This window comes from Sphaerospermopsis torques-reginae ITEP-024, assembly GCF_019598945.1.
Taxonomy (GTDB): Bacteria; Cyanobacteriota; Cyanobacteriia; order Cyanobacteriales; family Nostocaceae; genus Sphaerospermopsis.
Genome location: NZ_CP080598.1, coordinates 692,059 through 749,729, shown reverse-complemented (window position 1 = coordinate 749,729; position 57,671 = coordinate 692,059). Strand labels below are relative to the sequence as shown.

47 protein-coding genes, 1 tRNA gene and 1 pseudogene are annotated in these 57,671 nt (G+C 37.1%); 24 read left to right on the top strand and 25 right to left on the bottom strand.

Annotated elements, in window-relative coordinates:
* Positions 1 to 554: 554 nt before the first annotated feature.
* Positions 555 to 1,847 carry a PAS domain-containing sensor histidine kinase gene (locus K2F26_RS03480; RefSeq protein WP_220610366.1) on the top strand — a complete coding sequence of 431 codons (1,293 nt, stop codon included), beginning with the start codon at positions 555 to 557 and terminating at the stop codon, positions 1,845 to 1,847.
* Positions 1,848 to 2,059: 212 nt separating this feature from the next.
* Positions 2,060 to 2,935: a response regulator transcription factor gene (locus tag K2F26_RS03475; RefSeq protein ID WP_220610365.1), complete on the top strand. Its 876-nt coding sequence runs from the start codon at positions 2,060 to 2,062 to the stop codon at positions 2,933 to 2,935.
* 21 nt (positions 2,936 to 2,956) lie between these two features.
* Here the strand turns inward: K2F26_RS03475 and K2F26_RS03470 are convergent, their stop codons facing one another.
* The 3 genes from K2F26_RS03470 to rsmA all read right to left on the bottom strand — a co-directional run bounded on the left by K2F26_RS03470 (position 2,957) and on the right by rsmA (position 5,243).
* On the bottom strand, positions 2,957 to 3,280 hold the full coding sequence (locus tag K2F26_RS03470; RefSeq protein WP_220610364.1) for a DUF3082 domain-containing protein: 324 nt from the start codon (positions 3,278 to 3,280) through the stop codon (positions 2,957 to 2,959).
* A gap of 101 nt (positions 3,281 to 3,381) precedes the next feature.
* Entirely contained in the window at positions 3,382 to 4,329 is a 948-nt protein-coding gene (gene ispE / locus K2F26_RS03465) for a 4-(cytidine 5'-diphospho)-2-C-methyl-D-erythritol kinase (protein WP_220610363.1), read from the bottom strand.
* Positions 4,330 to 4,406: 77 nt separating this feature from the next.
* The gene (rsmA, locus tag K2F26_RS03460) at positions 4,407 to 5,243 is read right to left on the bottom strand and encodes a 16S rRNA (adenine(1518)-N(6)/adenine(1519)-N(6))-dimethyltransferase RsmA (protein WP_220610362.1); all 837 of its coding nucleotides are present in this window, start codon (positions 5,241 to 5,243) and stop codon (positions 4,407 to 4,409) included.
* 529 nt (positions 5,244 to 5,772) lie between these two features.
* Between rsmA and K2F26_RS03455 the strand changes: the two genes are divergently transcribed.
* From K2F26_RS03455 to K2F26_RS03450, 3 genes are all read left to right on the top strand, one after another.
* Positions 5,773 to 6,330, top strand: coding sequence for a GerMN domain-containing protein (locus K2F26_RS03455; RefSeq protein ID WP_220610361.1), 558 nt, complete (start codon positions 5,773 to 5,775; stop codon positions 6,328 to 6,330).
* A gap of 238 nt (positions 6,331 to 6,568) precedes the next feature.
* Entirely contained in the window at positions 6,569 to 6,691 is a 123-nt protein-coding gene (locus K2F26_RS25520; protein WP_096572821.1) for a DUF8629 family protein, read from the top strand.
* 27 nt (positions 6,692 to 6,718) lie between these two features.
* Positions 6,719 to 8,410 carry an MBL fold metallo-hydrolase gene (locus tag K2F26_RS03450; RefSeq protein ID WP_220610360.1) on the top strand — a complete coding sequence of 564 codons (1,692 nt, stop codon included), beginning with the start codon at positions 6,719 to 6,721 and terminating at the stop codon, positions 8,408 to 8,410.
* Between the two features lie 141 nt (positions 8,411 to 8,551).
* Here the strand turns inward: K2F26_RS03450 and K2F26_RS03445 are convergent, their stop codons facing one another.
* From K2F26_RS03445 to K2F26_RS03420, 6 genes are all read right to left on the bottom strand, one after another.
* On the bottom strand, positions 8,552 to 8,863 hold the full coding sequence (locus K2F26_RS03445) for a DUF6679 family protein (protein WP_096571619.1): 312 nt from the start codon (positions 8,861 to 8,863) through the stop codon (positions 8,552 to 8,554).
* 222 nt (positions 8,864 to 9,085) lie between these two features.
* Positions 9,086 to 9,238, bottom strand: a complete 153-nt coding sequence (locus K2F26_RS03440; RefSeq protein WP_220612031.1) for a hypothetical protein — start codon at positions 9,236 to 9,238, stop codon at positions 9,086 to 9,088.
* 623 nt (positions 9,239 to 9,861) lie between these two features.
* Complete coding sequence (locus K2F26_RS03435) at positions 9,862 to 10,650, bottom strand: Nif3-like dinuclear metal center hexameric protein (RefSeq protein WP_220610359.1); 789 nt, start codon at positions 10,648 to 10,650, stop codon at positions 9,862 to 9,864.
* A 205-nt stretch (positions 10,651 to 10,855) separates the two neighbouring features.
* Positions 10,856 to 11,269 carry a secondary thiamine-phosphate synthase enzyme YjbQ gene (locus K2F26_RS03430; protein WP_220610358.1) on the bottom strand — a complete coding sequence of 138 codons (414 nt, stop codon included), beginning with the start codon at positions 11,267 to 11,269 and terminating at the stop codon, positions 10,856 to 10,858.
* Positions 11,270 to 11,340: 71 nt separating this feature from the next.
* Positions 11,341 to 12,423: a glycosyl transferase gene (locus K2F26_RS03425; protein ID WP_220610357.1), complete on the bottom strand. Its 1,083-nt coding sequence runs from the start codon at positions 12,421 to 12,423 to the stop codon at positions 11,341 to 11,343.
* Positions 12,424 to 12,599: 176 nt separating this feature from the next.
* The gene (locus tag K2F26_RS03420) at positions 12,600 to 13,757 is read right to left on the bottom strand and encodes an aminotransferase class V-fold PLP-dependent enzyme (RefSeq protein WP_220610356.1); all 1,158 of its coding nucleotides are present in this window, start codon (positions 13,755 to 13,757) and stop codon (positions 12,600 to 12,602) included.
* 219 nt (positions 13,758 to 13,976) lie between these two features.
* Between K2F26_RS03420 and K2F26_RS03415 the strand changes: the two genes are divergently transcribed.
* From K2F26_RS03415 to K2F26_RS03385, 7 genes and pseudogenes are all read left to right on the top strand, one after another.
* The gene (locus K2F26_RS03415; protein WP_220610355.1) at positions 13,977 to 15,437 is read left to right on the top strand and encodes a TM0106 family RecB-like putative nuclease; all 1,461 of its coding nucleotides are present in this window, start codon (positions 13,977 to 13,979) and stop codon (positions 15,435 to 15,437) included.
* Positions 15,438 to 15,567: 130 nt separating this feature from the next.
* Positions 15,568 to 16,761, top strand: coding sequence for an esterase-like activity of phytase family protein (locus K2F26_RS03410; protein ID WP_220610354.1), 1,194 nt, complete (start codon positions 15,568 to 15,570; stop codon positions 16,759 to 16,761).
* A 197-nt stretch (positions 16,762 to 16,958) separates the two neighbouring features.
* Entirely contained in the window at positions 16,959 to 17,321 is a 363-nt protein-coding gene (locus K2F26_RS03405; RefSeq protein WP_220610353.1) for a hypothetical protein, read from the top strand.
* Between the two features lie 402 nt (positions 17,322 to 17,723).
* Positions 17,724 to 17,797 (top strand) — tRNA-Asp (locus K2F26_RS03400).
* Between the two features lie 154 nt (positions 17,798 to 17,951).
* Positions 17,952 to 19,391, top strand: coding sequence for a glutamate--tRNA ligase (gene gltX, locus K2F26_RS03395; RefSeq protein ID WP_220610352.1), 1,440 nt, complete (start codon positions 17,952 to 17,954; stop codon positions 19,389 to 19,391).
* A gap of 335 nt (positions 19,392 to 19,726) precedes the next feature.
* A complete protein-coding gene (locus K2F26_RS03390; protein WP_220610351.1) occupies positions 19,727 to 20,221 on the top strand; it encodes a hypothetical protein in 495 nt (164 codons plus the stop codon).
* Between the two features lie 128 nt (positions 20,222 to 20,349).
* Positions 20,350 to 20,559, top strand: a pseudogene (locus K2F26_RS03385) (hypothetical protein); the annotation flags it as partial.
* Positions 20,560 to 20,612: 53 nt separating this feature from the next.
* Here K2F26_RS03385 and K2F26_RS03380 read toward each other — a convergent pair.
* From K2F26_RS03380 to K2F26_RS03370, 3 genes are all read right to left on the bottom strand, one after another.
* On the bottom strand, positions 20,613 to 22,976 hold the full coding sequence (locus tag K2F26_RS03380; RefSeq protein ID WP_220610350.1) for an ABC transporter substrate-binding protein: 2,364 nt from the start codon (positions 22,974 to 22,976) through the stop codon (positions 20,613 to 20,615).
* A 104-nt stretch (positions 22,977 to 23,080) separates the two neighbouring features.
* Positions 23,081 to 26,266 (bottom strand): ABC transporter substrate-binding protein, encoded by a 3,186-nt coding sequence (locus K2F26_RS03375; RefSeq protein ID WP_220610349.1) that lies wholly within the window; start codon positions 26,264 to 26,266, stop codon positions 23,081 to 23,083.
* 256 nt (positions 26,267 to 26,522) lie between these two features.
* Positions 26,523 to 27,782 (bottom strand): ATP-binding protein, encoded by a 1,260-nt coding sequence (locus tag K2F26_RS03370; protein WP_220610348.1) that lies wholly within the window; start codon positions 27,780 to 27,782, stop codon positions 26,523 to 26,525.
* A gap of 825 nt (positions 27,783 to 28,607) precedes the next feature.
* On the opposite strand from K2F26_RS03370, the gene ftsH2 reads away from it, so the two are divergent.
* From ftsH2 to K2F26_RS03350, 4 genes are all read left to right on the top strand, one after another.
* Positions 28,608 to 30,494, top strand: coding sequence for an ATP-dependent zinc metalloprotease FtsH2 (ftsH2, locus tag K2F26_RS03365; RefSeq protein WP_194060069.1), 1,887 nt, complete (start codon positions 28,608 to 28,610; stop codon positions 30,492 to 30,494).
* A gap of 76 nt (positions 30,495 to 30,570) precedes the next feature.
* Positions 30,571 to 31,062, top strand: a complete 492-nt coding sequence (locus tag K2F26_RS03360; RefSeq protein WP_220610347.1) for a GNAT family N-acetyltransferase — start codon at positions 30,571 to 30,573, stop codon at positions 31,060 to 31,062.
* Positions 31,063 to 31,585: 523 nt separating this feature from the next.
* Positions 31,586 to 34,699 carry an HsdM family class I SAM-dependent methyltransferase gene (locus K2F26_RS03355; protein WP_220610346.1) on the top strand — a complete coding sequence of 1,038 codons (3,114 nt, stop codon included), beginning with the start codon at positions 31,586 to 31,588 and terminating at the stop codon, positions 34,697 to 34,699.
* Positions 34,699 to 35,334 (top strand): hypothetical protein, encoded by a 636-nt coding sequence (locus tag K2F26_RS03350; RefSeq protein ID WP_220610345.1) that lies wholly within the window; start codon positions 34,699 to 34,701, stop codon positions 35,332 to 35,334. Before K2F26_RS03355 ends, K2F26_RS03350 begins: the two co-directional genes overlap by 1 nt.
* A gap of 260 nt (positions 35,335 to 35,594) precedes the next feature.
* Here the strand turns inward: K2F26_RS03350 and K2F26_RS03345 are convergent, their stop codons facing one another.
* Positions 35,595 to 36,902: an aminopeptidase P N-terminal domain-containing protein gene (locus tag K2F26_RS03345; RefSeq protein WP_220610344.1), complete on the bottom strand. Its 1,308-nt coding sequence runs from the start codon at positions 36,900 to 36,902 to the stop codon at positions 35,595 to 35,597.
* A gap of 379 nt (positions 36,903 to 37,281) precedes the next feature.
* Between K2F26_RS03345 and K2F26_RS03340 the strand changes: the two genes are divergently transcribed.
* A complete protein-coding gene (locus K2F26_RS03340) occupies positions 37,282 to 38,538 on the top strand; it encodes an FG-GAP repeat domain-containing protein (protein ID WP_220610343.1) in 1,257 nt (418 codons plus the stop codon).
* 204 nt (positions 38,539 to 38,742) lie between these two features.
* Here K2F26_RS03340 and K2F26_RS03335 read toward each other — a convergent pair whose 3' ends face one another.
* The 8 genes from K2F26_RS03335 to prfB form a co-directional block, all read right to left on the bottom strand.
* Entirely contained in the window at positions 38,743 to 39,195 is a 453-nt protein-coding gene (locus K2F26_RS03335; RefSeq protein WP_220610342.1) for a hypothetical protein, read from the bottom strand.
* A 43-nt stretch (positions 39,196 to 39,238) separates the two neighbouring features.
* Positions 39,239 to 40,093 carry a pentapeptide repeat-containing protein gene (locus K2F26_RS03330; protein WP_220610341.1) on the bottom strand — a complete coding sequence of 285 codons (855 nt, stop codon included), beginning with the start codon at positions 40,091 to 40,093 and terminating at the stop codon, positions 39,239 to 39,241.
* 145 nt (positions 40,094 to 40,238) lie between these two features.
* Positions 40,239 to 41,006, bottom strand: a complete 768-nt coding sequence (locus tag K2F26_RS03325; protein WP_220610340.1) for an MBL fold metallo-hydrolase — start codon at positions 41,004 to 41,006, stop codon at positions 40,239 to 40,241.
* Positions 41,007 to 41,009: 3 nt separating this feature from the next.
* Positions 41,010 to 41,609 carry an anthranilate synthase component II gene (locus K2F26_RS03320; protein WP_096571595.1) on the bottom strand — a complete coding sequence of 200 codons (600 nt, stop codon included), beginning with the start codon at positions 41,607 to 41,609 and terminating at the stop codon, positions 41,010 to 41,012.
* A 117-nt stretch (positions 41,610 to 41,726) separates the two neighbouring features.
* On the bottom strand, positions 41,727 to 42,182 hold the full coding sequence (locus K2F26_RS03315; protein ID WP_220610339.1) for a diacylglycerol kinase family protein: 456 nt from the start codon (positions 42,180 to 42,182) through the stop codon (positions 41,727 to 41,729).
* 256 nt (positions 42,183 to 42,438) lie between these two features.
* Positions 42,439 to 42,969 (bottom strand): rRNA maturation RNase YbeY, encoded by a 531-nt coding sequence (gene ybeY, locus K2F26_RS03310; RefSeq protein ID WP_246605510.1) that lies wholly within the window; start codon positions 42,967 to 42,969, stop codon positions 42,439 to 42,441.
* 13 nt (positions 42,970 to 42,982) lie between these two features.
* Entirely contained in the window at positions 42,983 to 43,138 is a 156-nt protein-coding gene (locus tag K2F26_RS03305) for a DUF3285 domain-containing protein (protein WP_096572817.1), read from the bottom strand.
* Positions 43,139 to 43,276: 138 nt separating this feature from the next.
* A protein-coding gene (prfB, locus tag K2F26_RS03300; protein ID WP_220610338.1) for a peptide chain release factor 2 occupies positions 43,277 to 44,396 on the bottom strand; the annotation gives its coding sequence in 2 pieces (ribosomal slippage) (positions 43,277 to 44,323 and positions 44,325 to 44,396; 1,119 coding nt in all).
* A gap of 601 nt (positions 44,397 to 44,997) precedes the next feature.
* Here prfB and K2F26_RS03295 point away from each other — a divergent pair.
* Positions 44,998 to 45,327 carry a DMT family transporter gene (locus tag K2F26_RS03295; RefSeq protein ID WP_194059736.1) on the top strand — a complete coding sequence of 110 codons (330 nt, stop codon included), beginning with the start codon at positions 44,998 to 45,000 and terminating at the stop codon, positions 45,325 to 45,327.
* A 114-nt stretch (positions 45,328 to 45,441) separates the two neighbouring features.
* On the opposite strand, the gene K2F26_RS03290 is transcribed toward K2F26_RS03295, so the two are convergent.
* From K2F26_RS03290 to K2F26_RS03275, 4 genes are all read right to left on the bottom strand, one after another.
* Entirely contained in the window at positions 45,442 to 47,388 is a 1,947-nt protein-coding gene (locus K2F26_RS03290; RefSeq protein WP_220610337.1) for an FAD-dependent oxidoreductase, read from the bottom strand.
* Between the two features lie 40 nt (positions 47,389 to 47,428).
* Positions 47,429 to 47,587: a hypothetical protein gene (locus K2F26_RS03285; RefSeq protein WP_220610336.1), complete on the bottom strand. Its 159-nt coding sequence runs from the start codon at positions 47,585 to 47,587 to the stop codon at positions 47,429 to 47,431.
* A 564-nt stretch (positions 47,588 to 48,151) separates the two neighbouring features.
* Positions 48,152 to 49,261 (bottom strand): response regulator, encoded by a 1,110-nt coding sequence (locus K2F26_RS03280; protein ID WP_246605509.1) that lies wholly within the window; start codon positions 49,259 to 49,261, stop codon positions 48,152 to 48,154.
* Positions 49,262 to 49,991: 730 nt separating this feature from the next.
* A complete protein-coding gene (locus K2F26_RS03275) occupies positions 49,992 to 50,222 on the bottom strand; it encodes a hypothetical protein (RefSeq protein WP_220610335.1) in 231 nt (76 codons plus the stop codon).
* Positions 50,223 to 50,535: 313 nt separating this feature from the next.
* Between K2F26_RS03275 and K2F26_RS03270 the strand changes: the two genes are divergently transcribed.
* From K2F26_RS03270 to K2F26_RS03245, 6 genes are all read left to right on the top strand, one after another.
* Positions 50,536 to 51,084 carry a hypothetical protein gene (locus K2F26_RS03270; RefSeq protein ID WP_220610334.1) on the top strand — a complete coding sequence of 183 codons (549 nt, stop codon included), beginning with the start codon at positions 50,536 to 50,538 and terminating at the stop codon, positions 51,082 to 51,084.
* A 612-nt stretch (positions 51,085 to 51,696) separates the two neighbouring features.
* Positions 51,697 to 52,581 carry a fimbrial biogenesis chaperone gene (locus tag K2F26_RS03265; RefSeq protein WP_220610333.1) on the top strand — a complete coding sequence of 295 codons (885 nt, stop codon included), beginning with the start codon at positions 51,697 to 51,699 and terminating at the stop codon, positions 52,579 to 52,581.
* 62 nt (positions 52,582 to 52,643) lie between these two features.
* Positions 52,644 to 52,856: a hypothetical protein gene (locus K2F26_RS03260; protein WP_220610332.1), complete on the top strand. Its 213-nt coding sequence runs from the start codon at positions 52,644 to 52,646 to the stop codon at positions 52,854 to 52,856.
* Entirely contained in the window at positions 52,853 to 55,576 is a 2,724-nt protein-coding gene (locus tag K2F26_RS03255) for a carboxypeptidase-like regulatory domain-containing protein (RefSeq protein ID WP_220610331.1), read from the top strand. The genes K2F26_RS03260 and K2F26_RS03255 overlap by 4 nt, the downstream gene beginning before the upstream one ends.
* Positions 55,577 to 55,802: 226 nt before the next feature.
* On the top strand, positions 55,803 to 56,192 hold the full coding sequence (locus tag K2F26_RS03250; protein WP_096571581.1) for a C6orf136 family protein: 390 nt from the start codon (positions 55,803 to 55,805) through the stop codon (positions 56,190 to 56,192).
* A gap of 42 nt (positions 56,193 to 56,234) precedes the next feature.
* Positions 56,235 to 57,422, top strand: coding sequence for a TRC40/GET3/ArsA family transport-energizing ATPase (locus tag K2F26_RS03245; RefSeq protein ID WP_220610330.1), 1,188 nt, complete (start codon positions 56,235 to 56,237; stop codon positions 57,420 to 57,422).
* Positions 57,423 to 57,671 lie beyond the last annotated feature (249 nt).

Genomic DNA, 57,671 nt, shown 5'->3' with positions numbered 1-57,671 from the left:
ATATAGTTAAATCCTTCCTATGGTAAATTTATTACATTCTTAGATAATGTTCCCAATTGAGCAAATTTCTGAAACTTAACGCAGACAGAAGAGGCTGTTTCTGTCATGGGGATTTATACCCGGCTGCAAAAACTTTGCAAGAAGTCCGGTTTTCCAGCCGATTTTTCGATAATCTAGGTAAAATCCATATCTATTACATTTGATATGAAAGTTTTTTATAGTTTCCAGAATGTAGTCTTATCAGTAGACTCTCAAATTTTTAACAAATTTTGTGGGGGAGTTAACTAAAAATATTACCTGGGATTCTTTTAAAGTTCAAAATTGAAATTATGGTATTTTATTTTCACCAAAAAAATACTTAATTTAGGAATAACTGACACTTATATATGCAACAAAATTGAAATGATGATTTCTTTATTGTTAAGATTAGAACTAAATTCAATCGGACTGACAAATTCATAGCATCATCAATGTTTATGAATTTTGAAGTTTGATTGAACTATTGACTTAATACCATCCATACTATTAACTAAGACTCTGGAGTAAATAGTGATATGATTTCTGGGGATTCCGGGTTAGCAAAAGTCAACTCAAAATGGAATTTACAGCCAAGCTTGGAGTTGAAAATTGCAGATTTTCTCATTAATCAAACTATAGAGGCTGCTTTTTGTTTAGGAGAAACCGCGCAGTTTCTTTATGTCAACAATGTACAACAGGAAGGTAATAACATTCAACCTCAACATATTGATAACTTACTGCAACTCAGAGAGTCTAGATTTTGCACCTTACTAGAAGCTACAAAGGCTGGTATTTTCCTAATTCAAGGTAGAAAAATTTACTATGTCAATTCTGCGGCGGAATTACTCACCGGTTATACAAAAAAGGAACTATTAGCAGACTTTGATTTTAACCAACTTATCAAAAGTCGCACATCTAAACCTCCAGAAACAACTAACTTGGAATTTGAATATCAGGAGATAAATATTATTACCAAAGATGGTAAAGAACGATGGTTAGATGTTGCCATGACTCGCTTTGATGGAGGGGTAGATTTTGATGGTCAAGAAGTTGAAGTCCTTACGGCTACTGATATCACAGATTATAAATTTGCACAATTGGAATTGCATCAGGCTTTAGAACAAGCACAAGAAATCAGTAAAATTCGAGCTAATCTTGTGGGTATACTCTGCCATGAATTTCGGACACCACTCAATGTTATTTCATTTTCCAATAGCTTACTCAAACGACATATAGATAAATGGGAAACAGACAAGAAATTAATATTTATTGAACACATTCAAACAGCAGTTGAACAAATCAATCAGGTATTAGATAATATTTTATTATTATCTAAAGCAGAATCAGCGCAAATTATAGTTGAGCCGCAAAAGGTTAATATTGTGAAATTTTGTCAAGATTTAATTACACAAATGGTAATCATTGATAGTAATAAATATATTAATTTTCAGAGTAAAGGCAACTGTTTAGACGTATGGATTGACCAAAAAATACTGAAACCAATTTTGAATAACTTGCTAGACAATGCAATTAAATATTCTCCCCCTAGTAGTGTGGTGGACTTAACTGTTTCCTGTCACCAAGAAAAAATACAGTTTCAGGTTAAAGATAAAGGTATTGGTATTCCCGAAATAGACCAACAAAGACTTTTTGAACCGTTTTATCGAGGTAGCAATGTTGATAATACTTCGGGAACAGGACTAGGCTTATCAATTGTCAAAAATCTAGTTGATTTATATGGAGGTCAAATCACAATGGTTAGTCAAGTGGGTGTCGGTACTACATTTACCTTAGTTCTACCATCAGTTCCCATATTTCCCATTTCATAGAAAAAAGGGCAAGAGTCTTTTGCAGGATGAATTACAGCAGCTTTCAGCTATCAGCAGTCAGCTATCAGCTTGGAAATCCTTTTGGTGTCAGGCTTTGTGATGTAAATTTGTACTTCATTTACGTCGAAACTGCTGTGTCAATTATCAATTATCAATTATCAATTATCAATTGCTATTAATCATTCTCTCTGACAACTTTTATTGGTTTCAAAATGATACGCGAATCGTCGAAAACAATTCTTGTAATTGAAGATGATGCTATTACCCGCAATCTCTTCTTAGACAGTCTTGAGGCTGAAGGTTTTGTTACGATAGGAGCAGAAAATGGTCAAGTTGGTATTCGGCAAGCAGAAGAAAATTTACCTGATTTGGTAATTTGTGATCTGCTCATGCCAGTTATGGATGGTTACAGTGTTTTAACTCAGCTACGTCAAAATCCTCTCACAGCAATTATTCCTTTTATTTTTCTCACAGCAAGTAATTCTAAGGCTTCTATGAGAACAGGAATGGAGTTGGGAGCAGATGATTATTTAAGTAAACCTGCTACTGTCGATGAGTTGCTAAAAGCAATTTCTATTCGATTAGAAAAACAATCTTTGCTCAGATCCTGGTATAGTCAGAACTCTCATCAAGTTTCGCCAAAAGTTTCAGAACTTCCAGCTACATTAGGAAATTCAGAGTTAATCTTCCCTAAGATTTCCCACCTGCAAAAAGTTTTTGACTATATTGAGGCTCATTATCACCAAGGTATTACTTTATCAGATGTTGCGGAAGCTGTTGGCTATTCTCCAGCTTATTTAACTAACCAAGTATCCAAACAAACGGGAAAAAGTGTTAATACTTGGATAGTTAAACGTCGTATGGCCGAAGCGTGTTCTTTACTAAAAAGTACGAATTTGACAATTGAAGAAATTGCTACCAAAATAGGCTATCAAAATTCTTGTCATTTTTCTCGCCAGTTTAGTCACCATCACAAATTATCGCCGACTCTTTGGAGAAAACAAAATCAATTACTTCAGGTTTCCGCATCTGCAAACCTCAAATTTCTCAAATCTCGTTCTCAATTAACAAACCCTGTTTCTTGTTAATATCAGAATAATGGACAATTGTCAATTTTTAGAGGTTGTAAACTGTTGGATTAATAATTGTATAGCCAAGGCTAACAAACCCAAGGCTACTATACCAAATATCCCCGTTCCCAAAGCCACCACACCCACCACTAAAGTACGAACAGCGGAGGCGATATTGAGGACAATTTGGTTATCAGAATGAATAGGTTTATTAGCAAAAGTGGTAGCGATCGCTATCATTAAAGAATACATCGCAAATGCCATTCCTCCCGAAATTGTCGCCCCAGTTATACACCTTAATGGTGTTGGTGGAACTTGTCCGGGAGTCTCTTTTTCTTTTTCTTTAACTTTGGGTTCGTTCATAATTTGCTCATTGGTAATTGGTAATTGGTAATCGGTAATTGGTAGTTGTTAAAAACTCTTAACTGTCACCTGTCACCTGTCACCTGTTCCCTGTTCCCTGTTTACTTTAATATCTGAATCCCATTGCCAATTGTCTGAGTTACAAACAATTCTAAATCCTCATCAGGAATTGCTTCTCTGATCCTTTCCTTAACTATTTCTGCTTGTGCTTTTGATTGCACAATGGCAAATACAGAAGGTCCAGAACCTGACATCATTGTGCCTAAAACTCCTTCTTGAGCAGCAAATAATTCTCGCAATTGTAATACTTGAGAATAAGAAGGTAATACCACTTTTTCTAAATCATTGTGCATTTTGTTGGCGATTTCTGCTGCATCTTTATTGACGATAGCTTTGACAATTTCTGCCGAATGCACTGCACTAGCACGAGCCGCTAAATCTTCAGTATTTGTCATATAGGTACTACCAAATACTTGCCGATAGGTTTTATAAGCCCAAGCTGTGGAAACTTCCAAACTGCGATATTTAGCTAATACTATATATATGTGATCTAAACTAGGTAAAGGAGAAAGTTTTTCACCTCTACCAGTAGCAATTACTGTTCCCCCAGAAATACAAAATGGCACATCTGAACCGAGTTGTGCGCCTAATTCTTCTAATTCTGATTGAGTTAATCCCAAATTCCACATCAAATCTATACCCACTAACACCGCTGCTGCATTTGTCGAACCTCCAGCTAAACCCGCAGCAACAGGAATGTTTTTTTTCACAGTAATATCAATCCCACCAAAATTACTAAAAGCATCAGGAAATTTCTTGGCCATTAGTGCAGCGGCTCGGTATGCTAAATTACTGTTATCTGTAGGTACTTGGGGATGATTACAATAAACGCGAATCGCTTCTGTACTTGCAGCGTGTAAATCAATTTGATCTGCAAGGTCAATGCTTTGGAGTATCATGGCTAACTCATGATATCCATCAGGGCGATCGCCGATGATTTCTAAATATAAGTTAATTTTCGCAGGTGCAATTAAGCTATAAGAACGCATATAAGTGGTAATTGGTAATTGGTAATTGGTAATTGGTAATTAGGTTATTAACCTCCCCCTGCTCCCTACCCCCCTGCTTATTCACTGTCACCTGTCACCTGTTCACTGTTCACTGAATTTACCAGTGATACCCATTGTGTAACGCTGAGGTCTTCGGCGCGAGATTGGGGATTAATATTTAATTGTTCCAGTAATTGGGTCAAGCGATCGCGCTCAATTACCGATTGCAAGTTATTTCTTAACATTTTCCGCTTTGCCCCAAACCCTAATTTAACCAGATTTTCCAACTTTTTGGGGTCATTAGCGGTAATTTCTCTCTGTCGGGGGACTAAGCGCACCACAGCAGAATCAACTTTTGGTGGTGGATAAAATGCACCAGCGGGAACTGTACAAATCAACTCACAATCTGCCAAATACTGCACCCGCACCGACAACGCTCCAAAAGTTCTTGAACCTGGTTTAGCATATAATCTTTCTGCTACTTCTTTCTGAATCAGTAACACAATAGAATCATAAGGTTCAGGATTGGGGTTAGCAATAGTACCCAGTAACTTTTCAATAATTGGACCTGTAATATTATAGGGAATATTGGCAACAACTTTATTTTGCTTTTGAAACTTAGGAAAAGCTGTTAATTGAGAAGCTACATCAAGAGTGAGAAAATCCCCTTGCAGCAGTAAAAAATTTTCTCTTTCACCTAGTTGTTTTACCAGTAATTTACACAAATCTCTATCAATCTCAACAGCAACCAAAGAATAAACTAAAGGTAATAAACGCTTAGTTAAAATTCCTGTACCCGGACCAATTTCCAAAATCCTATCATCTTCTTGACAGTCGGCTGCTTTAACAATAGCGTTAAGAGCCTTTTCACTTTTTAACCAATGTTGAGCAAATTGTTTGCGCGGTTGTACCATTTATATAAATTTCTCCATAATTAATAAAAATGTAAGTCTTCAGCTATAGTGATCCGATTTGATTCATGAATTGTTCGTGGAGGCAGGGAACAGGGAACACTTCGACAAGCTCAGTGCATCGCAGGGAACAGGGAACAGGAAAGAAGGCTTTCAGTATGTACTGAGTTCTGTTCAAAAATCAAATAGGAGTCCTATATCAGTAATCAGTAATCAGCTTTGAGATGTAAGTAGACTAGCTGCCAATAAAATTATAATTTTACTAGATACATAGGCTTTAAGCAGAGAAATTTACAGGCTGAGATTTGTGTTTTTTATGAGTTTTGCTGATAGCTGATAGCTGACGGCTGAATGCTTACATAAAAATAAAAATTTCCGCTAATAGTCCCAGATTTGCTTTTAGAGTTAATGTATCTATCTGAGAACTTGCAGAAACCTCTTACTTAGTTTTGTAACTATATTTTCTATATAGACAAATTAGTAAGATTAGTCTAGTTAATCCAGCCCCAAAACATTACTTATGAACACTAATATGAACACTAAGATAAAATATATTTTACCCGTAATTTTATTAGCAGTTGGCACCGGCATCAGCAGTTGTACTTCTAGCGATATTTCTGATAATACAACTTCAACACCAACACCAAACAATACAGTTTCCCCAACTCCCCAAAATTCTCCAACATCTCAACCATTTTCCAACCAACCCTCTCCAGATGCAACTTCTAAAGCTGTTTTTGGTAAAACTACTCAAGTTACCCTATACACAAGTGATGCTCAATGTCAAGATTATGTTTCTAAACAAACTTCAGTATCAGCCGACGAACCAGTTAACGAAGCTGTAGGCAAAATCTTACAGGAACGGGATACAGCAGATTTCAGCATAGTCGGATATCGTGTTAATGTTGATAATGGAGTTGCAACAATTGATTTACGAATTGATCCTTATTCCAAGCGGCAAATAGTTTCTCTTTCTAGCTGTGAACAGTTCGCTTTATTTGGAAGTCTCCGTAAAACCCTCACCAGTAACCCCCAATGGAACATCAAAGATGTCCGTTTTACAGAACGAGGTCAGGAAGTTGTATTTTAAGGTGACAGGTGACTGGTGACTGGGTAATCAATTTTATGTTTCCCAATTACCAATTACCAATTATCAATTACCAATTACCAATTACCAATCACCAATCACCAATCACCAATCACCAATCACCAATTACCAATTACCAATTACCAATTACCAACTAAAGTAAAGATTTTCTAGCGATTCTGCCCAAATAGATAATCACACTATTACTATAAAAATTAGTTTCATCAACGAGGGTAAACCGATGGATGTTAAGCTGATTTTAGTAGGATTCACTGTTATCTTTACCTTTGCGTGCTTATTTTTCGGTACAAAAAATGGCTTTTATGATTCAGACAACTATCATGGCAACGGTTCTGCACATTAATCTGCACATTAACCAGAGTTAGAGCGCATGAGGGATGATCTATCCGTATCGTCTCGTCCTGATCCTGGGGATGCAGCTAATGAATTAGAATGTCTGCCCTATAGTGTTCAGCATGAAGATGAAGGTGTCTGTCTATTAATACGCATGGGTCCCCACCGCATTTTGTTAGATTGCGGTTTGGGGGATATTTCATCTCTGACAAGAGAAATAACTAAATCAGCACAAAAGGGTAGTTCACCATTACCAGCAGATTTAGTTTTGGTTAGTCATGCTCACCCAGATCATGCTAGGGGTTTGCTGGCACTAAATCAAGCTTTTCCTCTGTTACCTATTTATGCTAGTGAGGTGACTAGCAAGTTATTACCGTTAAATTGGCCGAAAGAAACACCGGAAGAAATTCCTTCCTTTTGTCAGGCGTTACCTTTGCGATCGCCTATAGAAATACAAGAAAATTTAGTTGTGGAATTATTTCCCGCAGGTCATCTTCCCGGTGCTGTGGCTATTCTTCTCACCTACCACACCCCGCACCGTGATTATAAACTACTGTACACAGGAGATTTTTTCCTCTCCAATTCTCGCCTAGTAGATGGGTTGCGCTTAGAAGAGTTAAGAGGTTTACATTTAGATGTTCTGTTAATTGAAGGCAGTTATGGAACATCCCGTCATCCCCACCGCCGCAACCAAGAAAATCAACTAGCGGAAAGAATTAACCGCGCCATAGCTGATCACTGTTCTATTATTTTACCCACCCCGGCTTTAGGCTTAGGTCAAGAATTGTTGATGTTGTTACGTTCTCATCATCATTTTACTGGCCGAGATTTAGATATTTGGGTTGATGGTAATGTAGCTGCTGGTTGTGATGCTTATTTAGAACTTTTACCCCATCTTCCCGCGTCAGTTCAGAATTTTGCCCGTCATCAACCTTTATTTTGGGATGAAAGGGTACGTCCCCGTGTGCGACGCTTAAAAGTAGAAGATTTGACTACTTTAGGCAGTTCACCTTGTATTGTCCTCACTGACTCCACAGCGGATTTAAGTAAATATTGTCAACCCAACACAGGACCCTGGCTCATTCTCCTGCCAGAAAAAATAGATATCAAAGTTAATCCAGAATATCCCGCAGCAACCACCATAGAAAGCTATCTTTTGGCTCAACATAGTGATGGACCAGGAACAACTCAATTAATTCATAATTTACGACCCCAGCACGTGGTTTTTATCCACGGTTCTCCTGCTTACTTAGCTGACCTAACCAGTTTAGACGAGTTACAAAATCGTTATCATCTTCATTCCCCAGCAGCGGGAATTTTGGTAGAATTGCCCATTGGTGAAACATTTTTACAACCTTCCGCCCCAGAAACTAATTATGAAGGGGAGTTAACGGAATTAGAAACAGTCATTACAATCACCCTACCAGAAGCAATTACAGAGGATTCGCGTTGGCAGCAATTTGCGGATACTGGTTTAATAGAAGCCCGTTGGCAAGGGGAAGAACTGGTATTAAGAGGGTTGTCTCAACGAGAACTACTGAATCAAAACAGCTTAGATGCAGCCCGTAGTAAGCACCCCTATACCTGGTCAGATTTAGAGTGTTGTGGTACGTGCAAATACCAGAGGGGGCAACGGTGTTGGAATCCCGCAGCCCCATTGTATAACTTTAAAGTTACCCTGGAAGGTTATTGTCCTGCCTTTGAACGTTTATCTGATCTAGAATCCTGAATAGGAGTTAGGATTGCTGGATTTTGGATTTTGGATTGTGTTTGAATTACTTGCAATCCAAAATCCAAAATCTAAAATCTAAAATCTAAAATTTTCTTTCCCTAGTCCCTAAATGGTAATTTTTGGGTAGACAAAGAGTTATTAGTCGGGATTCAAGTCAGTAAAACGGTTACGGATACGTTCCGATTCAGGACAATCTTCAGTCATGAGAGGTTCTACATTACCCCGTGGTACGGAAGCTAATTTTTGCGTTACCGAGCCAATGCTTTCTAGGCGAACCATCTCTTCCCAAGAACAAACTTCGTCTTCTTCGTCTGTTTCATAGCGTAGAGTCACTAGATCACCCTCTATATCTATAATGCGGGCCCGCTCTATCCAGCGTTGCTGATCCCGCAAAAAAACACATACCTCCCGCCCGTCGCAACACAGTTGATAAATCTTGCGGTGTAGCATGTACTACTTCTGCCTTTTTAAACAACGTAGTTAAACTTGTGAAAATCTGGGTTTTACCCCGGTTAGAAATGCCTTAAAGAGTTCAATTTCATGCTTGGTGAAGTATTGTGTCTAGTAACCCAATCTCACAACGACTCGGTGGTGGTAGTCAATATAAGGAATTTTTGGGTTATAAACCAATGGTTACTCCTGGAGTTGAACTCAATCTCTTTTGAGGCAATGCTAGATCATTTCTACTTCATAGAAGTTAAACATTTCTGGATTTTTCCTAACCTGGTGAATACTTGGTGGTGTTTCCTTATTACCATCCTGTAATAAATTGTACTGCAAAATAAGCGTTAATTGCGGTTGTTTTAGTTGCCTACTTGTAGTCATTGGCATTTCTAGGAAGTCTGGTGACTCGGATGTACTTTTAACCCTAATGTATTTGATCTTAACTCATTCTCAGACTTAACTTCATGGTTTTAAACAACAATCACCCAAGAGTTTTCAGTTTTGATCTGTAGCATGAGGTGTAATACGGGCATTTTGCTTGTCAGTGGCGCAAATATGGCGATATTTCAGGATTAGGAATTTTTTTTGCTGGCAATTTTTTCTTGGTGATATTCATAAATTAGCAAAATTTATTACTCGTTATTAATTCGCTGAGTTTTTACAAATTTCAATTTAGGTACATCCATCAATAAAAATATAATGATGATTATTTGTATATTAAGCTTTAATAATTCAATCTAGGTTTTACTGAATAAACCGAAAACTTACAGGACTTACGCAAAACAGAACCACAGTAGGGGAAAAGTTGTTACCTCAATCACGATTAAAAAACAGAAATCCTTTATAATTAAAGGCTTTTATCTACGCACTGAAAAATGTTAAGTTTCAAAAAATACAATTATTCAAATTTCGTCAATAATGTTGTAAGTATGGAATTATACAATGAGGATTGTATGAAGGAAGGAAAACTTAGTATCTAAAATGACAACTTAAAAAATCTTTGCTCACGGTAAAAATTGGCGGAAATCTTCATCCTGTTGACTTAACTGCACCCAATTTAAATTTAGTGATTGGAATTTTTGTACCAAGCGATCGCACGCTGGGCGTTCAGTGGCATAATGTCCAGCATCAATTAAAATTAATCCTTGATCTCTACTTTCTTGGAATTGATGAAATTTACAATCAGCGGTGAGATAGGCTTGGGCTTTGGTTTTCACGACTGCGGAAATAAAACCTGCTCCCGATCCGCCCAAAACAGCAACTCGTGAAATTTGCTGTTGTAAATTCGCTGCGGGGGAAAAAATCAATTTTGGGGGATAAAGTTGAGTTTGAATTGTAGAGAGTAATTCTTGCAATGTTAAAGCTGGTTCTAACATTCCTACCCTTCCATATCCTAAACCAGATTGGGTGGGAACTATGGGAGATACCGCTTGCAAGTGTAACATTTGTGCCAAGACATCCGCCGTGCCATCATTTACCTGGTCGAAATTTGTGTGGGCGCTGTAGATACCGATATTGTGAGTAAAAGCTAACCTTACCATTTCTGCTAGTGCTTCCCCACTGCGTAGAGATTTGGGGGGATTAAAAATCAGGGGATGATGGGCAAAAATCAGATTAGCGTTGAGAGCGATCGCTTCTGCCATCACTGCTAAAGTCGGAGTTAAACACACTAATACCCGTGCTTCTTCCTCTAACACACCAGGCTCAATTTGCCAGCCACAATTATCCCAGCTTTCACACCAAGCGGGATTTGCCCATTCTTCAAACCAGGTGATTAAATCAGTAATTTTCATTAGATATTTTCACTTATTATTTTAAGTAATTTTATTTAAGTAGGATGATTAAACCATTTTAGCCCAAATTCAGCTATGGTGAAACTGGTAAATTTAGCAGATAAGTGGACTATTTTGTATATGAATATATTTTGATATTTTTTGAGAGAGAGAATTTTGTATTTTCTTAATTTTGGGTAAAATAATTATCAGTTATTATCATTTATTATCCCCAAATGTGAACTACCAACTCTCTGGTATGATTATGCTGGCGATGTTCCCAAATGTAAATACCTTGCCATGTTCCCAAAACTAGATGACCATTATTAATGGGGATGTTTTCTGAGGTATGAGTTAAAACTGTGCGGATGTGTCCTGGCATATCATCAACACCTTCGGCATCATGGATATAATAGTTGCCTTCTGGTACTAATTTAGCCATAAAATTTGCTAAATCCATTAACACATCAGGATCAGCATTTTCCTGAATGATTAGACTGGCTGAAGTGTGACGCAAAAATAAGGTGCAAAGTCCAGTTTTCACGCCAGACTCTGCGACTATGGTGGCAACTTTTGATGTAATATTCTGAAAGGATTTGCCAGTTGTGGAAATTCTCAGTAATTTTTGATAGTGTGTCATAATAATTTTGGATTTTGGATTTTGGATTTTGGATTTTGGATTTTAGGTTGGGAGTGTTTCAGTAATTTTAGTTAAATTGACTTCAAATAATCTATCACTGCTTTGGCTATAGTTTCATTACCATTTTTAGCTATGGGTTGTGGTTGTTTTGGCGGTTGGGGTAAGTCATGAAGAAAATCCCAAGTTCCATCAAAAAATTCTGTTGGTGTGATAATTTGATGGTGGTTGTAATTCTTAATTCCTTCTAATAGCAAATCAGCTTCCGCAAAGTCATGACGCGGGATGGTAATAATAGGAAGTCCTAGAAGTGTAGCTTCTGCAAAAGTGCTGTACCCTGGTTTAGAAACTACTCTGCTACAAATTGGCATAAAATCAACAGGACGATATTGGCGATTTTGCACTTTAATTAAGTTAGGTAAATCTGGTGCGGAAGCATCAAAGGTGATAAATTGCCAATCAGAAAATTTTTCAATATTATTATAAGGAATTGCTTGTAAACCTAAACCTCCAAATGTTAGCAAGATGGTTTTTTCTGGTGGTGTAGTTATTCCCCAAATGGTGCGGATTTCATCAATAGGGAAACCGGGAGAACCACCTGTTAAACCCACATCTATGATATTAGGAAAAGCAGACATGGGTGTATGGAAGGGAAGACGAAATAAGCGATCGCTTTTAGTATACCAATCACTGACCCAATCAGCAATTTCTGTAAATTCTCCTCCCCAATCTTGATAAATAAAGTCCCAACTAAAGTTACTTATCATCCAACAGGGAATGTTTGCTGCTTTCCCAAACCCAGCCGCCAGAAAAGGAATATCTGCCAATATGAGGTTAACACGATTTTGGCGAAGAAAATTAACTTCCGAAGCAATTAACGAATTTTGATTTTTTTTAATTTCTCTTAACTTGTCTAAGGTTGCTGCTTTATCCATTGTCAAACTGTCAGCTTGAACTACACCTAAATCAAAAGCACGTTGACGCAGAATAAAATCACCTTTGATGTAGGATTCCAGCAACCATCGAGGTGCAGTTGTCACAATAATTAACAGCACTTCTGGACATAATTTTTGAATTGTTGCTGCTATTGATGCGGTGCGGGTAGCATGGCCAAAGCCGTGGTTAGTAATGGTTATATATAAAATTGGACGGTTCATAGATGAGGTGATTAGTGATTAGTGATTGGTGATTGGGTAAAAATTTTCACACAAGTATAAGTAAGTGAACAGAAAAAAACGGAAATATGTAACTGTAACGCAAATTAAAATGTCCCCCTCTTCTCTGTTCCCTGTTCCCTTATCATAACGACAATTTTTAATGCCCACTTACTTATCTACAGATGAGAAAATTCTTTAATTGCTGCTATTAATTGGTCAATTTCTGATTCTAAGGTGAGGTAATGAACACTTACCCGAATACAATTAGGATTGGCAATTGTGCGAGTTAAGATTTTTTGTGATTCTAAAAACTGTACTAATTTTAAACTCGGCTGATTATTGGTTAGCAAAAAGGAAACTAAACCGCTTTGGGGAGGGGAATTTTTTAAACATTTGACATTAGGTAATTCTATCAACTTTTGCCAAAGATACTCACTGTTTCTGCAAATTTGCTGATATCTTTCCTCTGCTGTTCCCCATTGATGATGAATGGCGATCGCTTCCTTTAAAGCAATATATAATGGAGTTGCTAAGGTAGACACTTCATATCGTCGCCCATCTGGTTGCCAATTAATTGGTTGTGCTTGATTATTGGTGATGACTCCATCTAAACCTATAAATGTTGGCTGCAACATTTCCCGTGCTTCGGTTCGTACATACAAACCTCCTACGCCCGCAGGACCGCATAACCATTTATGTCCAGTAAAAGCATAGAAATCTACCCCCAATTCTGTTAGATTTAAAGGTAGAACTCCCACTGATTGAGCCGCATCTACCAACAACAAAGAATTATTTTTTCTGCATATTTCTGTGATTTTGTCAATAGGCAAAACTTGGCCAGTATTCCACAACACATGACTTAAAACTACCAGCCGAGTATTGGGGCAGAGGTTTTCAGCAATAACACTGACAGGATCACCCTCGTTTAAAGTCGCCATGAGTTGACAAGTGGAAACTTCTACAGCGAATCTACGACTAATTTCTTGGGATGTGGCAATCACTCCGGGATGTTCACAGTCAGAAAGCAGTAAATGATCACCAGCTTGCCAATTAATACCCCACATTCCGATATTACAACCAATGGTGACATTACCTGTGAGGGTGATAGTGTCAGATGGTACATTTAAGGTAGAGGCGATCGCCTCCCTTACAGATTGCATTTGGGGAGATATCCAGCGATAAGCTTCCGTACCAAAAGGTCCTATTTCCTGAATATGCGCTTGAGTTTGGCTGATAGCATCCATCGCCCCTTGAGGCATTGGTCCTTGTCCGCCATAATTAAAATAAATCTTGTTCCCTAAAGCTGGAAATTTTTGCCGATGGTGATATAACATATCAATTTGAGATTTTGGATTTTGGATTTTGGATTTTGGATTTTAGATTTGGGATTTTGGATTTGAGATTTTGGATGGGAAATTTAAAATGTTAAATCCGAAAATTGAGCATAAAAACCCCTATTTAACCCCCTATTTATTCATAATATTCTTCTCTCCTGACTCCTGACTCCTGACTCCTGACTCCCAAAATATCCCAATTGTTGTTAACTTAAATGAATGATCATTAATGCTGAACTCCTACTCCAATATCAACGCTGTAAGCGACGGCCTTTTTTAGATACTCATGGTGACTATAGCCAGCGAGATATTCCCCATGAGTTGTTGGTAAAAGTGCAACAGGATAAAATTGCTCATCAGAAAAGTATAATTCATAACCTGTCATATCACAAACCTGTTTTTCCTCCAGGAAACTGGGAAGCAGGTGCAGCAGCCACGATAGAACTGATGCAGCAAGGTGTAGAGTATATACATCATTCTGTATTATTAGCCACTTATGAAGATGAATATACTTTACTGAGTCGTCCAGATTTACTTGTCAAACAGCCTGGAAAATCCAGTTTTGGAGACTGGGTTTATGTTCCTGTGGATATTCAACTAGGTAAACGTCCCAAACAAGAATATCAGGTTATAGCTGCTTTTCACGCAGAAATTTTGGGAGCATTACAGGAAGTAACACTAGCAGAAGCTTGGTTAATCTTGCGGAATAAAGATACAACTTATGTGGTAGACTTGGATAAATGGACACCACAAATGCTGGATATTTTGGCGGAGTATATTCAAGTGGTAGAGTCGCCAGAAGCACCAGAGGTATTTATTGCCCGTCAAAAATGCCATCTGTGTCACTGGTATAATCATTGTTATGCGATCGCCCAATCTCAGCAACATCTTTCACTGTTACCAGGTGTGACACCAATTCGCTACACTCAACTACAAGCATTATCTACTACTACTTTAGAAGCACTCGCTAACACCAATCCCAGCACTTTAGAAAATGTCACTGGTTTTGATACTCAAGTAGCATCTAAATTAATATTACAAGCAAAATCAACATTAGCAAAAACTCCTTTAATTTTACCCTTTGCTTTACCAGCAGAAAAACTCACATTTACCGCCCCTATTGAGTTATATTTTGATATTGAAGCCCAACCGGATTTAAATTTAAATTATCTGTTGGGGGTTTTAGTAGTTGATAGAGAAAATAATACAGAAAAGTTTTATTCATTTTTAGCAGAAACACCAACTCAAGAAAACCTAATTTGGCAGCAATTTTTAGATTTAGTTGGCCAATATCCCCAAGCACCAATTTACCATTTTTGTAATTATGAAGTCGAGACAGTGAAAAAACTAGGGAAACTTTATTGTACACCTTATTCCTTAATTGAACCTATAATGACTAGATTTGTAGATATTTATGAACAATTAACAGAAAGTGTTGCCTTACCAATAGAAAGTTATGCCCTCAAAGCGATCGCACGTTGGTTAGGATTTGAATGGCGTGATCAAGAAGCTAGTGGTGCTAAGTGTATTTATTGGTATGATCAATGGTTAGAAACAGGCGATCGCCATTTTCTGGAACTGATCCAACGGTACAACGAAGATGACTGTCGTGCTACCCGCAAAGTTAAAGATTGGCTAGTTAATTTTTTCCAAACCGAATATACTAGAAAATTAGCGTAATTTGCCAAGGAGTCAGGAGAATGGCTTCGCCACGCTTCGCGAACAAGGATTCAGGAGAAAAAATTAGCTCAAATTACAATTATTTTCATGAGAATTAATAATGAAAATTAATAATGAAAATTAATAATCCATGCAACTAATGAAAAAAATCAGAAAACCATTATTCATTATTTACTTGACGATTAGCATTATCATTAGCAGTATTATTGGTATATTCTTCAGTAATATTGCCTCAGCAACAGTTAAAATAACGGATATAGAATTTATTGGTGCAGCCACCTTACCCACAGGATACTCTTTCCAAAAAACCGAACTAGGAGGATTATCAGGAATTACTTATGATGCTAAAAATGATCTTTATTATGCAATTTCTGACGATAGAGGGCAAAAAGCACCTACTCGATTTTATACCTTAAAAATTGACCTCAGCACAGGAAAATTAACCAAAGATGGAGTTATTCCCGTAGCTGTCACCACCTTATTAAATGAAAATAATCAAAAATTTCCTCCTAGTGAAACCGATACAGAAGGTATTGCTGTAACTAACAAAGCCACTGTATTCGTTGCTTCTGAAGGAGATGTGCAAAAATCAATCAATCCTTTTATTAAAGAATTTTCCCTTGCTTCTGGCCAAGCTATTACCACATTACCCATACCAGATAAATTTTTGTCAGTTCCAAAAAGTCAGCAGGGTATACGTAATAACTTAGCTTTTGAAAGCCTCACCATCTCAGAAAATAATCAATCATTATTTACAGCGACTGAAAACGCACTCATTCAGGATGGTGCAGCGGCAAAACCTGGCTTTGGAAGTCCTTGTCGCATTGTGCAATATAACCTAGCCACCAACCAACCGGAAAAAGAATTTCTGTATATCACAGAACCAGTTACACCGCTATTCAATTTTACAGGCAGATTTGACAGTGGATTACCAGATTTACTTTCTTTAGATAATCAAGGACATTTACTGAGTATAGAAAGAACTTTTACGGGTTTGGGATTTGCGGTTTCTTTGTTTCAGGTTTCCCTAGAAAATGCTGATGATATTCATGATATTAACAGCCTTTCAAACATTGACATCAACAAAATCAAACCTGTAGAGAAAAAACTACTCTTAGATTTACAGACTCTCGATGTAGCTTTAGACAACATAGAAGGCTTAACCCTTGGTCCAAAACTACCTGATGGACAAACTTCCTTAATTCTAGTCAGTGATAACAATTTTAACAAACTTCAAAGCACCCAGATCCTAGCCTTTAAACTCAGGCTAGAATCACCCTTAAATCGGTTATTGCGTCTGCTGAGAATTCCCATTTCTCAGTAGCTTCTTAACAGTTGAACGAAGGCAGGAGTCCGTTTTTGTGGGGATTTATACCCAGATTCATACCCAGATATCCGACTTCTTCAAAAAATCGGGGATCTATTAAAGATGTTGATCCACTTACAGCACTTTCCGGTGTTATACGGTACTGGAGGGGCGGGCAAGACTTGTACTGAGCGGTTAGTGAGCGCAGTCGAACTATGTCGAAGTATGCCCACCCCACTACTGTTCTCTATCATCGGCAACTCGGTCCTAAGTGGTTGCCCTGCTATCTAGATATGCAAAATCCTCATAATACTCAGTTAGTATCAGCTTTGGCTGCGAATAATTCTTACTCTTTGATTCTCTTTACCCTTGAACCTCCCCATCACTGCGCTAATATTCTTAGCAGTAGTATTGCCACAGCACAGAAAGAAAAGTTAAAAGCTTGGGTTAAACAAAGTGAGCAATTACCTTCATCCTCTAAATCTCATACCAGCAAAAAATTGTTAAAGCAGCAGTACAAGCAAATCCAAACTCAAATATTGGCACATCTGGAAGCTAAAAGCCAGTCCACAGGTTAGGAGGTAGGGGAAGCAGGGGGATCTCACAGGGGTAGGTTTTTAATATTAACTGTGAAGGCAGGACTAGGTAGACAAGGAGGGAAGGTAGACAAGGAAGATTTGATACGCACAATAGTATTTTGACGGACTGTTCTTGTTACCAAGAGAATCTGATTTTGTACGGTTTTCCTCCCTTGTCCACTGTCCTTCCAAGTCTTGCCCTGACGACAATGTAAAATACCTACCCTTGTGAGAGTAGGGGGAGCAGGGGAGGATAATAACCCAATCACCAATCACCAATCACTAATCACCAGTGACCAGTCACCTGTGAAAAAAAAATTTCAATTTTTTCTCCCAACTACTTGACAGCAAAAAAATAATAAGCAATAATAGTATAGTTGAGAAAAACACAAATACCTGCAAGGGACTGTAGTTCAATTGGTTAGAGCACCGCCCTGTCACGGCGGAAGTTGCGGGTTCGAGCCCCGTCAGTCCCGTTTTAAAACACTGAGATTAGATTCCTGGGAGAAAATGTTGAATATCTCTCAGGAACGCTGTTTTTAACAGACTGGGAAAATAACCCATATCGGTGGTTTACAACCACTCAGCACTTGTTAAATTAATAATGCTTTGTGAGAGAGAGAATTAACTGTGTCTGTAAGAGTTCGTATTGCTCCTAGTCCTACTGGTAATTTACATATTGGTACAGCGAGAACTGCTGTATTTAATTATTTATTTGCCCATCATCACGGTGGTAAGTTTATTTTACGCATTGAAGATACAGATTTAGAGCGATCGCGTGATGAATATACTGATAATATTCTCACTGGACTGCGTTGGTTAGGCTTAAACTGGGATGAAGGTCCATTTTTTCAATCTCAGCGTTTACACATCTACCAAGCAGCAGTACAGAAATTATTAGATCAAGGTTTAGCTTATCGCTGCTATACTACATCAGAAGAATTGGACGCGCTGCGGGAAGCACAAAAAGCCAGAAATGAAGCACCCCGCTATGATAACCGTCATCGTAACTTGACCCCAGAACAACAAGCAGCTTTTGAAGGGGAAGGTCGTTCTTCTGTAATTCGCTTTAAAATTGACGATGATCGGGAAATTGTTTGGCATGACCTAGTAAGGGGTAAAATGTCCTGGCGTGGTAGTGACTTGGGTGGTGATATGGTCATTGCTCGCGCTTCTGCTGAAGGTATTGGTCAACCACTATATAATTTTGTGGTAGTGGTGGATGACATTGATATGCAAATTAGTCATGTCATTCGTGGTGAAGACCATATCGCTAACACAGCAAAACAGATTTTGTTGTATGAAGCTATGGGTGCAAAAATCCCTGAATTTGCCCATACACCCTTAATTTTGAATCAAGAAGGACGAAAATTATCTAAACGGGACGGAGTAACTTCAATTTCTGACTTTCAGAAAATGGGTTTTACTGCGGAAGGTTTAGTTAATTATATGACATTGCTGGGATGGTCTGCCCCAGATTCTACGCAGGAAATATTCACGTTAGATGACGCTGCTAAAGAATTTACCTTTGAACGGGTAAATAAAGCAGGTGCTAAATTTGACTGGGATAAACTAGATTGGATTAATAGTCAATATATCCATAATATGCCAGTTGATAAACTCATAGATTTGCTCATACCTTTTTGGGAGGAAGCAGGATATACATTTACTGATGCTAGGGAGCGTCCTTGGTTAGAGCAGTTGGTAAGTTTAATTGCTGCTAGTTTAACGCGGTTAGTGGATGCTGTTTCCATGACCAAAGTCTTTTTTACTGATGGGGTAGAGTTCAGTGAAGAAGGTAGTCAACAACTGCAACAAGAAGGGGTGAAACCTGTACTGCAATCAATTTTGACAACTTTGGAAAGTCAACCAGAATTTTCCGCAGATACCGCCCAAAGCATCATTAAACAAGTCGTGAAAGAGCAAGGTGTCAAAAAAGGTTTAGTAATGCGATCGCTCAGAGCAGCTTTAACTGGGGATGTACATGGACCAGACCTAATTCAATCATGGTTATTGCTGAATCAGATTGGTTTAGATAAACAACGTTTAAGCTCTGCACTAGCTAGGTAATAGGTGACTGGGGTGATGGGGTGATGGGGAGGAAAATAAATTCTTACAGCAGTTTTCATGTCTTTAGACCACAGTAAGGGCGAAGCATTCGGATGATAGTCTTAGGTAAAAACCGATAATTAATTGTCCGAATGCTTCGCCCCTACATTGTTGACGCGAAACCTAAATCAAAATGTGGTTTATTTACCTGAAAATAGCTGTAAATTCTTCTTTCTCAACTCCTATTATTCCACTCACCAGTCACCAGTCACCAGTCACCTGATAACTGTAAATATCGGGAACTTAAAATAAAAGATTCTTGTCTTTAAAATTACTTAAATATAAATATAATTACAATGACAAAAAAATCCCTTAATATAGCCATTAGATTATCGTTGATGATAGTTACACTTGGTGTTACAACAGCGATGAATAGTATTGTTAATGCAGAAGAAGTTCCGCCTATTTTTGGTGATATCACCATTAACCGTCAATTTTCACCTGATCCTTTGACAGTCAGGGGAATGAGTGGAGGTTCAGTTCCAGCGAGCAAAGTTAATGGAGAAACTGAAACTCCTACAGGTTCATGTACTGGGTTTGTAGATGAGGACCCAGATCACACTCTAAAACTGCTCAGTAAATTTGACTACCTAAAACTGCAAGTGGAAAGTAAGGCCGACACCACTATAATGATTAAAGGACCAGGTGGTATTTGGTGTAATGATGATTTTGATGGGAAAAATCCTGGTATTGTGGGAGAATGGTTAGAGGGTATTTACAAAATTTGGATTGGTTCTTACGAAAAAGAGAAATATTTTCCTTACAATTTAAAAATCACAGAAGTTAAGTAATATCATGTCCATTTGAATAGTTAGGGTTTGCGGAATTAAGCTAGATCCGCTTCAATTTTAACTTTAGATTTTGTTACCGAGATTCGGGTTTCTTTACCCACAACCTTTTTGTCAGCTTTGACTCATGCAGTTTTGTTGATGCAATGGCGATCGCCCGTGAAACCAAAACTGTGATTAAACAGAATATTAGTTTAGCAGTAATTCCCAACTTAGCCGCATTAGGACTAGCAAGCACTTTGGGGATGCACCCCTTAGCAGCGACGGTAGTACATAATGGTTCTACTATAGGAGTAGGTTTAAATGGTTTACGTCCATTGATGCACAAGGATGAACAATAGCAATTATCTGTAATTTATTACATTATTCGTCATCACTTTAAGTTAAGATGAGCTTACTCCGGCGGAGAATCGAGTAAACTAGGGTTTGACTCATCAATTTGCACAAATTTACCATTCTTAACCTCTACAAGAACAGGTTTTATATCTCTCTCCCTGTTATCTGTAAACTTGAGCGGATAACCTGAAGTTTCATCTGCGGGAAGGTTCACTTGTTGTAAATTTTCCAGTATCGTATCTCGAGAGGCATTAGTTGATAAAGCTTTGATAAATGCTTGTGTAGCATCATAGCTATTGGCTGTAAGATTACTAATATTAATATCCTTTCCCCATAGTGTTTGGGATTCTTGGGCAAAGTTTTTGGTTTGCTCTGTGTCTCTAGACCAAGGAACAATTTCATCTTTAACAGAATAAACTGAACTAAATAAAACTGGGTTGTTTAATGATGTGGTAGTTACAGCAGGAGATATTATGGCTAATTTTGCTTTTTCATATTCTGGTAGTGCGACTTCGGTAGTACGAGTAGAACTATGTCCAATTACTCCCAATATTGAAGCATCCTTCACTAGTTCCTGAGCTACCTGTTTTGATTGGTTTGGGTCGTTACCATCATTGGCAATAACTATTTCTATTAATCTATCACCACGATGTTTTTTATTGAACTGGTCTTGTGCTTGGGCTACTCCACGTAATATCTCTTTAGTATCATTTATATCATTACTTGTTGATATTGATACAACTACTGCTAATCTTGCGATAGGGCTTCCTTGTTTATTAGCGCGGGCGTTGTTGTAGTAAATTAATACTTCTGGGTCATTTTGAACAGATTTTATAGCCTGTTCAAATAAATTAGCAGCTTGTTGATAATCACCCTTTTTGAAGGCTTCAATCCCTTCATCACGAAACCTATTGGGAATGTTGGGAAATAGGGTTTTATCGCCCCGACTGATTCTGCTAGTATCTACTACACACCTAATCCCAAATTCTTTTTTTTCACCTGCTGGACAAGGTTGAGTAGATAAACGATAAATGGTAGCTAAGATAATACTAGTAGCAACAGATAGACATACAAGAATAATTATTATTAATATCGGTGGTTTTTTTCGAGGTGTATCTACTTCGTGATTAACCTCATGATTACTTGTAGTCTGATTTTCAATCTCCTCAGAATGAATATTACTTGTGTTAGTTGTTGTATTCTCTATAATTTGGGGTAGTTCCGTTTTATTATTTTCATTTATATACTCTGCTGGCAATTGTGCATCACCTTGCTGTTCTTTTTGATTCAATTTTTCTAATTCAATAATTTCTTCATTTAGTGAATGAGTTTGTAAAATCCATTTACGGAATAATTCTATTTTAACTTTTTCATCTTTTGTTTTATCTAAAAACTCATTTTCTTTTAAATATTCTTTCGCTTTTATGATCAGATTCATATCTAGATGGGCTTTATTAACTTTAATTAAGTCTAAATAATCTTCTGAAGTGTGTTGAGACTCTGCAACTGCTGACAGAACAACTTTTTCAAGGATAGAAAACTCTTCCCAAAACCAAGATAAACCAGCTTCTGCTAATTCAATAGCTTTGTCTATAATAGCTTCTACATCTTCTCTATTAACTTTATCATTCAATTTATTATTTTCTCTCGCTCTACTAAAAATAGCAAAACATATTACTTGAGTAAAATAGGGATGTCCTGCTGATAGCTTAAAAATAGCTTGAATCGCGTCGTCTCCATACTCAAGTATATTTTGGGCTGGTTGCTTAATTAAATTTGTGGTAGTAGTCTGATCTAATAACTTAATTTCTTTAACAGTAACTATATTCTCAAAACTCCTGATTTTCTTGGAAATATTGAATAATCTGTGATCCATTAATAGAATTACAAAGAGTTTTTGGGTATTCTGAAGTATCGAAAATAAATTTTCATAAAATAGTTTTAATATTATTTCTGGATGATTATTTATGAATATATCAAAGTCATCTAGTAATAAAACTAAATTTTTGCCGTTTAAGGCTTGATATACTTGCGGTAAAAACTCCTTGGAAAAAACGCCATCGTCTGACTCTAGGTCTGTAATTTCGGGTATTTTTATATTCTCTTGTTCTAATGACAAGTCGCTTATAATTTCTTTGGCTAGTTCTGCTAAGATTCTACCTAATGATTGTTGAGAGTAATATTCTAAACTGAATGTCACAAAAGCAAAGTTCTCTTGCAAATCTTTTAATTTATCAGTGATATTACGCACAACAGATGACTTGCCAATGCGTCTTTGTCCGTATAATACTATTACTTGTTTATGCTGTTGGAGATAGTGTCTAATATCCACAAATAGCGATTCTCGCCCAAATAACAACGCTTGGTTAACTGGGCGGCCAAGAACATACGGATTTTTTTGAGGCTTGAAAGAAGTATTCATATTTCCATCATACCTCTAAAAACACCTATTACATCTGCCAAATTAACTATCTTAACTTAATTTCTATAATATTTCTATATAAGTACATCCGCCAAATGAATTAATCATCTTGATTCAATTTCTACAAATTTACCGTCCTTAACTTGTAAAAGTATTGATTCTCCCTGACGCTCTCTGTTCTCTGTGAACTGAAATGGGTAGCCTGACGTTTCATTTGCGGTAAGATTAACGTTTTTTAATCTTTCTAATACTGTCTGACGAGAGGCATTGTTTGATAAAGCCTTAATAAATGCTTGTGTAGCATCATAGCTAGTAGCTGTACGCCAACTAACATCTCCTCCCCATAGTTCTTTTGATTTTTTAGCAAACTCTTCTGCTGCTGATGTTCCTCTAAACCAGGGTATTGCAATTATTAAACCTTCTACATCTTTTCCACCTCTAACTATGGTTTGATTATAGTTATAAAGGGTATCTCCAGCCAACATTTTTACTTCTTGTATGGGAAAATTTTGCGCTTTTAATCTTGCATTTCTGTTGGTAATTTCTTTAACTATATTAATGGCGATATCAGTTGTATCTGGATTTGGAAATAAAAGAGCAGCTTCTGCTTTATCAGTATATACACTTTTGGCAACTTCTTTTTCCGGGTCAAAGGTAGTAGCAGTTAAATCAATTAGGGGTTTACGAACTACCTTACCTCCTAATTTTTCAAACGTATTTGTAAATACCTCTCTGATGCTGTTACTATATGGGCTGTTAGGATTAGCAAAAATTACGGCTTTTTTTAATTTCATTTGCTTATAAGCATACTCGGCTAGTTTTTGACCTGCACTTTCATCTGAATAAACTGATCTAAAGAAAACTGGATTATTGAGTAAAACACTGGTGCTAGTGGCAGAAATAAGAGGTAATCCAGCTTTTTCGTATACTGGTAGTGCAATTTTTGTAACATCACTAGACTTATGTCCAATTACCCCCAAAATTGAAGAATCATTTGCTAATTGTTGAGCTACTTGTTCTACATATTTAGTATTCCCATCTTTAGTATTCCCATTATTAGCATTACCATCATTAGCAATCACAATCTCTAGCAATCTACCATTGAAACCTTTATTCTGATTAAATTGATTTTGTGCTGCTGCTACTCCACGCAATATTTCTTGACCCTCACTGGTATTTTTATTGTCTATTGGTACAACTACCGCGAAAGTAAAAGGAGAACCTTGTTGACGTGCTAGGGCATTATTATAATAAATACGCACTTCTGGATCATTTAGATTTGCGGTTACAGCTTGTTTAAATAAATTAGCAGCTTGTTGATAATCACCTTTTTGGAATGCTTGAATACCCTCATCTCTAAACCTATTGGAAATGTTAGGGAAGAAAGTGCGATCGCCCCGACTAATTCTACTATTATCTACTACACACCAAAACCCAAATTCTTTTTTTTCTCCTACTGGACAAGGCTTGCTAAAAAATACTGTATAACCACCAAAACCCAGAAGCAAAATTATAGCTAATCCTCCTAGAAATCCTCTAAATCTTAAAACCCAGTTCAGCCAGTTTGAAATTGTATTAGTATTTATATTGACAGATGCAGAATTTTCCTCTTCAACGGTAAGCTTCGTTTTAGATTTCAGCGTTTGAATTTCTGCTAATTTGTGTTTAGATGATTTCCTATTAGGATTAATTTGTAAAACAAACTCAAACTGTTCTTCTGCCTTAGCCCATTGTCTTTTAAGTATTAGTTCATGTCCATAATCTTCTCTTACTTCTATTAGAACATCTTTACTTTGTTCACTATCAATTTGGTCAGCCATCGTACAAATTTCTAATGCTTGCTCAAAATCTTGAGCTTGTGATTTTTGTTGAGCTAGAGATAGTAAATATTGTAAAATTGCTTCTTGTTGTTGATAATTATTAGTCTGAGAATAAAATTGATAGGCTCTCTTATATAGATTAATAGCTTCATCTATATTTTGTATATTTAAATACTCTTGAGCCAAATATATTACAGTTTTAAAATTGTTAGGATTAGCTTTTAAGGCTTGCTGGTAAAAACTTAATGATTCTTGATTATACTTTTTTGCGAATGAGAAAATATCATCAACATATTCCTGGTTAATTGTCTCCAATTTAGTAATTTCATCTTTTAAGCGATGTTCTTTCACTAACCAAAGACGGACAAACTCTATTTTTACTTTCTGTTTTGTCCCATCTAAAAAACCATACTCAGATAATTGGTCGTATGCGCCTGTTAAATCTTGTGTTATTTTTATACCATATTTCTTGGTTAATAATGTTAGTGGTTCTTCAATAACAGATTGATTGTTTATGATAGCCATTTCTTGAGCCTCTGCTGCTGCTGCAATAATTATTTGCTGCTGCAAATTCAATCCATCCCAGAACCAAGCTAAACCACCTTTTCCTGCTTCGATTGCTTGGTTTATAACATTTTTAACATTTTGAGGAGTGATAGTCCGTAAATCATCATTGGGGTTGTTTTGATAGTTATCACGTACTTGACCATAAATAGTATCGCAAATAACTTGGGTAAAATAGGGACTTCCAGCAGAGATATTAAAGATGGTATCTATGGTTTCTGGTGGATAGGTTAAAATGCCTTCTGTGGGTTTAGTAATTAACCTTTGGGTATTTTCTTTGTCCAACAAAGCAATTTCTTTATAAGCTGCTTGCTTAAAGAAAGAAGCTAAGGTTTTTAATCTATTTATATGTCTCCCTACAACGGGAATAATAGATAATCTGTTATCTGTGTTTAATAGATGTATTATGTACTCTAAAAATATTCCTGTTTCTTGTTCTTTATTTCTTTCAGTTAAAACATCAAATTCATCCCAAAGAAAAACTATTTTTCTGTTACCAATGTTTCGATAAACTTGATCTAGAAACTCACGATCAAAATTGTGAAAATCTTGTTTTATATTTTCTGCCAAATGTTCTAACAAATTATAGTGGTCTTGTGGTAATTCTAGTTTGTCTAAAATTTCATGGGCAATGTTCGATAAAATTTCAGCATTAGATAATTTCCCTATTGCTTGAAAATCAAAATTGATGAAAATAAATTCATCGCCACCTATCTTTTTAGGAATTAGATTCAGTATAGAAGATTTACCAATACGTCTTTGTCCATACAATAAAGTTTGGTCATTATTGAGAAGATTATCAGAAATCAACGAAAATAAATCTTCCCGCCCAAAAAATTTTTTGGGGTCTGTAATCGGCTTGCCTATGATGTAAGGACTAGGAGGTAGATTAGGTATATTAGTCATAATTTGATATTGATTTTCTCATCTATTGAAAAGATTTTAGCAACTCCACATTAGGTTAACAATGTGTTTTTAAAATATCGTTAATAGGGAAGACTAGAAGAACTTCCCTATTCAGTCCAGTTGCTAGTTATTTAGTTGAGGTTGGTAATGGATAATTCTCAGAAAACTTCCGTTGTTATCGTGTGAATCCTTTAATCTTGGACATCCTGATGAAGACACTTTACCCAACTAGCAACTTAGACGATTAAGAATTTTATTAGGGAAAGAATGGTAATAGTTTCGGAATCCAATCTAATACTGTGTTGACTGTATCGCCATTCTGTGTTAACCAAGTTACGAAATTTTGAACTTGATCCAATTGTTTATGACTAATGAGATTCAGAAATACTAATTGGTTCTCTTCAAAAAAATGTTCCGATGTATTTAATATTGCCTGTGTTGCCCTTTTTTTCATCAGTGGCGAAGTAAAGGAATAAAACGTTTCTGAATCTTGAATACTGGAAGTAATTACACCTCTATCTTTTAATTTTTCCAAGAGCCGTTCATGTTGACTCAGAATTATTCCTATGCCTTTTAAAGTAAATTTTGTATCCTTGATATGACCATCCAGATCCAGCAAAGCTATCAGCATCAATAAAAGCTGTTCTGTCGGATTACATCTTTGCCAAATTACTTCAAAAATCTGTCTAGTATCGGCTTCAAATCTCTGAGCAAATGATTCAGAATTAGCATCCTGACCTCGCTGCATTTCTTGATATATTAAATTTCCAGCAATTTGTACTAAACTAGGATGTCCACCTGTAATATTAATAATTTCCCCCCGTAATGTTGGAGGTCTAACAATATTCAAGATTTGCACCAATTCGCTAGTAGTAAATAGTTTAAGGGATTGAAATAAATAGTGATTGTACCAAGGAGAAGCATGAGGATTAAGTTGCGGTTGCAGTTCACTTAGGGGTTGCAGTGAGGTAACAATCATAGATAAATATTGACTTTCTTCTGCACTAACCGCTAAACTACGACATTCTGCTAAAAATGTTTCCATTTCTGCTTCAGTGTATTGTTCATTTGTGACGACAGATGCATCAAAGTCATCTACTAACAGTAATAAAAATTTACCATTATCACCTAATTTCCGTAATGCTTGGCGGATAATACGACTTGTAGCTGGTTTTTCTAGTAAGGGTTGAATTTCAGATTGTAATTGCGGTTCATTATCTAATTGATTATGTAGCAAATTTAAGATTTCTTGCCAAAAACCAGCAGGTGTGAAAGGAATGATACTTTGGCAGTTTAGTAGTACAACCGCAACTTCGGATGGATCTATGCCATGTTCTCTCAGAGCTTGTTCAGAAGCGAGTTTCCTTAAAAATGAGGTTTTGCCCATCCCCGGACCACCCCAAATGGCAAAATGGCTGCTGTTACAGATTTGGTCAAAGGCAAAGTTAATTTCTGATGTGCGTCCGACAAAATGTTCTGGAGGAACTGGTTTTCCGGGAAAAAAGGGATTGGACATGGTTGTTCGACTGGGTTTGTAAAAAAATATTTGTATATATGAGGATATTACCAGGAAACTGCAAATTACATCACGACTAGCTAAATGTTGCCCAGATTACAGGCAGCCAATTAAAAGACAATATTCTATTAAAACTTTATAACACAGAGAATATATGAGTTAATCTTCGGATATGAAGAACTCATCGCAATTTCTACAAGAAATCTATCATATTTTAGGACTTACGTAAGATGTGACTGAAAACCTTATTCTTCCGTAGGGGTAATTCATGAATTACCCCTACTTTCGTTCCCTTTTGCGTAAGTCCTGACATTTGAAATATTAGTTTCAATATCAGCGATCGCACTATCACCCATCACAAGCAACCTCTCTCAAAACTCTTACCTACCCTGCGGGAACACCTCCGGTGAACGTTTCTTCGTTACTTCGTGGTTCAATCCCCATGTTTTCGTATTTTTTATATTATAAAGTATAATTAACTTTTTATAATAAAAACAAACGCAGATAAACGCAGATAAACGCAGATAAGTCCAACTAAATATATTTGATCATTCAGCGTGGTCTAGCATAAAATGAGTATCAGGGAGAGCAAAAAAGAAATCAGCACCAAACCCTTGATAGATAAGCTTTTGGGAAGATTTAACTTTTAATTTGGAATTTTCAATTGGTATTAGTATGAGAATTAGGTTAAATTTAATTAAGATTCTAGAAAAATTTCATGAATCTGCCATAAGCAAACTACGCTGTCATGGCTGAAATTACAAAATGGATTTATAAACATCCGTTACAAAAGTAGTCATATTGGTACTAGAGGCAAATTAACAGATGAAATTTTCTTGGAGAATTGTAGCACTTTGGTCCGTGCTGGCTTTGGTAATAGGCTTTTTCTTTTGGCAAGGTACTTTTGCCGGTCAACCAGCAGATAACAGCCGTAATGCAGCCAATACCCGCATGACCTATGGGCGCTTTTTGGAATACTTGGACGCTGATCGGGTTACCAGTGTGGACTTGTACGATGGTGGCAGAACTGCAATTATCGAAGCGAACGACCAAGATATTGAAAACCGCATTCAACGCTGGAGAGTAGACTTACCCGTTAACGCTCCTGAGTTGATCAATAAACTCAAAGAACATAACGTCAGCTTTGATGCTCATCCTATCCGCAATGATGGCGCGATCTGGGGTTTGTTAAGTAATCTTTTATTCCCAGTGTTGTTAATTACTGGTTTATTCTTTTTGTTCCGTCGTTCTAATAACCTTCCCGGTGGTCCTGGCCAAGCGATGAACTTCGGTAAGTCTCGCGCTCGTTTCCAAATGGAAGCGAAAACCGGCGTAAAATTTGATGACGTGGCAGGAATTGAAGAAGCTAAGGAAGAATTACAGGAAGTTGTGACTTTCTTAAAACAACCTGAGAAATTTACTGCTGTTGGTGCAAAAATTCCTAAAGGTGTGTTGTTGGTTGGACCTCCTGGGACTGGTAAAACCTTATTAGCAAAAGCGATCGCCGGTGAAGCGGGTGTTCCTTTCTTCTCTATCTCCGGTTCTGAGTTTGTAGAAATGTTTGTGGGTGTGGGTGCTTCCCGTGTCCGCGACTTGTTCAAAAAAGCGAAAGATAACGCTCCTTGTATCATCTTTATTGATGAAATTGACGCGGTAGGTCGTCAACGGGGCGCTGGTATCGGTGGTGGTAATGATGAACGTGAGCAAACCTTAAACCAACTGTTAACAGAAATGGATGGTTTTGAAGGTAATACTGGCATTATTATTATTGCAGCTACCAACCGTCCTGACGTTCTCGACTCTGCGCTATTGCGTCCCGGTCGTTTTGACAGACAGGTAACAGTTGACGCTCCCGATATTAAAGGACGTTTGGAAATTCTCGAAGTTCATGCACGGAACAAGAAATTAGATCCTGGTGTTTCCTTAGAAGCGATCGCCCGTCGTACCCCTGGTTTCAGTGGTGCGGATCTCGCTAACCTCCTCAACGAAGCAGCTATTCTCACCGCAAGAAGACGCAAAGAAGCAATTACTCTGTTAGAAATTGATGATGCAGTTGATCGGGTAGTTGCAGGGATGGAAGGTACTCCTTTAGTAGACAGCAAGAGTAAGCGGTTAATTGCTTACCATGAAGTTGGTCATGCTTTGGTGGGTACTTTGTTAAAGGATCATGATCCTGTACAGAAAGTTACCCTCATTCCCAGAGGACAAGCACAGGGTTTAACCTGGTTTATGCCCAATGAAGAACAAGGTTTAATTTCCCGTTCGCAACTAAAAGCGAGAATTACCGGTGCTTTGGGTGGTCGTGCAGCAGAGGAAGTAATTTTTGGTGCTGCGGAAGTGACAACTGGTGCGGGTGGAGACTTGCAACAGTTATCAGGAATGGCACGACAAATGGTAACACGGTTTGGGATGTCTGACTTAGGTCCTTTATCTTTGGAAAGTCAACAAGGTGAAGTGTTCTTAGGTCGTGACTGGACAACCAGATCCGAGTATTCTGAGTCTATTGCTTCTCGTATTGATGGACAAGTGAGAGCGATCGCTGAAGAGTGTTACGAAAACGCTAAGAGAATTATCCGTGAACATCGTGCAGTTACAGATCGCTTGGTTGATCTGTTAATTGAAAAAGAAACCATTGATGGTGACGAGTTCCGGCAAATTGTCGCTGAGTACACTGAAGTACCTGATAAGCAACAGTTTGTTCCTCAACTGTAAGGGTTTTCAAGAATAGTAAATTAATGGGGATGGTGTCAACTGTCCCTATTTTTTTAAACATATTCCATTTAAAAATATGAACAAGCCAAATATTACAATTAGACAAGCAAATATAGCTGATCATCAAGGTGTGACAAAGTACGCCATCCAATTAGTTTATCAACATCAAAATTTCAATCCCTTGAGGTTTACCACCTTTGAAAATCATGAACAACATCTGTTGGATTTTTTTGCCGAACAAATTAGCAACCCAAAAGCAGTTGTGTTAGTTGTGGAAGTAGAAAATGAAATTGTTGGTTATTCCTTTATACGGTTAGAAGAAAGCAGTTTTGTGGATATTGCACCTGAAACAGTATGGCTGCATGATATATACATTGATGAATCAGCGCGGGGAATGGGAGCAGGAAAATTACTATTAGATGCTTCAATAAATGCGGCAAAAGAGTTAGGTTCACAGGTATTAATACTGCAAGTCGCCGCACAAAATGAATTTGCCAAGAAGCTATTTGAAGCTAATGGATTTAAGGTGGCGACTTACGAGATGATGATGAATTTAAGTGAAGAGTGAAAATACAGGTTTAATCAATCAAAAAACTGATGTAAGCATTCAGCACTTAGAGGTCAATCTTCTCAACTAGAAAAACAAAAATCCGCAAATAGAAATTTGACATTGACAAGTTATATATCCACTTCAACAAATTAATGTTTTTTTTAAACTATTATTATTATCAGGATTTATGCTTCTGTTACAGATATCTCTAACTTAGATTTGGAATGTTAATTGAAGTAATTCGTAGGATATGGGAAATAGCAAAGTTTAGGTTAATAATATTTAAGTGTATTAAATGTATTTAAGACTACATCAAAAATGCGATCGCTTTTTTTCAGCATTTATTCTATAGTAATTATTGTAGTACAACCGACCTATAAAACTTGATTAACCACAATGAAATGCTTCTTTGTAAATTTTCTGTACATAAAAAGTGAGTGAATAGAGATGGCGATTATAAAATAGTAGCCTTACTCCTAAATTAATTGGAGGTATTTAACGAAAAATCTTAGGTTTCCTGAGTAGGAAGAGAGACAACATTATGAATAAGTCAATTATTGTAGATTGGAGAGAACAACTTGGACTTAGTGAGAGAAGACCACCAGAATTCTTTCATAGTCTTGAAGCAATCAACACAGGTAATAAATCTCTTCCACAGGCACACGCTATGCGTAGGGCTTGGAAAGATTTAGAACTAGATGGTATTTTATGTGTCAACAATGCACCCTATATCTATTTTAAAGAAGTATCTGGTATAGATTATGCCCAGATGCGTGAACTGCATCGCCATATTTGGAATCAGGGTATTGCCCCATTACTTGTAGTGGTTAGTCCAACTGAAATTCAAGTTTATTCTGGTCTTGCGCTTCCTGCTAAAGATGAACAAAAAATTTCTCAACAAAATCGGCTTGTTCAAATATTAAATCGGGTAGCTGATGAAATTGAACTCAGACAATTTATCAGAGCAGTAGAACTAGGTGAGTTATTTAGGGAAAAGCCAAAATCTTTTAAACCAGATTTGCGAGTTGACCGCTATCTACTCAAAAATCTTGCGGATGCACGTCGTAGTTTATTGGCAGAAGAACCTGTTCAAACTCTAGATATCAGGACTGTCAATGCTCTGCTATGGCGCACAATATTTACTTGTTATCTGGTTGATAGAAAAATTATTGACTGTTCTTATTTTCACAAAATAGGCGCAACAGATTGTCACAGACTAATTGACCTTTTAGAAAGAAACGAACCTAATGAAGCAAAGCGTTTGTTATATGCTTTATTTCAACAACTTAAATCCGATTTTAATGGTGACTTATTCGATGTGGATCTTCAGGCGGAAAATCAGTTGATTAAATATGGGCATATCAATATATTAAAACAGTTTCTTCGCGGTGATGACTTAAGTAGTGATCAACTTTCACTGGGATTTTGGGTTTATGATTTTAGCGTTATTCCTATTGAAACTATAAGTAGTATTTATGAACACTTTTTGGAAACCCAGGAAAAGCGAGAAAGTGGCATATACTATACACCAAGATTTTTAGCTGAGATAGTTCTTGATACCGCATTAGATGGATGGACTTCCTTATTAGAAAAACGTTTTCTTGACCCAGCTTGTGGTTCAGGTATCTTCCTGGTAGCGATTTTTAATAGATTAGCGGAAGAATGGCGGATCAAGCACAGAAATATTAGTAATGATAATGAAGAACTTGCACCAGCCCTAATTAATATTCTCCAACAAAATATTTTTGGCATAGATGCAGATTCTAGTGAAACTGCTTGTCGTATTGCAGCCTTTAGTTTGTATCTTGCATTTTTAGATCAGCTTGATCCTAGAGATATTCAAAGACTTCAAAAAAAAGGTAATGCACTGCCAAAATTAGTAGGTCATAACCTTATTTGCAAAGATTTTTTTGCTCAAGACTTGCCCATTTCTGCAAATGAATTTGACTTGATAGTAGGTAATCCCCCCTGGGCAAAAGTAACCGGAAAAAAAAGTCTTATGGAGCAGTGGTGTCAAAAAGAAAAGCATACAATTGCTCAAAGACAGTTAGCTTCTGGATTTGTGTGGAAAGCTCCCCAGCACTTACGGGATGAAGGACGTATTTGTTTTTTACTGCCAGCAGGAGTTTTATTTAACCACCAAGATAAAGCATTAGAATTTCAAAATGAGTGGTTATCAACATATACAATTGAGCAGGTAATTAATCTATCTGACATGAGATTTTATCTGTTTGATGGTGCTGATCGTCCTACAATTATTGTCAGGTATCGGAAAGAAAAACCTGATAGAAAATTGGGAAGTATTGAATACATAACTCCTAAAACAGAATTGGAGACTATTAGGGCTGAAATTCTCTCTATTTCACCAGATGATCAAAAGAAAGTTAGACTTAGAGAAGTATTATATGACCTTAATAATCAAGAAGCTGCGCTAGTTTGGAAACACTCTTTTTGGGGAACACCCAGAGACAGGAAGTTTCTAGAAAGATTATCTGATCTACCACGACTAGATGATTTAGTAGATACATTGGAAGACCTACGATATAAAGAGAGAACGAAGCGGTGGTTAATGGGTCGAGGGTTTCAACCAAATGGAAAAATATTATCACCTTGGACTCCAGAAAAATGGTTTTTAGATGGAAGAAATAAGGATATTGATTTAATTGTTTTTGAAACTGATTGTACTCACATTGGCAATCGGTTTAAAAAGCTTTTTAGACTGCCAAACCAAGATGTATTTACTCATCCGCATATTATCGTAAGTAAAAGCTTAAAAGTAGCATTTGCTGACTTTGATGTTGTTTTCCAAGATGCACTTAGAGGTATTCATGGTAAACCAGAAGATACTGAAATTATGATTTTCTTAACTGTTGCTCTCAACTCTGTTTTGGCTAAATATTTCTTATTTCATACAGCATCTACTTGGGGAATCGAACGAGGTGATGTACGTGGGGCAGAACTGCTAAGATTCCCATTTCCATTACCTGAAATGACTCAAAATACTGCAAACGCAAAAGAAATTGTTAAGCAAGTTGTAGAAAAAATTGGACATCTAAAAAACCAGATTAGTCACAACTTTTTATTAAATCGTCAGGAGATGATACAAAATGAGAAAAACGAATTAATTAAATATATTTATGAATATTATGATATTGATGAGTATGAACAAATATTAATAGACGACACTATCAATATCTCAATACCGAGTATTCAGCCAAATCGGGGGACTAGGCTTATTCCTACATTGCTTAGGAGCGAACCTCAAGAACGCAAAGAATATTTAAAACTTTTGTGTGATGTACTTAATACTTGGGCGCGTAAGAGTCAGTATACTATAATTGGCAACATAATAGTTTCTACTAAGATGGGTGCAGCAATAATTGTTTTAGACAGAAAAATTAAGGTAGAGCAAAACTGGGTAGATATTGAACAAGATTCTACACAGGAGTTAGATGAAATTCTCCAGCGAATTATTCGCCTTTTACCAAATCAACAAGGAAGCATGAGTTTTTTGCGAAATCTCAAAGTTTTCGACCAAGAAAAACTGTATATTTTTAAACCGTTGACTCGTCGCTTCTGGACTAAGACTTCTGCTTTGAACGATGCAGACGAAATCGCCTCAGCAATCCTTACTAGCAAGTATGAGGAAAGCTGATGGCAATAATTGGCAATAGTAATCTTTGGGCAGATACTTTTCCTGATGATCTTATTCCAGATATTCTGGACTTGGTATTGTCTGCATGGGAAGTTTTTAGGAAACCTAAAATTGATGACCATGAAGTACCAATAACTAAGCGTTTTAGAGCTACATTAAGACAGCAAAGGGATTTGGTAAGATTACCTGTAAGGATTGACCGCGAAATCCCAGAGGATGACTCAGAAGGCAACGAAAAAGGACGTATTGATCTGGTTTTTACATCAGTTCAAAGAATAAGCGAAGATGTTTATTTTTCATTTGAATGTAAACGACTTAATATAGTTTCAAATAATGGAAAACGCGAATCTCTAGCTAAAGATTATGTAGTAGATGGAATGATGAGATATATCACATCACAGTATGCTTCTGGTCTTCTCTCTGGAGGAATGATTGGTTACATTATGAATAGTGATTCAAAAACTGCCATCAAAGCAGTAGATAAAGCAATATATACTCGATGTAAAGAACTGCGAATTAGTCCGCCAAAGGGCTTATGTGAATCTTCTATTAGAGAAAACCACGCGCAAATTAAAGAGACGAAACATATACTACCTCGCCAGTTTGTCATCCATCATCTATTTCTTCCACTATGAATGAATTAATAATTTACTAAAAAGGTTGAGATTAGAGATAAAAGATTTCAAAATTGCAGATATTCACCTCTGTAAATTTAGTATAAATTTTACTTGATTAAATAAGTACCCAAGCAAAATTAATTTAACATATTGAGTGAAAACAAAAGTGTCTGTATCTGTCTATATATCTATAAACCAAATCCCCGACTTCTTTTTTCATCTCCTCAATAAATTTCCAAATTAATATCAGAAGTCGGGGATCTAAAAGGGGATCTATATCATCTTTCTACATCCTTAATTTCCTTCGCAACTCCCGCAGTTAAAACCTCATTTCCAGTAGCAGTAACCAACACATCATCCTCAATTCTAATCCCAATTCCCACCCAACGCGGATCTATTGCTGGTTGATCTTCTGCGGGTGTTGTATCCGGTACTATATATAATCCCGGTTCTATGGTTAAAACCTGTCCCGGTTGTAAAATTTGCGGGTTTTCTCCATGTTGATAAATTCCCACATCATGCACATCCAAACCTAACCAATGACTCGTTCTGTGCATATAAAATGGTTTATATTTTTCCTCTTCTATTAATTTATCAATCTCCCCTTTTAATAAACCCAATTCCACTAAACCTTCTGTTAATATCCGCACCGCTTTTTTATGGGGTGCATCAAAAGCATTTCCCGGTTTAACTTCTTGGATCGCTTGTTTTTGTGCTTCTAATACTATTTCATATAACGCTTTTTGTTCTCCTGTAAATTTTCCACCTACGGGAAATGTTCTGGTAATATCTGAATTGTAATAACCGTAAGCACAACCAGCATCAATTAATAACAATTCGTTTTCTTGCATCTGACAATTATTTTCTATGTAATGCAGAACGCAAGCATTTCTTCCCGCAGCAACAATGGAAGGATAAGCAGGACCCATCCCACCCCGTAACCGGAAAATATGTTCTATTTCTGCTTGTATTTCATATTCATATCTTCCCGGTGCGGTGACTTTTAAAGCGTGGTTGTGTGCTTCCACTGCAATATCCGCCGCTTGACGCATTAAGTCTAGTTCGGTTTTACTTTTATGTAATCTCAAACTATGTAAAACTGTGCTGGTATCTTCTATCCCTGTGGGTCCCATTCCCCGTTTGGGATAGGTACGCAGTAAAGTTTGATAATGTTTAAGAATTTTGTTGTTAAAATTACCATCCCTTCCAATATGATAATAAATCCGATCTGCTTTTTCTAAATATTGCGGTAACTTCTCATCTAACTCTGCAATAGGGTAAGCTGCATCTGCACCATAAATTTCCTTTGCAGCATCCACCCCGCAACGATAACCACTCCAAACTTCCTTTTCTTTATCTTTGGGTTGCACAAACAAAATAAACTGATGTTCTTCGTGATGGGGTGCTAACACTGCTACCGCTTGCGCTTCGTTAAAACCAGTTAAGTAATAAAAATCACTATCTTGTCTGTAAACATACTCGACATCATTGTGCATGACTGCTGTGGGTGCGCTGTGAAAAATCGCTGTTCCTTGCCCAATTTTCGCCATTACCTGTTCACGACGTTGCCGATATTCTGATTTCATAGCCGATTTACCTTCAAAGATATAGTGTTGTTTTTAACTTTAGCAAAGTTACTCAATGATGTTTGTAATTGCTAATCTCAATTATTTTAGCCAATTTTGAATTACTCAGATCCCCGACTTCTTCACCGGGGATCTAAAGGTATTGTCAACAAAACAGGATTTGATGGTTAAATTCTGACATTGATCAACAAAAAATAAAAGTTTTTTTGATTGCTCATGGATAACTTTTAATTTTTCATAATTCATCATTTTCAATATTTCTAAAATATCTATAAACAATAACAATTGTCAGTTATTTTTTTAGTAAATGTTTGTTATTTACAGAATCTTTATTTTCCATAAATTAAAACTTTATATTAATTACTCATAAAAACAGACCATGCCTAGTAAATCAGGATTAGATTTAAATACAACAAGTTGGGCGGTAGAATCTCGCCAAACATCACAAGATTTGACAAGCCCTCTTGATATCTCACTGCCCGGTGGTGGTAGTTCTGCACCTTCACCAGCAGATTCATTATTGCCCCAAATGCCAAGTGATTTACCTACAAATAATCTACCCACATTACCACCTTTAAGTGCTAACCCAAATCCCAATCCTTATTTAACCAGTGCCGCCATTGTTCCAGATTTCAATGGTGATGGAAAAACTGATAAAATGTGGGTGAATGTCCAAACAGGTGAAATTTTAGTGCGCCTGATGAATGGTACAACAGTTATTGAACAGGCTTCTTTAGGTACTTATGACCTATCAACCTGGAGTTATAAAACAGCAGATTTCAACAGCGATAATAAGACAGATTTCTTATTACGCAATGAACAAACTGGTGAAAATGTAGTTGTATTAATGGATGGAACAAGAGTTGCTAGTTTCCTGACATTAGATAGAGTTGATCCAGGTTGGAAAGCAGAAATTGGCGATTTTAATGGCGATCGCAAAACCGATATTTTCTGGCGTAACAACACCACCGGTCAAAATGCTATTTGGCAAATGGACGGAACAACTGTAGTTAGTGCGACTGTTTTAGATCCCACAGATGTCTCTTTAACTGCAACTATCGTTGACTTTGATGGTAACGGTAGAAGCGATATTTTCTGGCGCAACACCACCACCGGCGAAAACAGTGCTTGGTTTATGGATGGTAGCACCCCTACCAAGTATGATTTACAGGCACAAGATGTCTCTTGGGGTTATACTCTTGGAGATTTTAACGGCGACTTAAAGACAGATATTTTGTGGCGCAACACTGCAACCGGTGAGAATAAGATTTGGACAATGAACGGTATTTTTGTTACCGAAGGTGTTGTTAACACTCTTGGCGAAGGTTGGACTGCTAAAATTGGTGATTTCAACGCCGATGGTAAAACCGATATCTTCTGGCATAATGCCACAACCGGCGAAAACACAGCTTGGTTAATGGATGGTACCAGCATCAGTTCTGAAGCCTTCTTACCCAGCAACACCCCTGGTTACACCGCATCTCTTGGTGATTTCAATGGCGATGGTAAGACTGATGTTTACTGGAGAGATCAACAAACAGGTGCAGATAAAATCTGGACTATGGATGGAACAATCGCTACTGAAACACCTATTGCTGATGCAGATAAGCTGACTCCAGAATGGTATACAGCTTAAATAGGTGATTGGTGATTGGTGATTGGGAAGAATAAACTCTTGCCTTTTACCTCTTGTCTTCTTACTGTCACCTGTCACCTGTCACCTGTCACCTTTACCAAGATTTACAGAATTATTTGCAACTAAAAATTAGCGATCGCACTTTTGATTTAATCTGACTAAATCTCAAAAAAAGGCGATCGCTTTTTTCCTTTACTGCTGATTCTACACTTCAATAATGGGATTAGAATTTAAAAAATTCTCCACCAGCATAAATCTTCTTCTTCGACAGGTTCTTTTACACTCATTTCTTTTTTGCTCATTATTGTCAAATTGGCGATCACAAGCTCCTTCACATCTTTTTTGTTCAGCAGAACTAGATCCAAACAATTGCAAGGCTTCCAAAAAACGACCAACTCTAGGTATTGCACTCATAATTGGTTGTGCTTCAGCATCATTATGATTACCTGTTATCTCAAATTCTTTATCTACTACATTATCTCCATTATCCATCAAACTAAATCTTATTTCTTGAGCTTCCAAAGATAGATTAATCAACTGCATCAGCTTGATTTTCTCGTCATATTCAAAACTCTCCCAGTCCTCAATTAAAAATTTCCGCACCATATTATCCTCCAAGTATTGACGTTTGTTATCCTGTGAAATAATATACATCATCAAATATTCAGACTCATAGTAAATGTATAAAAAATTTACTTACCTATTTCACATCAGATAATCCCAATTCTTTCCTTAATGGAGGATCATAATTAGCTAACTTATAGTTTTTTGCTTTTTGAATCTGAGTTACTTTTAAACCTTTTACTCCTGTTAAATCGGCACCTTCCAAATCAGCACCCTCTAAAATAGTACCTTCCAAATTTGCCCCAAACATCCTACTATTTTTCAAGTTAGCATTTATGAGATTTGCTTGATATAAATTAGTGTTAAATAAAATCGCACCTTGCAGATTAGCTTGGTCTAGTGTAGCTTGACTAAAATCTGCACCATCTAACATAGCTTTAGGTAAATCAATTTCACTCAAAGTTGCTTTTTTTAAATTAATATGAGTTAGATAAACTTGAGGATTTTGCTTATTTAAATCTTGTAATGCCTCAATTCTGCCCAAGTTACCAGGTTTATTTTCACTAGCTCGAATCACACCCCAAGCTTCATAATTAGCTCGTCTTTGTTGCGCGTTCTTTTGTTCTTCCCGTTCTCCACACTCGGTAACATATAATATTAAAGCTACCAAAATAGACAACTTACTCAGATGCTCTAAAACCGGAAATATATCCAGTTCACTTAAACAATGATTTAACTTTTCTAATAATAATTCTGTCCGCCAAAATGTAGCACTAAAAAAACGCTGCATACCTCTAGTTTCATGTTGTTGACGACAATAATCTTTAAACATTTGTCGAAAGCTATCTACAGGTAAATTACAGCTTTTTGCAGCTTCTAATAATTCATATTCTTGACGAATAGGATCTTTCATTTGTTCCAGTTTAGCAAAAGAATCATAAACTCTTTTTAAATTTTCCGGTAATGAATCATTATTCTGAGAATCCGTCATGATGCACCTGATAATTTATGAATTGCCTAAGTATGCAGAGTATTTTATATTCATCATATATCATATATAGGTAAAATTTTTAATGATTTGGGGCGTTACATTTTATTAACGCACCCTACTTTATGAGTTTGACTGCTGAGTTTAACTAAAACTTATAACTCAAAACTTGAATTTCTGTATTTTCCTTTAAATTCCCAGAAGCAATATTCACCGTATCCCCATTACTGCGGCGTACATTTACACCACTCATCAAAGTCAAAAAATCATCTACAGGTGTAATGTCACAACTATTAGGATCAGCGGCTTGAGTACGATAATGGGTAGGAATCACCAACTTAGGATTTAACACCCCCACAGCTTGTTTTGCTTCTTGGGCATTATAAGCTTTAGCACTACCACCCACGGGAACTAAAGCTACATCAGGACGACCCATGAGGATTTTTTGTTCAAGAGAAATAGGTGCAGCCGCACCCCCCAAATGTAAAAAATTCACTCCCCCTTGAGTCCATTTCCAAACAGTATTTTTACCAAATTGTCTGCCACCTTTGCGATCATGATCTATAGAAATTCCTTGAAACTTCAAACCTTTAAATTCATAAACACCTGGTTGATAAATTAGTTTAGGATTTCCTGGTAGTCCTTCCACAAAACCCTCATCTAACAATTGACTGCTAATCATTACCAAATCCGCTACAACTTTGGGGGGACGATAACCAGCAGTACAACCAACTGTCCGAAAAGGATTAACGAGAATTTTTACACCCCCACCAGTAAACAAAAAGCAAGTGTGACCCAACCATTGCACAGATACACCACTAGATTGGGCATTAACTGGCAGGTGAGAACTGAAATTAGTAACTAAAGCAGTTGCTAAACCAGCACCAGCATAACCCAATAATTCTCGTCGTTTCATGAATCACTCTCTTACCTGTAATTGTTCCAGAAAATTTCTGAGTAACTGCTTACCCGCAGCAGTTAAAACACTCTCTGGATGAAATTGGACTCCCTGAATGTGAGGATAGTTCCGGTGCTGTACTCCCATAATTGTCCCATCTTCCACCCAAGCGGTGATTTCTAATACTTCCGGGCAAGTCTCACGGTCAATCACCAAACTATGATATCTGGTAGCAGTAATGGGATTTTCTAATCCTTGGAAAACCCCTACTCCCTTATGAGACACTAAGGAAGTTTTACCGTGCATCAATTCTGGTGCGGAAACAATTTTACCACCGAATACTTGACCAATACTTTGATGTCCTAAACAAACACCTAAAATTGGTAAACTAGAACCCAGTTTTACAATTACATCTAAAGAAATTCCTGCATCTTCTGGACGACCAGGACCTGGGGAAATTACCACTGCATCTGGTTTTAAAGCCTTGATTTCCTCTACAGTGATTTTATCATTACGAAAAACTTTTAAATCAGCAGCAACTGGGAAATCTACGGCTAGTTCTCCCAAATATTGTACTAAATTATATGTAAAACTATCGTAATTATCAATAACTATAATCACAATTTGTACCTAAGAAACGGGGATTGGTGATTGGGGAAGAGGTGATTGGGAATTGGTAAAAATCAATTACGTTAATAATATTAGGACATGGCGGATTTACAAACATCCTTTAAATCGTTAAATAGCAGTCATGATTAAAGCTAATAAAGGGGGAAGTAAAAGTATAGCGGCTACTAGCAAAGCTACAAAAGCAGATACCAGCACAGCCCCTGCCGCGCAATCCTTAGCGATTTTAGCTAGATCATGGTAAGTTTGCTTAACAGTTAAGTCTACCAAAGATTCAATCGCTGTATTCACTAATTCCAAAGTCAACACCAAACCGCTAGTAATAGCAATTATGGCTATTTCTACAGGTTTTAGGTGCAAAAAAAGACTCAATGCGATCGCAAAAGAGCCAACAGCTATATGAATCCGAAAATTGCGTTGAGTTTGAAAGCTGTAAGCAATGCCAGCCCAAGCATACTTAAAACTCACAAATAAATTAGAGGCTATTTGCCAGGAAAACTCCCGTTCTTTAGACACAAGGGTTGGTAAGCGGTTTGGTGTTGGTGATGGGGAAACTTGTTGGGACATATACTGGAGAATACAAATCTGATCAGGTGGTAATCTTGATTAATTTTACGGGTATAATCAAAGTTTGAGGCAATTGTAAGGAATTTGTGACAATCATTTTGTAATCATCGCCACCCAATGTCAATATCTTCTGGTCGTTCCCAAGAAGCGTGAGGTACAAAGTTTTTTCGTTTTAGGGAACAGGGAACAGGGAACAGGGAACAGGGAATAAATTGGTGTGTACTTCATTAGACTGGAAACGCTATATATACATCTGCTATTTTAAGGTAACTGTAATACCTACCTCATCTAGTAAAATTACTTGTTTTTTTAACATTTCCATCAAACTTTCGTCATCAGGATGATCCCAGCCTAAAAGATGCAATAACCCATGAGCAGTTAACCAAGCTAACTCTGTGGTTAAACTATGTTCCTGTTGTTTAGCTTGACGGGCTGCCGTATCTATAGATACAATGATATCGCCCAAGTACAAAGGTTGAGCAGCCAGCATTTCCTCGGTTTGGGGGAAGTTGTTTTCTAAGGCGGCAAAGGCTAAAACATCTGTGGGTTTATCTTGTTGACGATATTGGGCGTTTAATTCTTGAATTTCGGCATCATTTGTCAAACGTAGCCCGATTTCATAACTTGAAGCCTGTGGAAGTTCAGGAGTGAGTATTTCCAGCCATTTTTGAAACCAGCTTTCCCAGATGTTTTCCGCTACAACTGGGGAAGACTCTTGGTAACAGTTTTCTATAAATATTTCAAGTATAGGGGGTTCAAGTTTAGGGGGTTCAAATTGAGAAAGCACGCAATCACCTTTGTTAGCGAGTGAGGTAAGCAAGACCAACTAAGACAGCTAACAATCCTACAGCAGTTAGTCCAAAATGTTTCAGGGATGTGCCACCTTTTCTTACCATGTTTCGCATGGCTAGTTTGACGTAGCTGGGTTTGGGTTCGTTTGCAGGAGTATTGCTCATGATTTTTTGATTAATCTGTCTACATATAACTTTACATCATTTGAGCATTGGGCATGGGGCATGGGGCATTGGGTTATTCATCCTCCCAGTCACCAATCACCAATCACCAGTCACCAATCACCAATCACCAATCACCAATTACCCATTACGGTCTACTAATTGATTTTCTTGCCGCAGATAGGCTTGGATGAAAGCATCAAGTTCACCATTCATTACGTCAGTAATGGCGGTTGTTTCCGTATTTGTACGTAAATCTTTGACCATTTGGTAAGGATGAAAGACATAGTTACGGATTTGGTTGCCCCAGGAAGCTTCCACCATATCACCGCGAATTTCGGCGATTTCTTGGGCGCGTTGTTCTTGGGCAATGACTAATAATTTCGCTTTGAGACGGGCTAGGGCTTTTTCTTTGTTTTGCAGTTGAGAACGTTCTTCTGTACAACGCACCGCTAAACCTGTGGGGATGTGAACTATCCGCACTGCTGTTTCTACTTTGTTGACGTTTTGCCCACCTTTACCACCTGATCTAGATGTGGTGATTTCTAAATCTTTCTCTGGTATTTCCAATTTTACAGAGTTATCTATTTGTGGCATGACTTCCACTCCGGCAAAACTGGTTTGTCGTTTACCGTTGGCGTTAAAGGGGGAAATTCTGACTAAACGATGAGTTCCGGTTTCCGAACGTAAGTAACCATAGGCATAACGACCTGTAATTTCTAGGGTAGCTGATTTGATGCCGGCTTCGTCGCCTTCTGATTCTTCGGCTAATGTGACTTTGTAACCGTGGTCTTCTGCCCAACGGGTATACATACGCATGAGCATAAACGCCCAGTCTTGGGCATCTGTGCCACCTGCACCAGCGTTAATGGTTAAAACCGCACCTTGAGAGTCATACGGACCCGATAGTAATTGTTGGAGTTCCCACTGGTCAAGGTCACGATTTAATTTAGTAACGGTGGTTTCTGCTTCTTGTAGTAGTGCTTCGTCCGTTTCTAGTTCTAATAGTTCAATGACTGCTTTTGTATCTTCTAGATTTGCTTGCCATTGATAATATTGATCTAAGTGAGATTTAAGATCGTTGAGTTCTTGTAATGTTTGTTGTGCCTGGTTTTGGTCGTCCCAAAATTCTGGCTGGGCGGATATTTGTTCTAGGTCTTGAATTTTGGCTTTGAGTGCAGGTACGTCAAAGATAGTCCTGGGTTTTACCCAGGCGGCTAGACAACGTTTCGATTTCGCGTTTCAGTTCTAGGATTTCCATAGTTGAATCAAGTTTTGGGCGAATAGAAGGCGCAATAATATGGCTACGCTTACCGTACAGTATACGCTACTACACAAACAAAGTCCACCAGAGTGGAGTGCTAATTTGAGCGATCGCTGTTGATATTTTTGATTTTAGCTGTAGTTGGAGAATTTTTTGGAAAACCGCTGGTGTTAATTACCGAATCCACAGTTACCAACAAATTAAATATACAGCAGGAGTCAGGAGTCAGGAGTCAGGAGTCAGGAGTCAGGAGTAAAACTAGCTTAGTGTATAGGTTTCAATTTAGATTCTGTACCTAATGGATCTGCAATCTGCTGTAAGTTTTTCACACGATGTTACATTTTACTACGTATTTTACGCTGTCATACGTTCGCCTAAACTGGTCTATGAGCCAATTGTCATCACAGACAAATCTAGTCAGTTGTCTCAAAAGATTATAGTTTATTTGCAGGGTTTACCGCAGCGATGGCAGATTTTTTATCATAGTAGGTGACAGTTGACAGGTGACAGGTGACAGAGTTGAAAGTAAAGTATTTTATAGAAATTTGGGTTTTTTCTAGAGATAATTGAAAAACCCTAATTTTGAATTTTGCACTGTATGTTAATAAGTTGGTTTTACCTGATTATAGCAATTCTGTTTGAAGTTTCTGGTACAATCTGCATGAAACTTTCTCAAGAATTTACTAAATTATTTCCTTCAGTTTTCATTTTTGTATTCTATGGACTTTGTTTAACTTTTTTGACTCTTTCTCTCAGAAAACTGGAAGTGAGTATTGTTTATGCAGTATGGGCGGGTTTGGGTACTGTTTTAATTAGTATTATTGGTATTGTTTGGTTTCGTGAATCTTTTACGCTGATGAAATTTGTATCCATAGTATTAATAATTGTGGGTGTGATCAGTTTAAATTTAAGTGAATATGGCAGGTGATAGGTGATCCAATTTTGGATTTTGGATTTTGGATTTTGGATTGTTTTTGTCATATCCAATCTAAAATCTAAAATCTAAAATCTAAAATTATCCTGACTCCTGACTCCTCCTATATTAAATTTGCAACATTCCCTCTGGGTTAACTGTTAAAAGTGTTCGTCGCTGCAAACCTTCACGGTGTAAAATTTCATTAGAAGCTAATAAACCACTACTCACTGCGCGTTCCATTAAACCACAAGGAAAAGGCATTTTTACCCAATCACCTGCAAAAAATAAATTAGTTAAAGTTGTGGTAGTTTCTGGCCGTTCTGCATAACTATTAGGTGGATATCCAGAAAAGTTATGTTGATTAACTAATTCTCGATGTAGTAATGTTGCTTGTTTTAACTCAGGTACAATATCATAAAGTTCATCTTCAAAAGTTTTTAACAAAGCTTCTTGGTTAGGAAATTCTTGTTCTTTGTAACAGTAAGCGTGTAATTCTACTACACTTCCCCCGGTTTTTTTTGCCCATTCAATAAATTGGGTTTGAATGCGATGATAAAGGGTAATACTGTCAGTTAATTTGTAACCAGATAAAGATGTAAAATTGCTATGTTCCCAATTAAAATCTTGATCAAACCAGAAACGACAAACAGCAAAAGGATCAGCAATACTTAATTTTTCAATTTGCGATCGCACTTGTTTCACGTTTTTATCTACATCCCCAGTCATACGTTTAAATAATTGTTGTACTCCGGGAACATCCGTAGCTAAAACATAATAATCAGCGTTAATAATTTCTGGTGATGATGACTCTGGATTAACTGCTAAAAGTTGTAAATTATCATCTTCTTTTTGTACTACTTTAAATTTAGCTAAATCTCTTTTTGCTGGTCCTTTAACCACTTTTCCATCTGCTGTAAATACAGCACCATGACAAGGACAGTGAAATTGTCCATCCTCTGCCATTTTCACTGTGCAACCTTGATGGGTACAAGTTAAAGAAATTGCTTCTTGATTGTCTTTTTTGACAGCATAAACTTCATCAGCAGCACCAAAATATTCTATTTTTTCATCCTTCACAACTGAGTTACGTTGCACCCAAAAAGGCACTGTATTATTATTGTCACCAGCAAAATATTTAACTGCGGATATCTTACCTTCATTAGCCACAATTTCACTCACATTTACATCTGTAATAATCGTGCCATTTTGCAAAATTGCCTCAGCAATAGGTTGGACTAAACTTGTCCCCATATCATCTTTTGTCCCATTAAAAGCTAATCCTTCGGGATTACCAAAAAAGTAAAAATGGAAAAACTGCATTAATTCCCCAACACTCATTAAATCTGGTGCATTTAAACTAGATTTAGCAAAAGGAAGAAAATACAAATCATATAAACCTTGGGGAAATTCACTCTTTACCCAATCAGCAACAGATATATGATCAAAACGCTGATAATTTTTATCTCTTTGAAAACCTGTAATTGCTTGAAACACTTGTAAATGCTTAATATTGGTAAGATTTATTCCCCATTGTAAGCGATTAGGAGAAGCAATAGCTAAGTCGATAATATTCCAAGGAAAAGCAGAATGACTAGGACGAAATACCTCTGGTTGATATGGAGAATTGTGGTAAACTACAGAATAATAATTTAAGGATTGAAAATTATCTTTTATCCCCAGTTCAGAAACTACACTATTTAAGTTATAATACTGTGGAAAGAAACCATGAAATCCATGTTCCATTCTAAAAGTTTCACCCGCAGCTTCTATTTCCCAACTGGCAATTTTCCCCCCCAGTTGCGGAGATTTTTCTAGCAATGTGACAGTAAAACCCCGTTGCACTAATTGATATGCACAAGCTAAACCAGCTAAACCCCCACCAATGACAGCAACAGTTTTGTTAGTATTTAATATCTTGGGTAAATCCAGATTATCTTGCTGAAAAACTGACGGTTGTGGTTTACTAAAACGAGAGTAACCTGTAACTCCCACTATCGTACCCACACCAAATAATTTTAGCAGTGTACGCCGAGAAATGGTAGATGATTCTGGTAAATTAAATAGTTGGCTCATTGGTGACACAATTAAATTCTCAGTTCAATTTTCCCGATGTCTAAAAGCGTAAATTACAGCTATTTTCAGGTAAATAAACCACATTTTGATTTAGGTTTCGCGTCAACAATGTAGGGGCGAAGTATTCGGATGATAGTCTTAGGTAAAAACCGATAATTAATTGTCCGAATGCTTCGCCCTTACTGTGGTCTAAAGACATGAAAACTTCTGTAAACGCCATCAATGTGAAAATTACAAGATTATTTGATAGTGTAATATATGATCTATTAATTGGCTACTCTGTATAGATCACAGGGTAGACTTAGTATAATATAGATTTTAGTTAAATTTGCAATACCTTGGTCAAATTACGAGGGACAAGTACCTTGAAGAGGATGTTTGAAAAGTCGGAGAGGTAGTAAAAAGGCTCTTTTAGTCTAATATATAAGCAAGTATTACACAGCACGCCTGTTACCCTCTAAAATCTAAATGCTATTATTAACACATATATATTATAGCCATTCCCAAGAAGCGTGAGGTACAAAGTTTTTTCGTTTTAGGGAACAGGGAACAGTGAATAAATTGCTGTGTAATTGATTAGACTGGGAAACGCTATATTGAGATCTAGCCTTTTACCGCTAGTTATACTTAAAATTATTGCAGCTTTTCAGTTGCCACCTCATAAAAGCTTGCACTTTTTGAAAGTCAAAATAGCTAAAACCCTTTACCTGTAAAGTTTTCAGATTTATTCAGCAAGCCCTAGATATTTCCCTATATTTACCCCCTAATCTTTCACCTCACGCACAGTCATCAAAAAGCCATCACCTAACTTAACAGCTATCAAGTCATAACATTTCTTTTGCATATTGGTTTCCAAACAAAAATATTGTTCGAGTCGTGATCCTGTTTCTACTACCTGCACTAACTTTTCAAAAAATCCGGGAATGAGTTGATTTAAGAATTTCTTTTGCATGAAATTATTAGTCAATTCTTCTCGTTTTTTACCCAAGATTTTCGCATAGACAGGATTAACTAATAAATAGCGAAAGTCTTCGATTTCTCCAGTTACCATATCCCTCACAGCTTGCATAGCAGCAATTCCATCTCTGGCACTATTCAATAAACTGGCAATAAGGGCGCGAGATTGATAGAGAATTTCTGCGGTTTGTTGATGTTTCTCAATTTCTTGGCGTAGCTGGCGTTTTTGCTGTTGCAAAGTCAGATGAGTTTGAATGCGGGCAATAATTTCTTCAGTTTGAAATGGTTTGGTAATATAATCAACTCCCCCAACTTCAAAGGCTTTGACTTTATCAAAAACTTCGTTTAATGCACTGAGGAAAATAATCGGAATATCTGAAGTGTCTTCCTCAGCTTTCAGAATAGAGCAGACTTTATAGCCATCAATATCTGGCATTTTTATATCAAGTAAAATGATATCTGGGGGGTTGTTGCGGACGGTTCTTAATGCCATGTTACCGTTGGTGACACTGCTAACTTTATACCCCTGTTTAGTTAAAATATCGGATAAAAAATGCAGATTTTCGATGAGGTCATCAACAATTAAAATATTGCCTTTGGGGTCTTGAGTTTGATAGATGTCGTTTGCGACGATGTTGATAAAAGATTGAGTATAGGCGGCGTTTCGTTGTAAAAGTAAATGGCGAAAGTTACTTTTGTTGACTTTTTCTCCCATTAAGTCGGAAAGGCGTTTCCATAATAATGAGGCTAAATCTTTAATATGCCCCACACTTATGTATAAACTATCCGCAATAGCATTGTAGGTTTCATTTTCCCAAGCAGCTTTGAGGATTCTTTTCTCTGGGAAGGTTAGTTTTTTACCTGTTTTGGATTCTAGGGTTGAGTCTACCCATTGGATTGCTTCTTCAAGATTCATCAGTAGTTAAATATCATTTTTTAGGGTTTTTGATCATGCTATTTTGTAGTTTATTTTACAGATAGAGTGGCAATTAGCGATCGCAGCTACCTCTAGAAGTCTTCAAAAAATATTCAAACAATTAATCAATCAAAGTGAAAAAATTTAACAAGTTTCAGATCAAAAGCCGGATCATTTATTAATTGAGGATTCAGAGGATGTTTGAAAAGTATCAGAATTCATGGATATCCCCCCAACCCACCTTACAAAGGGGGGCTAAATTCCTCAAAGTCCCCCTTAAAAAGGGGGATTTAGGGGGATCTGCGGGTGTCAAATCCCACACGAAAAAGTTTTCAAACAACCTCTCAGATTTAAGAAATATTTCTGAAAATTATCTCAAAATTATCTAAAAATTAACCGCAAATTGAATATGTGTGATATGAAGCCTTTGTTGTAGGCACAATTCATGAATTGTCCCTACAGCTTGTCCCTACAGCTTTTTCACCAAGTGAAATGTCTAAGAGGGTGTTTGAAAAGTTTTGGATCGTGATTTTAGGCACTTCATGATAGCGAAGCGTGGCGTAGCCATTCCCCCCTAACCCCCATTAAAAAGGGGGGAACTAGAGTCAACGTCCCCCTTTTCAAGGGGGATTTAGCGGAATCTATAAATATTTTATACACCATCAGCGACTTTTAAAACATCCTCTAAATAATTTTTATGGTGACAGTGTAAGGGACTATAACAAAAACCTTAACTTACAGACACCAACTCAGGAGTTGTGGATTCTGGAATATTTGATTCTGGAATAGAAGATTCAGCTTTTCCTTCTGGAACTTCTACATTCAAAACAGCAGTAGGGGCACTAGTCAAAAACTGAATTGCTGCTGCAACTTCCCGATAAGGGCAATTTTGTAAGTAGCTGATCAATGCGTCTCTTTGTCTTTCTGTAATTAGATAAACAGTTTGTTGAACCTTGCTCATTTTCTGACTCACTCTTTAAAGTTGGAGATAATCTTGTATAAAATCACATTTGTGATATACGAATGATTGGATCTTCAAATTAAGATACCAGATACCGGAGTTTTAGATTCTGTAATCCCAGGCTAAGTACGAATACAGTTGCACGTTGGTAGTTTTATTTCTTAAATTCTATGTTTAAAGTAAACGAAATATTGACATTTTTGATTGATCCGACCTAAAGATCCGACTTTTCCGACTAGACAGCATCCTATAAAGAATAGTATATTATAAATTGTTATAAAACCTTCAAATTCAAAACGAAGAGGGTGCTTGTATGAAGAAGATCATAGGTCTGATTTCTGCTGCCATATTAACTGCTCCTGTATTATTTGCGCCTGTAGCTAAAGCCGACCAAGAACTGAACCTTGACTTTACAGGTCTTGCTCAGTCCAACTGTCAGTTTACAAACATCGAATCTGGTCTAATGGTTGCTAAAGGCAGAGACCTGGGTACTATAGATAGCGCCACTAGTGCAACTTTAGGTACTGTTGCTGGAGCGACTGCGGCACCAGCGGAATTTACTGTTTCATGCAACGCAAATACTGCATTTTTCGTGGATACTCCTGTAGGTGCTGCTTCCAATCCTGCATTCACCGCAGTTAGTGCAAAGTCAGTTTTAGATGGTGGTGCAACCCAAGTAGAGGCTTACACAGCATCACCAGCTAGTGGCTCTGTGACAAGCGATGGATTCTTACCCGTAGCAGCTTCAACTGTTGCAACTCCAAATGTAGATATGACAGTTGACATGAACATTCAGTCTACTAATGGTATTCCAGTAGGTATCTACAAATATACAGTTTTAGTGACTGCGGTTCCTCAATAGACATCTCCGAAAATTCTGGTAGGGACAATTCATGAATTGTCACTAGAACGGGTTTCAGGTTATGGACATTTGATGAGAGTCTGCTGAAAGAGCTTGTCCTAAGTTGACAATTTCATAGACAAAACTATACTTATATTGACAAAAATCAATATATTTTCCGGAAAAAATCAACTACTTGATATATAATACGGTGATATCAAGTATTGAATTGAGACTATTGCCGACGCGAAAACCAAGCAATGATGGTGGTAGTCTTTTTCAGAAACTTAATTGGAACACAATCGCGTTGGGCTACAGCGTGAAAGTCTACAGAGGGATAACCGCTCCCATGCTCCCGTTGAAGTAGAAAGTAAAGTCTAGCTTTGTCTAGGTTTTATATAGCAGGATCTAAAACTATCAAATCTCGGATAGACGGTAAAGTCATGAACCGAGATTTGAATAGTGCGCGAGGAATTTATCTTCGTGCATTGGTTGATACGCCTTGGTTAAGAACAAATCTTAAGTTATGTATTTGTTAGCATTGGTTAGCAAAAAAGTATCGGAATAACCTGAAATCCATTTTTTAAGTAAATTAATCCTATATATCTGTATCTAAATTTAAGCTACACACTGATGTATACTATCCACCGTTCTGTTCTGAAAAATATTCTTAATTTTGCCATCTGTGCAGCTACCGGGGGAAGTTTGATTGGAATCCCCCTAGTGCTATTTAACCAAACTGCTCAAGGACAGTCTTTAAATTTGATTCCAGGGATTGTGGAATTAGATACCGAACGCGGTCAGGCAGAAGGGACATTTACTGTGAGAAATATGAGTAATACTAACCCTATTCGCGCTCGACTTTATGCTGAACCTTTTTCTTACACCGATCTAGGTTTACGTCTAGAGCCTAACAGTAAAGCGGATCTGACTCCTTATCTTGTATTTTCGCCCCGTGAATTAACAGTAGGACCCGGACAATCTAGACAAGTGCGTTTAGTGACTCGGATTCCTGGAAATATTACTAATAAAGAGTATCGAGCGGTTGTTTATGTTCAATCTTTAACTGAATCTCCTAATAATCCTAATGTACCTCAGAATGTAACTGCTTCCCAATTAGCTCTTGTTACCAGAATTGGCGCAACTGTTTATGCTCGTCAAGGCCAGGTTGCTCCTGATATTCAGGTGACAGGAGTTAGCTATGATCCTAAAGCAAGACAAATATTGCTGAGTGTAAAAAACACTGGTACAGGTTCAACTCGTGCTAGTGTTGAATGGAGTTTGAAACAAGGAAATAAGGAAATTGTGAGCAAAGTAAATGATCCTAATTCTATAGTAGCAGAAAGTAGCCGCAAATTCCCTATTAATTACCCACCCCAAAAAGAAAAGCCTCTGGCTCCTGGTACTTATAATTTCTCTGGAAAAATTTTGTGGACTAATAAAGGTTGGGCTTTAAATTCCCAGGAGAAACAAAACGTTTTACCATTTAATTTTTCCTTGACTATACCAGCTAAATAGGCCTATTGAGATGCAAGTTCGTGGATATTCTCTTACAACTTCTGAGGTTGTACTCAGTATTTGTGTCTGTTGTTGCATTAGTATTAATTCGTACTGCTGATGTATTGGCGCAAACTCAGGATAAACTACCTGTGAGATCCAAAATCAAGGATTCTGACCAAACAGTAGGTTTTTCTGGTGTTAAGGATATAGAAAAATCAACTCCACCTCAACCCACAGAAAACTTTTTGCGGGTGATAGATTTAGAAAAAAAAAGCCAATTCTACCAGAATTGACATCTGAATCAATAAATACTGAGAAAAATATAGAGTTTATCCGGGTGGTGGATTTGGAAACATTATCTGCACCTGAAACCTCTAACCAACCCCTAAATACTGAATCAATCAACAGTAAAGATCAGGAAGAGAATCAGAATCAAAAGTCACCAGTTAATGAGGTGACAGATTCTACCGTATCTTCCTTAAACCAATCTATATTAATTCCCCCCGTTGATCCTAAAAGTATTGCTGCTCAATGGGGTATTTTGCCTTTGGGTATACAAGTTAGTGGACGTGCGCGATCCAAAAATACCTTAGTCAGAGGAATGGAAGATGGTTCTGAGGCAATTCAGTTTGATGATTGGCTTGTACCTTATGATAAGATTATTAAGGCTTTAAATATTAAGGTGACTAATTTGCCTAATGGTGAGGTACAGTTGCGATCGCCTACCGTTGTCTTCAATTTTAATCTTAGCCGCCTCAGACTTGATCCGGAAATTGGCCCTGTTTTATCTATCCGAGATATTAAAGATTGGTTTGGTGTAAACCTAGAATTTGATATCAATAATTATGCTCTCCAAATCACTCTTCCGTTGAACAAGCAATCTGAATATAGCAAAAATCCCGTTGAAGTACCGATTGATTTTACGAATATCCCCTATATATCTGCACCCTTATTCAGTGTCACGACTATAAATAATCAAGAATCAGTCCAAAAAGACGGTTCTCGTTCTCAACAAAATCGAACAGTTACCACCAGTGGTAGCTTCAAAGGAGGAGCATGGCTTCTCAGACTCAATCAAACAGCAACGGAAAAGGAAAATACTTGGAGATTAGGTTCAGCCAGCTATACCCTAGAAAGTGATTCTACAGATCTATTTGTAGGTTCACAAACACCTTTTTGGCGTAGCACAAGCTCTAATTCTTATTGGGGTGTAACTACTGTGAATCGTTGGGGATTTACTATGTCTCCTGGAAACGGTGGATCAGCAAACAATCGCGCACAACCTCTGCGCTATGGTCAAACAGTCAGAGGAAAAGCTGCACCAGGAACTTTAGTACAGATACTTCCTCGCTATGGTCGAGAGATTTTAGGAGAGGTGTTAGTTGATAAATCAGGAGAATACAGATTTGACGACATCAGTCTGTATGAGGTGCGATTATTATTATATGCCCAGGGAAAACTGACATCTGAACCAGAGGAAAGGATTGTTGCTCTGCCTATCATTATTGGACAACTGCCTCCCCAAGCTGCATCCTTAATTTTATCAGCTGGTATAGGACGCAATAATGTTGTTAATAGCAAAGATTTCTTAGGTACTTTCGAGGATTTACGGACGGCGGTAAGTTATCGTTATGGGGTATCCCAGGAACTAACGGTAGGATTAGGTGCGAGTTATGAAGATAGTTTTCGGGGTTTTACAGAGTTATTTTTTCAACCTGAAAATACTCCTCTACAAATTACAGCTTCAGCTTTAACTCCCACTGGGAAAAAAGATTGGGAAATTGACGCTAATATTCGCTATAATCCCAATCCCCAAACCCAATTCAATTTCAATACAAATTTGCAAGCTAGTCGTTTAAATATCGGTCAAAGTATTTCACCAAATCTATCAGTATTTGGTAATTTTAATTATGACTACAACTCTACTTCACCATTTAGGTACAATATTGGTACGCGCAGCCGTTTTTCAGGAAACAAAATTTCTGCCTCACTGGTTTTACAATGGGATAGTCTGAGTAAACTACAATGGTATTTAACAGGAAGATCAGGTGATTTTGAATTGACACATTTTGGTAATGATTCTATTACCAAAACTAACCTGACTTACAATATGATAAAAAACCATAGTGACCTAGTGTTGAATTATCAAAAAATCGCACCACTTGATTTGATAAATCCCACGGGTAATTCTTTGCTAACCCTAAGTTGGCGTTTGAAGCCGGAAATGTCTCAATTTGAGCTAGAATTAGGTTATGGTATAGGATCTAAGGGGTCAGGATTTATGACTAAGTTCTCCCGTGAGATTTTTTCTGGTTTATTTTTGGAAGCCAGTTATAGTAATATTGATTTGGGGTCTAATGCCGATAGATTTAGGCTTGTACTATCATCGTGTTTTGACTTACAGCGTGGTTTTTGCAGCGCAAATGCTACAGGAGCAGCCCCGAAAGTTACTAATGGTATTTTATTAAAACCTTTTTTCGATGAAAATAATAATAATTTTCAAGATGTTACAGAACCTATACTAAATAAAAAATTAGATTTACTTTTGACTATCAATAACTATCCTATTTCCAAATATCAACCACAAGTGACCAAGCATGGTATTGTATTATCCCTAGCACCGGGACTTTATCGTTTGGATTTAGATCCCTCTGGTTATCCTTTAGATTGGTATCCTACTAAAAATACTGCTGTAGCAATTGAAGTTAAAGCAGGAGGTTTTACGGAAGTCGTTATTCCCTTTGCCCAATCTTACACGATGTCAGGAATTGTGACTGATTTGCAAGGAAAACCTATTTCTGGTGCTAGAGTTGAAGCTGTAGCTTCTACTTCTAGTTCTAATCAAAGAGTTTTTTCAATTACTAGTTCTAATGGTATGTATTATTTAGAGGGATTAGTAGGCCGTAATTATAATCTTTTTATTAATAGTATGCCGGCAGAACCAAAAACAATAGATTTAGGCCAATCTTCTGAACCCTATCAACAGATCAATTTGCGATTTATCTCTAAATGAAATTCAGCACTTCAATAAGTAATATGAAAAACTATATTTGTTTGTTTGGTTTTCCAAACTCGCTTTGGGATTTGACAATACCTCATTTGCGTAGGTCAGCACGGTTTTATTTTGAGTTTTAACCTTTGTCAGCGGACAAAACGTTAAGAGGGAATAGGGAAGAGGGAAGAGGGAATATATAATTATTATTTACCAATCACCAATTACCAATTACCAATTACCAATCATGGATATTTTAGAAACACTTAAAGCCGACTATCAAAGATTTCCAGTTAATCAAACTTACAGCATTTATGCAAAGGATGTTTATTTCCAAGATGCTGTATTTAAATTTCGGGGTTTAGAACTTTATAAATGGATGATTAAATTCATTCAAACATTTTTCCTCAATCTCAAAATGGATTTACATAATATTCAACAACAAGAAAACACAATTAAAACCGAGTGGACACTTAGCTGGGATGCTGCATTACCCTGGAAACCAAGGATATCTATTTCTGGTTGGAGTGAACTCCGTCTCAATAATGAAGGTTTAATAATTTCCCACATTGACTATTGGCACTGTTCCCAATTAGATGTACTAAAGCAACACCTATTTTCCAGAAACAAAGGATAATGTAAATAAATGTAAACAAAATTCAGGCAGGACAAAATATCCATGCGAGTAATTTTAATGACTGGTAAGGGTGGAGTAGGTAAAACCTCCGTCGCAGCAGCAACCGGACTTCGTTGTGCAGAACTCGGTTATAAAACATTAGTTTTAAGTACAGATCCTGCTCACTCCTTAGCAGACAGTTTTGATATAGAATTAGGACACGACGCAAAACAAGTGCGCCCAAATTTGTGGGGTGCAGAACTCGATGCACTACAAGAATTAGAAGGTAACTGGGGTGCGGTAAAACGTTATATTACCCAAGTTTTGCAAGCACGGGGTTTAGAAGGAATACAAGCGGAAGAACTGGCAATTTTACCAGGAATGGATGAAATTTTCGGATTAGTGAGAATGAAACGTCATTATGATGAAGGAGAATTTGACGTTTTAATTATTGATTCTGCCCCCACAGGTACTGCATTACGTCTTCTAAGTTTACCAGAAGTTGGTGGTTGGTATATGCGGCGTTTTTATAAACCTTTTCAAAACATCTCTGTAGCACTCAGACCACTGGTAGAACCAATTTTTAAACCCATTGCTGGTTTTTCTTTACCAGATAAAGAAGTAATGGATGCACCCTATGAATTTTATGAACAAATAGAAGCACTAGAAAAAGTATTAACTGACAATACACAAACCTCAGTTAGACTTGTCACCAACCCAGAAAAAATGGTGATTAAAGAATCGCTCCGCGCTCATGCTTATCTGAGTTTATATAATGTAGCCACAGATTTAGTTGTAGCTAACCGCATTATTCCCAAAGAAGTAGAAGATCCATTTTTCCAACGTTGGAAAGAAAATCAAGAACAATACCGCCAAGAAATTCATGAAAACTTCCTCCCTTTACCTGTGAAGGAAGTACCATTATTTTCTGAAGAAATGTGTGGTTTAGCTGCATTAGAGAGACTCAAAGAAACTCTCTATAAAGATGAAGATCCAACTCAGGTTTATTATAAAGAAACCACTATTAGAGTTGTGCAGGAAAATAACCAATACAGCTTAGAACTTTATTTACCGAATATCCCTAAAAGCCAGATTCAACTGAGTAAAACCGGGGATGAATTAAACATTACTATTGGTAATCATCGCCGTAACTTAGTTTTACCACAAGCATTAGCAGCACTGCAACCAGCAGGGGCAAAAATGGATGATGATTATCTGAAAATACGCTTTGCTGACAGTGTGAGAGTTTAGGATATAGTTGAGAGTTGAGAGTTGATAGTTGAGAGTTGAGAGTTGAGAGTTGATAGTTGATAGTTGAGAGTTGATAGTTGAGAGTTGATAGTTGATAGTTGAGAGTTGAGAGTTGATAGTTGATAGTTGATATTTATTAACTGTCATCTGTCACCTGTCACCTATTCCTTAAGAGGGTGTTTGAAAAGTTTTGGATCGTGATTTTAGGCACCCCCCTGATCCCCCCTAGCCCTTAAAAAGGGGGGGGAA

Excerpts from the sequence above, each read along its gene's own strand:
- K2F26_RS03480 (WP_220610366.1), top strand. The coding sequence starts at position 555 with ATGATTTCTGGGGATTCCGGGTTAGCAAAAGTCAACTCAAAATGGAAT.
- K2F26_RS03475 (WP_220610365.1), top strand. The coding sequence starts at position 2,060 with ATGATACGCGAATCGTCGAAAACAATTCTTGTAATTGAAGATGATGCT.
- K2F26_RS03470 (WP_220610364.1), bottom strand. The coding sequence starts at position 3,280 with ATGAACGAACCCAAAGTTAAAGAAAAAGAAAAAGAGACTCCCGGACAA.
- ispE (WP_220610363.1), bottom strand. The coding sequence starts at position 4,329 with ATGCGTTCTTATAGCTTAATTGCACCTGCGAAAATTAACTTATATTTA.
- rsmA (WP_220610362.1), bottom strand. The coding sequence starts at position 5,243 with ATGGTACAACCGCGCAAACAATTTGCTCAACATTGGTTAAAAAGTGAA.
- K2F26_RS03455 (WP_220610361.1), top strand. The coding sequence starts at position 5,773 with ATGAACACTAAGATAAAATATATTTTACCCGTAATTTTATTAGCAGTT.
- K2F26_RS25520 (WP_096572821.1), top strand. The coding sequence starts at position 6,569 with ATGGATGTTAAGCTGATTTTAGTAGGATTCACTGTTATCTTTACCTTT.
- K2F26_RS03450 (WP_220610360.1), top strand. The coding sequence starts at position 6,719 with ATGAGGGATGATCTATCCGTATCGTCTCGTCCTGATCCTGGGGATGCA.
- K2F26_RS03445 (WP_096571619.1), bottom strand. The coding sequence starts at position 8,863 with ATGCTACACCGCAAGATTTATCAACTGTGTTGCGACGGGCGGGAGGTA.
- K2F26_RS03440 (WP_220612031.1), bottom strand. The coding sequence starts at position 9,238 with ATGACTACAAGTAGGCAACTAAAACAACCGCAATTAACGCTTATTTTG.
- K2F26_RS03435 (WP_220610359.1), bottom strand. The coding sequence starts at position 10,650 with ATGAAAATTACTGATTTAATCACCTGGTTTGAAGAATGGGCAAATCCC.
- K2F26_RS03430 (WP_220610358.1), bottom strand. The coding sequence starts at position 11,269 with ATGACACACTATCAAAAATTACTGAGAATTTCCACAACTGGCAAATCC.
- K2F26_RS03425 (WP_220610357.1), bottom strand. The coding sequence starts at position 12,423 with ATGAACCGTCCAATTTTATATATAACCATTACTAACCACGGCTTTGGC.
- K2F26_RS03420 (WP_220610356.1), bottom strand. The coding sequence starts at position 13,757 with ATGTTATATCACCATCGGCAAAAATTTCCAGCTTTAGGGAACAAGATT.
- K2F26_RS03415 (WP_220610355.1), top strand. The coding sequence starts at position 13,977 with ATGATCATTAATGCTGAACTCCTACTCCAATATCAACGCTGTAAGCGA.
- K2F26_RS03410 (WP_220610354.1), top strand. The coding sequence starts at position 15,568 with ATGCAACTAATGAAAAAAATCAGAAAACCATTATTCATTATTTACTTG.
- K2F26_RS03405 (WP_220610353.1), top strand. The coding sequence starts at position 16,959 with ATGTCGAAGTATGCCCACCCCACTACTGTTCTCTATCATCGGCAACTC.
- K2F26_RS03390 (WP_220610351.1), top strand. The coding sequence starts at position 19,727 with ATGACAAAAAAATCCCTTAATATAGCCATTAGATTATCGTTGATGATA.
- K2F26_RS03380 (WP_220610350.1), bottom strand. The coding sequence starts at position 22,976 with ATGAATACTTCTTTCAAGCCTCAAAAAAATCCGTATGTTCTTGGCCGC.
- K2F26_RS03375 (WP_220610349.1), bottom strand. The coding sequence starts at position 26,266 with ATGACTAATATACCTAATCTACCTCCTAGTCCTTACATCATAGGCAAG.
- K2F26_RS03370 (WP_220610348.1), bottom strand. The coding sequence starts at position 27,782 with ATGTCCAATCCCTTTTTTCCCGGAAAACCAGTTCCTCCAGAACATTTT.
- ftsH2 (WP_194060069.1), top strand. The coding sequence starts at position 28,608 with ATGAAATTTTCTTGGAGAATTGTAGCACTTTGGTCCGTGCTGGCTTTG.
- K2F26_RS03360 (WP_220610347.1), top strand. The coding sequence starts at position 30,571 with ATGAACAAGCCAAATATTACAATTAGACAAGCAAATATAGCTGATCAT.
- K2F26_RS03355 (WP_220610346.1), top strand. The coding sequence starts at position 31,586 with ATGAATAAGTCAATTATTGTAGATTGGAGAGAACAACTTGGACTTAGT.
- K2F26_RS03350 (WP_220610345.1), top strand. The coding sequence starts at position 34,699 with ATGGCAATAATTGGCAATAGTAATCTTTGGGCAGATACTTTTCCTGAT.
- K2F26_RS03345 (WP_220610344.1), bottom strand. The coding sequence starts at position 36,902 with ATGAAATCAGAATATCGGCAACGTCGTGAACAGGTAATGGCGAAAATT.
- K2F26_RS03340 (WP_220610343.1), top strand. The coding sequence starts at position 37,282 with ATGCCTAGTAAATCAGGATTAGATTTAAATACAACAAGTTGGGCGGTA.
- K2F26_RS03335 (WP_220610342.1), bottom strand. The coding sequence starts at position 39,195 with ATGATGTATATTATTTCACAGGATAACAAACGTCAATACTTGGAGGAT.
- K2F26_RS03330 (WP_220610341.1), bottom strand. The coding sequence starts at position 40,093 with ATGACGGATTCTCAGAATAATGATTCATTACCGGAAAATTTAAAAAGA.
- K2F26_RS03325 (WP_220610340.1), bottom strand. The coding sequence starts at position 41,006 with ATGAAACGACGAGAATTATTGGGTTATGCTGGTGCTGGTTTAGCAACT.
- K2F26_RS03315 (WP_220610339.1), bottom strand. The coding sequence starts at position 42,182 with ATGTCCCAACAAGTTTCCCCATCACCAACACCAAACCGCTTACCAACC.
- K2F26_RS03305 (WP_096572817.1), bottom strand. The coding sequence starts at position 43,138 with ATGAGCAATACTCCTGCAAACGAACCCAAACCCAGCTACGTCAAACTA.
- K2F26_RS03295 (WP_194059736.1), top strand. The coding sequence starts at position 44,998 with ATGTTAATAAGTTGGTTTTACCTGATTATAGCAATTCTGTTTGAAGTT.
- K2F26_RS03290 (WP_220610337.1), bottom strand. The coding sequence starts at position 47,388 with ATGAGCCAACTATTTAATTTACCAGAATCATCTACCATTTCTCGGCGT.
- K2F26_RS03285 (WP_220610336.1), bottom strand. The coding sequence starts at position 47,587 with ATGTCTTTAGACCACAGTAAGGGCGAAGCATTCGGACAATTAATTATC.
- K2F26_RS03280 (WP_246605509.1), bottom strand. The coding sequence starts at position 49,261 with ATGAATCTTGAAGAAGCAATCCAATGGGTAGACTCAACCCTAGAATCC.
- K2F26_RS03275 (WP_220610335.1), bottom strand. The coding sequence starts at position 50,222 with ATGAGCAAGGTTCAACAAACTGTTTATCTAATTACAGAAAGACAAAGA.
- K2F26_RS03270 (WP_220610334.1), top strand. The coding sequence starts at position 50,536 with ATGAAGAAGATCATAGGTCTGATTTCTGCTGCCATATTAACTGCTCCT.
- K2F26_RS03265 (WP_220610333.1), top strand. The coding sequence starts at position 51,697 with ATGTATACTATCCACCGTTCTGTTCTGAAAAATATTCTTAATTTTGCC.
- K2F26_RS03250 (WP_096571581.1), top strand. The coding sequence starts at position 55,803 with ATGGATATTTTAGAAACACTTAAAGCCGACTATCAAAGATTTCCAGTT.
- K2F26_RS03245 (WP_220610330.1), top strand. The coding sequence starts at position 56,235 with ATGCGAGTAATTTTAATGACTGGTAAGGGTGGAGTAGGTAAAACCTCC.